The organism is Cyanobium sp. FACHB-13342 (genome assembly GCF_014697415.1).
GTDB lineage: Bacteria > Cyanobacteriota > Cyanobacteriia > PCC-6307 > Cyanobiaceae > Cyanobium_A.
Map to the genome: position 1 here is coordinate 1 of NZ_JACJRT010000015.1, position 54,746 is coordinate 54,746.

General features: G+C 67.4%; 55 protein-coding genes, 2 tRNA genes and 1 pseudogene (1 of these 58 running past the window's edge). 33 read left to right on the top strand and 25 right to left on the bottom strand.

Annotated elements, in window-relative coordinates:
* The 3 genes and pseudogenes from H6G16_RS11825 to H6G16_RS11835 form a co-directional block, all read right to left on the bottom strand.
* Window positions 1-112, bottom strand: a pseudogene (locus H6G16_RS11825) (photosystem II D2 protein (photosystem q(a) protein)); the annotation flags it as partial.
* Window positions 113-232: 120 nt separating this feature from the next.
* The gene (locus tag H6G16_RS11830) at window positions 233-2,467 is read right to left on the bottom strand and encodes a GAF domain-containing protein (protein ID WP_190390541.1); all 2,235 of its coding nucleotides are present in this window, start codon (window positions 2,465-2,467) and stop codon (window positions 233-235) included.
* Complete coding sequence (locus H6G16_RS11835) at window positions 2,464-2,937, bottom strand: hypothetical protein (protein ID WP_190390542.1); 474 nt, start codon at window positions 2,935-2,937, stop codon at window positions 2,464-2,466. Before H6G16_RS11835 ends, H6G16_RS11830 begins: the two co-directional genes overlap by 4 nt.
* 107 nt (window positions 2,938-3,044) lie before the next feature.
* On the opposite strand from H6G16_RS11835, the gene H6G16_RS11840 reads away from it, so the two are divergent.
* Both H6G16_RS11840 and H6G16_RS11845 read left to right on the top strand, forming a co-directional pair.
* The gene (locus H6G16_RS11840) at window positions 3,045-3,593 is read left to right on the top strand and encodes a photosystem I assembly protein Ycf4 (protein ID WP_190390543.1); all 549 of its coding nucleotides are present in this window, start codon (window positions 3,045-3,047) and stop codon (window positions 3,591-3,593) included.
* Window positions 3,593-4,336 carry a peptidylprolyl isomerase gene (locus H6G16_RS11845; protein ID WP_190390544.1) on the top strand — a complete coding sequence of 248 codons (744 nt, stop codon included), beginning with the start codon at window positions 3,593-3,595 and terminating at the stop codon, window positions 4,334-4,336. Before H6G16_RS11840 ends, H6G16_RS11845 begins: the two co-directional genes overlap by 1 nt.
* 20 nt (window positions 4,337-4,356) lie before the next feature.
* Here H6G16_RS11845 and ilvN read toward each other — a convergent pair whose 3' ends face one another.
* Together ilvN and H6G16_RS11855 are read right to left on the bottom strand one after the other, a co-directional pair.
* On the bottom strand, window positions 4,357-4,887 hold the full coding sequence (gene ilvN / locus H6G16_RS11850) for an acetolactate synthase small subunit (protein WP_190390545.1): 531 nt from the start codon (window positions 4,885-4,887) through the stop codon (window positions 4,357-4,359).
* A complete protein-coding gene (locus H6G16_RS11855) occupies window positions 4,884-5,909 on the bottom strand; it encodes an alpha/beta fold hydrolase (RefSeq protein ID WP_199289391.1) in 1,026 nt (341 codons plus the stop codon). The genes ilvN and H6G16_RS11855 overlap by 4 nt, the downstream gene beginning before the upstream one ends.
* Window positions 5,910-5,947: 38 nt before the next feature.
* Here H6G16_RS11855 and H6G16_RS11860 point away from each other — a divergent pair, with 38 nt between their 5' ends.
* From H6G16_RS11860 to H6G16_RS11875, 4 genes are all read left to right on the top strand, one after another.
* Window positions 5,948-7,066: a N2,N2-dimethylguanosine tRNA methyltransferase gene (locus tag H6G16_RS11860; protein ID WP_242036420.1), complete on the top strand. Its 1,119-nt coding sequence runs from the start codon at window positions 5,948-5,950 to the stop codon at window positions 7,064-7,066.
* A gap of 22 nt (window positions 7,067-7,088) precedes the next feature.
* Window positions 7,089-7,190, top strand: a complete 102-nt coding sequence (petM, locus tag H6G16_RS11865; protein WP_094560938.1) for a cytochrome b6-f complex subunit PetM — start codon at window positions 7,089-7,091, stop codon at window positions 7,188-7,190.
* A 99-nt stretch (window positions 7,191-7,289) separates the two neighbouring features.
* Window positions 7,290-8,252: an NAD(P)H-binding protein gene (locus H6G16_RS11870; RefSeq protein WP_190390546.1), complete on the top strand. Its 963-nt coding sequence runs from the start codon at window positions 7,290-7,292 to the stop codon at window positions 8,250-8,252.
* 68 nt (window positions 8,253-8,320) lie between these two features.
* Complete coding sequence (locus H6G16_RS11875) at window positions 8,321-8,536, top strand: hypothetical protein (RefSeq protein ID WP_190390547.1); 216 nt, start codon at window positions 8,321-8,323, stop codon at window positions 8,534-8,536.
* Between the two features lie 6 nt (window positions 8,537-8,542).
* On the opposite strand, the gene H6G16_RS11880 is transcribed toward H6G16_RS11875, so the two are convergent.
* Window positions 8,543-9,202 (bottom strand): pseudouridine synthase, encoded by a 660-nt coding sequence (locus H6G16_RS11880; protein WP_190390629.1) that lies wholly within the window; start codon window positions 9,200-9,202, stop codon window positions 8,543-8,545.
* Window positions 9,203-9,414: 212 nt separating this feature from the next.
* Here H6G16_RS11880 and infA point away from each other — a divergent pair, with 212 nt between their 5' ends.
* Window positions 9,415-9,681, top strand: coding sequence for a translation initiation factor IF-1 (gene infA, locus H6G16_RS11885; protein WP_094560946.1), 267 nt, complete (start codon window positions 9,415-9,417; stop codon window positions 9,679-9,681).
* 38 nt (window positions 9,682-9,719) lie between these two features.
* Here the strand turns inward: infA and trxB are convergent, their stop codons facing one another.
* The 3 genes from trxB to H6G16_RS11900 form a co-directional block, all read right to left on the bottom strand.
* Window positions 9,720-11,105: a thioredoxin-disulfide reductase gene (gene trxB, locus H6G16_RS11890; protein ID WP_347238881.1), complete on the bottom strand. Its 1,386-nt coding sequence runs from the start codon at window positions 11,103-11,105 to the stop codon at window positions 9,720-9,722.
* Window positions 11,106-11,201: 96 nt separating this feature from the next.
* Window positions 11,202-11,438 (bottom strand): hypothetical protein, encoded by a 237-nt coding sequence (locus tag H6G16_RS11895; protein ID WP_190390548.1) that lies wholly within the window; start codon window positions 11,436-11,438, stop codon window positions 11,202-11,204.
* A 113-nt stretch (window positions 11,439-11,551) separates the two neighbouring features.
* Window positions 11,552-13,012, bottom strand: a complete 1,461-nt coding sequence (locus H6G16_RS11900) for a DEAD/DEAH box helicase family protein (RefSeq protein WP_190390549.1) — start codon at window positions 13,010-13,012, stop codon at window positions 11,552-11,554.
* 97 nt (window positions 13,013-13,109) lie between these two features.
* On the opposite strand from H6G16_RS11900, the gene H6G16_RS11905 reads away from it, so the two are divergent.
* The 5 genes from H6G16_RS11905 (at window position 13,110) to H6G16_RS11925 (ending at window position 17,377) form a co-directional block, all read left to right on the top strand.
* Window positions 13,110-13,319 carry a hypothetical protein gene (locus H6G16_RS11905; RefSeq protein WP_190390639.1) on the top strand — a complete coding sequence of 70 codons (210 nt, stop codon included), beginning with the start codon at window positions 13,110-13,112 and terminating at the stop codon, window positions 13,317-13,319.
* A gap of 143 nt (window positions 13,320-13,462) precedes the next feature.
* Window positions 13,463-14,608 carry an NAD(P) transhydrogenase subunit alpha gene (locus H6G16_RS11910; protein ID WP_190390631.1) on the top strand — a complete coding sequence of 382 codons (1,146 nt, stop codon included), beginning with the start codon at window positions 13,463-13,465 and terminating at the stop codon, window positions 14,606-14,608.
* Window positions 14,608-14,913: an NAD(P) transhydrogenase subunit alpha gene (locus H6G16_RS11915; RefSeq protein ID WP_190390550.1), complete on the top strand. Its 306-nt coding sequence runs from the start codon at window positions 14,608-14,610 to the stop codon at window positions 14,911-14,913. Before H6G16_RS11910 ends, H6G16_RS11915 begins: the two co-directional genes overlap by 1 nt.
* Entirely contained in the window at window positions 14,913-16,337 is a 1,425-nt protein-coding gene (locus H6G16_RS11920; RefSeq protein ID WP_190390551.1) for an NAD(P)(+) transhydrogenase (Re/Si-specific) subunit beta, read from the top strand. The genes H6G16_RS11915 and H6G16_RS11920 overlap by 1 nt, the downstream gene beginning before the upstream one ends.
* Complete coding sequence (locus H6G16_RS11925) at window positions 16,334-17,377, top strand: alpha/beta fold hydrolase (RefSeq protein WP_190390632.1); 1,044 nt, start codon at window positions 16,334-16,336, stop codon at window positions 17,375-17,377. Before H6G16_RS11920 ends, H6G16_RS11925 begins: the two co-directional genes overlap by 4 nt.
* Here the strand turns inward: H6G16_RS11925 and H6G16_RS11930 are convergent.
* Both H6G16_RS11930 and H6G16_RS11935 read right to left on the bottom strand, forming a co-directional pair.
* Window positions 17,328-17,714, bottom strand: a complete 387-nt coding sequence (locus H6G16_RS11930) for a (2Fe-2S) ferredoxin domain-containing protein (protein WP_190390552.1) — start codon at window positions 17,712-17,714, stop codon at window positions 17,328-17,330. The genes H6G16_RS11925 and H6G16_RS11930 overlap by 50 nt on opposite strands.
* Window positions 17,711-18,961: a 1-deoxy-D-xylulose-5-phosphate reductoisomerase gene (locus H6G16_RS11935; RefSeq protein ID WP_190390553.1), complete on the bottom strand. Its 1,251-nt coding sequence runs from the start codon at window positions 18,959-18,961 to the stop codon at window positions 17,711-17,713. Before H6G16_RS11935 ends, H6G16_RS11930 begins: the two co-directional genes overlap by 4 nt.
* 68 nt (window positions 18,962-19,029) lie before the next feature.
* Here H6G16_RS11935 and H6G16_RS11940 point away from each other — a divergent pair, with 68 nt between their 5' ends.
* On the top strand, window positions 19,030-19,683 hold the full coding sequence (locus H6G16_RS11940; RefSeq protein ID WP_242036413.1) for an RluA family pseudouridine synthase: 654 nt from the start codon (window positions 19,030-19,032) through the stop codon (window positions 19,681-19,683).
* 20 nt (window positions 19,684-19,703) lie between these two features.
* Entirely contained in the window at window positions 19,704-19,928 is a 225-nt protein-coding gene (locus H6G16_RS11945) for a hypothetical protein (protein WP_190390554.1), read from the top strand.
* Window positions 19,929-20,119: 191 nt separating this feature from the next.
* Here the strand turns inward: H6G16_RS11945 and cysS are convergent, their stop codons facing one another.
* The 4 genes from cysS to H6G16_RS11965 are packed head-to-tail and all read right to left on the bottom strand — an operon-like array spanning window position 20,120 to window position 25,403.
* On the bottom strand, window positions 20,120-21,601 hold the full coding sequence (gene cysS / locus H6G16_RS11950) for a cysteine--tRNA ligase (RefSeq protein ID WP_190390555.1): 1,482 nt from the start codon (window positions 21,599-21,601) through the stop codon (window positions 20,120-20,122).
* A gap of 11 nt (window positions 21,602-21,612) precedes the next feature.
* Entirely contained in the window at window positions 21,613-24,633 is a 3,021-nt protein-coding gene (gene polA, locus H6G16_RS11955; RefSeq protein WP_190390556.1) for a DNA polymerase I, read from the bottom strand.
* A 42-nt stretch (window positions 24,634-24,675) separates the two neighbouring features.
* On the bottom strand, window positions 24,676-25,068 hold the full coding sequence (locus H6G16_RS11960) for a HEPN domain-containing protein (protein ID WP_190390557.1): 393 nt from the start codon (window positions 25,066-25,068) through the stop codon (window positions 24,676-24,678).
* Window positions 25,065-25,403, bottom strand: a complete 339-nt coding sequence (locus tag H6G16_RS11965; RefSeq protein ID WP_190390558.1) for a nucleotidyltransferase domain-containing protein — start codon at window positions 25,401-25,403, stop codon at window positions 25,065-25,067. The genes H6G16_RS11960 and H6G16_RS11965 overlap by 4 nt, the downstream gene beginning before the upstream one ends.
* Before the next feature lie 55 nt (window positions 25,404-25,458).
* On the opposite strand from H6G16_RS11965, the gene H6G16_RS11970 reads away from it, so the two are divergent.
* Genes H6G16_RS11970 through H6G16_RS11980 form a run of 3 tightly spaced genes read left to right on the top strand, consistent with a single transcriptional unit; the run spans window position 25,459 to window position 27,490 of the window.
* Entirely contained in the window at window positions 25,459-26,022 is a 564-nt protein-coding gene (locus H6G16_RS11970; RefSeq protein WP_242036414.1) for a DUF1643 domain-containing protein, read from the top strand.
* Window positions 25,980-26,222 (top strand): hypothetical protein, encoded by a 243-nt coding sequence (locus H6G16_RS11975; protein ID WP_190390560.1) that lies wholly within the window; start codon window positions 25,980-25,982, stop codon window positions 26,220-26,222. The genes H6G16_RS11970 and H6G16_RS11975 overlap by 43 nt, the downstream gene beginning before the upstream one ends.
* Window positions 26,219-27,490 (top strand): cation:proton antiporter, encoded by a 1,272-nt coding sequence (locus tag H6G16_RS11980; RefSeq protein ID WP_190390561.1) that lies wholly within the window; start codon window positions 26,219-26,221, stop codon window positions 27,488-27,490. The genes H6G16_RS11975 and H6G16_RS11980 overlap by 4 nt, the downstream gene beginning before the upstream one ends.
* Here the strand turns inward: H6G16_RS11980 and gltX are convergent.
* The 5 genes from gltX to rplS form a co-directional block, all read right to left on the bottom strand.
* Window positions 27,422-28,882 carry a glutamate--tRNA ligase gene (gene gltX / locus H6G16_RS11985; protein WP_190390562.1) on the bottom strand — a complete coding sequence of 487 codons (1,461 nt, stop codon included), beginning with the start codon at window positions 28,880-28,882 and terminating at the stop codon, window positions 27,422-27,424. The genes H6G16_RS11980 and gltX overlap by 69 nt on opposite strands.
* 26 nt (window positions 28,883-28,908) lie before the next feature.
* Window positions 28,909-28,982 (bottom strand) — tRNA-Asp (locus tag H6G16_RS11990).
* Between the two features lie 202 nt (window positions 28,983-29,184).
* Window positions 29,185-29,373 (bottom strand): hyperconserved protein Hcp, encoded by a 189-nt coding sequence (locus H6G16_RS11995; RefSeq protein WP_006043540.1) that lies wholly within the window; start codon window positions 29,371-29,373, stop codon window positions 29,185-29,187.
* Between the two features lie 36 nt (window positions 29,374-29,409).
* Window positions 29,410-29,482: transfer RNA gene (locus H6G16_RS12000), tRNA-Trp, on the bottom strand.
* A gap of 109 nt (window positions 29,483-29,591) precedes the next feature.
* Complete coding sequence (gene rplS / locus H6G16_RS12005) at window positions 29,592-30,083, bottom strand: 50S ribosomal protein L19 (protein ID WP_199289389.1); 492 nt, start codon at window positions 30,081-30,083, stop codon at window positions 29,592-29,594.
* A gap of 150 nt (window positions 30,084-30,233) precedes the next feature.
* Here rplS and map point away from each other — a divergent pair, with 150 nt between their 5' ends.
* On the top strand, window positions 30,234-31,097 hold the full coding sequence (map, locus tag H6G16_RS12010; RefSeq protein WP_190390563.1) for a type I methionyl aminopeptidase: 864 nt from the start codon (window positions 30,234-30,236) through the stop codon (window positions 31,095-31,097).
* 15 nt (window positions 31,098-31,112) lie between these two features.
* Here the strand turns inward: map and H6G16_RS12015 are convergent, their stop codons facing one another.
* Window positions 31,113-31,865, bottom strand: a complete 753-nt coding sequence (locus tag H6G16_RS12015; RefSeq protein WP_190390564.1) for a short-chain dehydrogenase — start codon at window positions 31,863-31,865, stop codon at window positions 31,113-31,115.
* A gap of 124 nt (window positions 31,866-31,989) precedes the next feature.
* Between H6G16_RS12015 and ebsA the strand changes: the two genes are divergently transcribed.
* From ebsA to H6G16_RS12030, 3 genes are read left to right on the top strand one after another with little or no spacing between them, the layout of a single operon-like run.
* Window positions 31,990-32,352 (top strand): type IV pilus biogenesis protein EbsA, encoded by a 363-nt coding sequence (ebsA, locus tag H6G16_RS12020; protein ID WP_190390565.1) that lies wholly within the window; start codon window positions 31,990-31,992, stop codon window positions 32,350-32,352.
* 37 nt (window positions 32,353-32,389) lie between these two features.
* A complete protein-coding gene (locus H6G16_RS12025) occupies window positions 32,390-33,487 on the top strand; it encodes a phosphotransacetylase family protein (protein ID WP_190390566.1) in 1,098 nt (365 codons plus the stop codon).
* Between the two features lie 36 nt (window positions 33,488-33,523).
* Entirely contained in the window at window positions 33,524-34,036 is a 513-nt protein-coding gene (locus H6G16_RS12030) for a DNA recombination-mediator protein A (RefSeq protein ID WP_190390567.1), read from the top strand.
* An 18-nt stretch (window positions 34,037-34,054) separates the two neighbouring features.
* On the opposite strand, the gene H6G16_RS12035 is transcribed toward H6G16_RS12030, so the two are convergent.
* Window positions 34,055-34,480 (bottom strand): MAPEG family protein, encoded by a 426-nt coding sequence (locus tag H6G16_RS12035; RefSeq protein WP_190390568.1) that lies wholly within the window; start codon window positions 34,478-34,480, stop codon window positions 34,055-34,057.
* Between the two features lie 24 nt (window positions 34,481-34,504).
* On the bottom strand, window positions 34,505-36,214 hold the full coding sequence (glsA, locus tag H6G16_RS12040; protein ID WP_190390569.1) for a glutaminase A: 1,710 nt from the start codon (window positions 36,212-36,214) through the stop codon (window positions 34,505-34,507).
* 177 nt (window positions 36,215-36,391) lie between these two features.
* On the opposite strand from glsA, the gene H6G16_RS12045 reads away from it, so the two are divergent.
* The 3 genes from H6G16_RS12045 to ggt are packed head-to-tail and all read left to right on the top strand — an operon-like array spanning window position 36,392 to window position 42,420.
* Window positions 36,392-36,883 (top strand): YajQ family cyclic di-GMP-binding protein, encoded by a 492-nt coding sequence (locus H6G16_RS12045; RefSeq protein ID WP_190390570.1) that lies wholly within the window; start codon window positions 36,392-36,394, stop codon window positions 36,881-36,883.
* On the top strand, window positions 36,884-40,624 hold the full coding sequence (locus H6G16_RS12050; protein WP_190390571.1) for a hydantoinase B/oxoprolinase family protein: 3,741 nt from the start codon (window positions 36,884-36,886) through the stop codon (window positions 40,622-40,624).
* A complete protein-coding gene (ggt, locus tag H6G16_RS12055; RefSeq protein ID WP_190390572.1) occupies window positions 40,621-42,420 on the top strand; it encodes a gamma-glutamyltransferase in 1,800 nt (599 codons plus the stop codon). Before H6G16_RS12050 ends, ggt begins: the two co-directional genes overlap by 4 nt.
* Here ggt and H6G16_RS12060 read toward each other — a convergent pair.
* A complete protein-coding gene (locus H6G16_RS12060; RefSeq protein WP_242036415.1) occupies window positions 42,392-42,907 on the bottom strand; it encodes a DUF308 domain-containing protein in 516 nt (171 codons plus the stop codon). The genes ggt and H6G16_RS12060 overlap by 29 nt on opposite strands.
* A 174-nt stretch (window positions 42,908-43,081) precedes the next feature.
* Here H6G16_RS12060 and H6G16_RS12065 point away from each other — a divergent pair, with 174 nt between their 5' ends.
* From H6G16_RS12065 to H6G16_RS12100, 8 genes are all read left to right on the top strand, one after another.
* Window positions 43,082-43,579 carry a DUF2231 domain-containing protein gene (locus H6G16_RS12065; RefSeq protein ID WP_190390574.1) on the top strand — a complete coding sequence of 166 codons (498 nt, stop codon included), beginning with the start codon at window positions 43,082-43,084 and terminating at the stop codon, window positions 43,577-43,579.
* The gene (locus H6G16_RS12070) at window positions 43,579-44,199 is read left to right on the top strand and encodes a DUF2231 domain-containing protein (protein ID WP_190390575.1); all 621 of its coding nucleotides are present in this window, start codon (window positions 43,579-43,581) and stop codon (window positions 44,197-44,199) included. The genes H6G16_RS12065 and H6G16_RS12070 overlap by 1 nt, the downstream gene beginning before the upstream one ends.
* On the top strand, window positions 44,196-45,143 hold the full coding sequence (locus H6G16_RS12075; RefSeq protein WP_190390576.1) for a cytochrome c oxidase subunit II: 948 nt from the start codon (window positions 44,196-44,198) through the stop codon (window positions 45,141-45,143). Before H6G16_RS12070 ends, H6G16_RS12075 begins: the two co-directional genes overlap by 4 nt.
* A 4-nt stretch (window positions 45,144-45,147) precedes the next feature.
* Entirely contained in the window at window positions 45,148-46,824 is a 1,677-nt protein-coding gene (locus H6G16_RS12080) for a cbb3-type cytochrome c oxidase subunit I (protein ID WP_190390577.1), read from the top strand.
* The gene (locus tag H6G16_RS12085; RefSeq protein WP_190390578.1) at window positions 46,821-47,405 is read left to right on the top strand and encodes a heme-copper oxidase subunit III; all 585 of its coding nucleotides are present in this window, start codon (window positions 46,821-46,823) and stop codon (window positions 47,403-47,405) included. Before H6G16_RS12080 ends, H6G16_RS12085 begins: the two co-directional genes overlap by 4 nt.
* Before the next feature lie 30 nt (window positions 47,406-47,435).
* Window positions 47,436-48,953, top strand: coding sequence for a GMC family oxidoreductase (locus H6G16_RS12090; RefSeq protein WP_190390579.1), 1,518 nt, complete (start codon window positions 47,436-47,438; stop codon window positions 48,951-48,953).
* 29 nt (window positions 48,954-48,982) lie between these two features.
* A complete protein-coding gene (locus H6G16_RS12095) occupies window positions 48,983-51,640 on the top strand; it encodes a glucosidase (RefSeq protein WP_190390580.1) in 2,658 nt (885 codons plus the stop codon).
* A gap of 91 nt (window positions 51,641-51,731) precedes the next feature.
* Window positions 51,732-53,330, top strand: a complete 1,599-nt coding sequence (locus tag H6G16_RS12100; protein ID WP_347238882.1) for a GMC family oxidoreductase — start codon at window positions 51,732-51,734, stop codon at window positions 53,328-53,330.
* 8 nt (window positions 53,331-53,338) lie between these two features.
* On the opposite strand, the gene H6G16_RS12105 is transcribed toward H6G16_RS12100, so the two are convergent.
* Window positions 53,339-53,836 (bottom strand): DoxX family protein, encoded by a 498-nt coding sequence (locus tag H6G16_RS12105; protein WP_190390582.1) that lies wholly within the window; start codon window positions 53,834-53,836, stop codon window positions 53,339-53,341.
* A gap of 96 nt (window positions 53,837-53,932) precedes the next feature.
* Here H6G16_RS12105 and H6G16_RS12110 point away from each other — a divergent pair, with 96 nt between their 5' ends.
* A protein-coding gene (locus H6G16_RS12110; RefSeq protein ID WP_190390583.1) for an isoamylase crosses the window boundary here: on the top strand, window positions 53,933-54,746 show its start. It continues 1,241 nt past the right edge of the window; the window shows 814 of its 2,055 coding nt (coding positions 1-814); its start codon is at window positions 53,933-53,935; its stop codon lies beyond the right edge, outside the window.

The window sequence follows — 54,746 nt, forward strand, 5'->3', positions numbered from 1 at the left end:
GGAACAGGAGCAGACCCGACCAACCCACAAATACGAAGCGGTCGCGCTTGAGCCAGTCATCGAGGACGTCGAACCATCCCCGCTGCGGCGCGCGCCCTACAGCGATCGTCATGGTGATGAAACGGTGCGGAAAACCCGCGGAAGCTGTGGGATTACCGCGCGATGGTAACAACGCTGAAGCGGATCGCGAGACGCTTCGCAACGGGCTGACATGCCCGCCTCCAGCAGGGTTCTACTTGCTCTCCATGACCCAGACCCCATCCCAGTCCGCCGCAGGGGGGGCGGCGTCGAACGCGATGCAGCGCTGCAGGTAAAGGCTGCTGAGCCGGTCGTCGGGATGGAGGGCCAGGGCCTGTTCGAAGCAGCTTCGGGCCGCGCCCCAGGAGCGCCTGCGGTAGAGCTCCAGCCCATCGCGGTAATGGTTCAGGACTTCCATGGCCCTGGGGAAGCTGGCCTCACTGTGAAAGTCGAGCACCTCGTGGATCACCACGGGCTCGGTTTTCCCCTTCACCACCACCCGGTCGGCTTCCCGGAGCCGGTAGGTGCCCCGCAGTCGGCTGCGGGTGGCCTCACTGATCAGCATCCGGGCGCCGTACTGCTTGCAGGCCGATTCGAGCCGGGCTGCCAGGTTCACCCCGTCGCCGATCACGGTGTAGTTCATCCGTTTGGGCGAGCCGATGTTGCCGCTTACCACGGCATCGGTATGGAGGCCGATGCCGATGCGGATCGGGGCCAGGCCGCCCTCCTGGCGTTGGCGGTTCAAGCCTTCCAGCTCGGTGAGCATGGCAATGCCGGTGCGCACGGCCCGGTCGGCATCGTCGGCGTTGGGGATCGGCAGGCCAAAGACCGCCATCACCGCATCCCCGATGAATTTGTCGAGCATGCCGCCCTCCCGCTGGAGGCACTCGACCATCAACGTGAAGTAGGTGTTGAGCAGGCTCACGGTGCCCTGGGCACCCAGGGATTCGGTGAGGGTGGTGAAGCTGCGGATGTCGCTGAAGAGCACGGTGGCTTCGCTCTCCTGCCCCCCCAGGGCGTTGGCCCCCTCCCGCATCAGGGATTCGGCGATCAGCGGATCCATGTACCGGGCCATGGTGCCCTTCATCCGCTTTTCGTCGCTGATGTCCTCGATCATCAGCATCGAGCCCATGGCCGTGCCGCCCTCGCTGCGCAGGGGCATCAGGGTCAGGTTGGCCGCGGTGGGCTTGCCGGCAAGGTCGAGTTCCACGTCCAGAAGCGTCAGGCTTTCCCCCGAGCTGCGCACCTCGGCCAGCTTGGGGAGCAACCAGGTGCTGCTGTCGCCGAAGAGTTCAGCGGCAGCCAGGTTGATCACGTCGCGGGATCGGGCCCGGAAGATGCGGCAGCCCGACCGGTTGATGGTCTGGGCGACATCGTTGTCGTTGAAGGTGATCACGCCGCTGGCCATGCTCGCGAGCATGGATTCGGCGTAGGCCTTCATCGCCTGCACGTCGTCAAACAGCTTGGCGTTCTCCAGCGCCACGGCCATCTGGGCCGTGAAGGCCTTGAGCCTGGCCGCGTCGTCGTCGCTGAAGACCCCTCCGCGCTTGTTCAGCACCTGGGTGGCACCGATCACCGTGCCGCTTTTGTTCAGCAGGGGGGTGCAGAGGATGGATCGGGTGAAAAAGCCCGTCTGCTTGTCGAACGACGGGTTGAAGCGCAGGTCGGCATAGGCATAGGGAATGTTCACCGTTTCGCCGGTGCTGAACACCGTGCCGGCGATGCCCAGGTGGTTGGGGAAGCGGATCTTGGTGGCCCCGAGCCCCTCACCGATCTCCGTGTAGAGCTCATCGGTCTTGGTGTCATTGAGGAAGAGGGTGGAGCGCTCCGCATCGAGCAGGCGCGTGATCGTGCCGATCACCTTGTCCAGCAGGCTGCCCAGCTTGAGCTCGCCGGAGAGTTCCGACACCATCGTTAGAAACTCCTGCTCCCGCTGCCGTTTGCGTTCCGCGTCTTCCAGCAGCAGGCTGCGCTGCACGGAGACGCTGGCCTGGCGGGCCATGGCTTCGATCAGGGCCAGGTGGGCCTGGTTGAAGCCCCCGTCGCCCTGGTGGTTCAGCACCTGCACCACGCCGATCACCTCGCCGTTGATGGTGCGCAGTGGGGCACAGGCGATGGTGGCCGTGCGGTAGCCGGTCTGCTCGTCAATGCTGCTTTCAAAGCGGGGGTCGGCATAGGCATCGGCAACCAACACCCCTTCGCCGCTCTGAAACACGTGCCCGGCGATGCCGCGGTCGTTGAGCAGGCGGATGTCCCGGCTAAGGCCGCCCACGCTCTGGCGGCTGTAGAGCTCCTGGGTCTCGAAATCATGCAAAAACACGGTGCCTCGATCGGCATCCGTGGCCTGGGTCACCAGTTCGATCAGACGCCCGAGCTGGCCGTCCAGGGTGTCTTCTTGGGCGACCGCATTGGCCACCTCCAGCAGCAGTCGGGCCTCGCGCAGGTTCATGGCTGAATGCGGCCGCCCGCCTCCAGGAGCTGGCGCTGGGCCAGAAGGGCCTCCTGCAGATGCCGCAACTGGCTCTGGGTCTCGGCCTGGTGCCGCTGCAGCTCTTCGCGATGGTCGGCCTCCCGTTGCTCCAGCCGCTGTCTGAGCACAGCCACCGACCCTTGCAGCTGGCCCAGCTCCGTCAGGGCGTTCACGTGCTGTTGGTGCAGCTGCTGGGCCGCATCGCTCTGGTGGGTTTCGAGCTGTAGACGCAGGGCTTCAATGGAGCTGCGCAGTTGACGGTTTTGATCCTGTTCAGTGCTGAGGGCGCGGGTCAGCTGCTCGGCGGCCAGTCGCTGCTGCTCTTCCAGCTGGGCGCGCAGCGCTTGCACGGTGTGGCGCAGTTGCAGCAGCTCCAGGTTCAGCTCCTCGATGGTCTTTGCAGATTCCAGATCGGACTGGCTTGGCTGTGGCTGGTCGGGGCCTGTCACGGTCTTCGACCCTGCTCCTGAGATGCCTTGAGGATGGCAGATTTGAACCGACCCGCCCAGGAGCTGCGGTGACCCGGCAGGATGGCTCCCATCGTTTGTCACCTGTCATGGTCTCCTCCCCCGCAACCGAGTCACTCGAGCTGCCGGTGCTGGGGTCTCGGCGGCTCTCCAATGTGCTGGTGGCCCTGGTGGTGACCACCGGTGGCCTGGGCTTCCTGCTCACCAGTGCTTCGAGTTACCTCGGCACCGACCTGCTGCCGATCGGCCACCCGGCCGAACTGGCCTGGGTGCCCCAGGGGCTGGTCATGGGGCTGTATGGCCTGGCGGCCATGGCCCTGTGCAGTTACCTCTGGGCGGTGATCGGCATCGATGTGGGGGCGGGCAGCAACCGCTTTGATCGGGCTTCCGGAACGGCCACCATCTGCCGCCGTGGCTTCCGGCAGACCATCAACGTGGAGATCCCCCTGCGGGAGATCCAGGCGGTGAAGGTGGAGGTGCGCGATGGCCTCAATCCCCGCCGCCGGTTGGCGTTAAAGGTGCAGGGCCGTCGTGACATGCCCCTCACCCGGGTGGGGGAGCCCATGCCCCTGGCTGATCTGGAGCTCTCCGGAGCCCAGCTCGCCCGTTTCCTCGGCGTTCCCCTGGAGGGCGTCTGATGGGTCGCGATCGCCTTGGTTTGACACGGGACTCCAAGCGTTGGTTGAGCCGCCTGGTGCTCGGCGGGCTGTTGCTGCTGGCGCCCCTCACCCTGGTGGCCTGTGCCGCCGATAGCGGCACCCGCCAGCTCGGCTGCAGCACGGCCAGTACCCCTTGCCTGAGCGGCTCCGCCACCGTGGCCCTGCAGACCAACAAGGGGGAGGTGCAACTGCAGCTCGACGGCGCCGCCGCGCCCCTCACCGCCGGCAACTTCGTGGATTTGGTGAAGCGCGGGGTCTACAACGGCACCGTGTTCCATCGCGTGGTGCGGGAGCCCGTGCCCTTTGTGGTGCAGGGGGGCGACCCGGCCAGTGCCGACCCGAAGGTGCCATCCAGCCAGTACGGCCTGGGCAGCTATGTGGATCCCGCCAGTGGTGAAGCCCGGCTGATTCCCCTGGAGATCAAGCGCAGCGATGAAGCCGAGCCTCGCTACGGCGAACCGGTTACGGCTCCGGGCGTCACCCGCCAGCTCGCCCTGGCCCACCAGCGGGGTGCGGTGGCCATGGCCCGCTCGGCCGATCCCAATTCCGCCAGCGCCCAGTTCTATGTGGCCCTCCAGGCCCTGCCAGAGCTGGACGGCCGCTACGCCGTCTTTGGCCGGGTGAGCAAGGGGATGGAGGTGATCGACCAGATCCGCCAGGGCGACAAGATCGTCAAGGCGACCGTGGTGGCCGGCGGGACTTTGGTGCAGGGCGAGCCCTGAGAGGTGGTGCAGGGCAAGCCCTAGGCCGGCACGCGCTTGTTCGAGGCGGTGACCTTCAGGAAGGCGGTGTTGACACCGGAGGCCCGCTCCAGGGCCACCTTGCCGGTGCGGGCGATTTCCAGGATGCCGAAGCTTTCCATCACCTGCTCCAGGGCCACCAGCTTGCCGGGATCGCCCACGACCTCCAGGGTCAGGGCGTCATCGGCCACGTCCACCACATTGGCCCGGAAGACCTGCACCAGATCGAGGATGGCGCTGCGGCTTTCCGCCGGTGCCGACACCTTGAGCAGCATCAGTTCGCGCTCGACGCTGGGGATGCGGGTGAGATCAATCACGCCCAGCACGTTGATCAGCTTGTCGAGCTGTTTGGTCATCTGCTCGAGGGTGTGCTCGTCCCCCGCCACCACCATCGTCAGCCGGGAGATCCCTGCCTGCTCGGCGGGCCCCACCGCCAGGCTTTCGATGTTGAAGCCCCGGCGGGCAAACAGGCCGGAGATGCGACTCAGGGCGCCTGATTCGTCTTCCACCAACACCGAGAGGGTGTGTTTCATCGCCTGAGGGACCCGCTGCGCTGGCTTTGCCCCAAATTACTGTCCGGCGCCGGCACGTGACTCCCAGACCCCAGGTGCTCCAGCCAGCTCAGCAAGGCGCCATTGAAGGCCGCCGGGTGTTCGTCATGGGGGCAGTGACCACTGCCGTCCAGCAGCACCAGGGAGAGGTCAGGGCGGAGCCGTTGCACCTGGGCCGCCACCTGCACCGGCACCAGCCGGTCGCGCCGACCCCAGATCAGCAGCAGCGGTTGGCCAAGCCGCCGCAGGAGGGCGGGCGCGGTGGCGCCATGGGGTCGTAGGGCCATGGCGATGCTCATCGCCCGCAGGGCCCGCACCGCCCCGGGCCGCCTTGCGGGTCGGGCGATCACCCGGTGCAGCTCCCGATCGCCGATCACCGGGGTGTTGTAGGCCGATTGGATCCCCAGATCCAGCAGGGGGGAGTGGGCCAGGAGGGGCACCACCAGCTCCAGGGGCAGCAGGCGGCAGAGCAGGGTCACCAGCCAGCGTTGCAGCCGCCTTCGCCAGGGGCGCCGCCGGGGTGGACCGCTGCTGCTCGCCAGCATCAAGGTGGGATCGGGTAGGGGGGCTGCCGCCACAGCTCTCACAAGATGGGGAGCGAACACGGCGCAGCTGAGGGCCACCAGGCCGCCTAGGGAGTGGCCGACCAGCACCGCAGGCCCCTGCACCACCTGCTCGAGAAAGGCCTGCAGTTGCCGGGCCCAAAGGCGGTTGTCGAGCCGCAGGGCCGGCTGGCTGGAGGCCCCGAAGCCCAGCAGATCCAGCCCATACACGCGCCAGCCGGCGGCGGCGAGCACCGCGGCATTGCGCCGCCAGTGGCCGCTGCCGGCGGCGAAGCCATGCACCAACACCAGGGCTGGGGCCGTGGCATCGCCCAGCACCCGCCAGTGGCAGCGCTCCCCCCGCCAGAGCCATTCGGCATGGATGCCCCACTCGACGCTCTCCCCGGTCGGCCGTGGGGGTGCAGGCTGGACGGTCACCACCACCTTGCGATCTCCTGACAGCACACGCCAGCGCTCACTATTGCGAAGGGCTGGCCCGCCTGCAGCCCGGCAGCGGCTTTTTCCGTGCCGAGTCGCGCCCCTCGCGGGACCTGGGGGTGCTGCTGGCCCGCAGCCTGGCGGCCCGGGGGCGCCTGCGGGTGCTCGATGCCATGGCTGGCTGTGGCATCCGGGCCCTGCGCTACGGCCTGGAGGCCGGGGCGGAGGCGGTGTGGGCCAATGATGCCGATCCCGATCGACTGCCCCTGCTGCAGCGTCACCTCGCCGGGCTTCCCGGGGTGCGCTGCACGGCCCGCACCGCCCAGCACCTGCTGGCGGATTGCCTGCAGCGCCAGGAGCGCTTCGACCTGGTGGATCTCGATGGCTTCGGTTGCCCCACGGGCCTGGTGCCGCTGGCGTTGGAGGCGGTGGCCTTTGGGGGGGTGCTGTACCTCGCCAGTACCGATGGCCGCTCCCCCACCGGCCATGACCGGCCCGCCGCCGTTCGGCTGCTGGGGGCGGCGGCCCGGGCCCATCCGGCCAGCTGGGAGCTGGCCCTGCGCTTGCAGCTCGGCAGCGTGGCCCGGGCCGCCTGGGCCCTGGGACGGGGGGTCGAACCCCTGGTCAGCTTCAGTGAGGGCCGAACCTTCCGGACCGCGGTGCGGTTGCAGCGCCGGCCATCCCCGCGGCAGGAGGAGCAGCTGGGGATGGTGGCCCACTGCCATGGCTGCGGCCATCAGCAGGTGCAGCCGTTGATTCGGCTGCGCCAATGGCAGCCCTGCGGCTGCTGCGTTCCCACGTCGTCGGCGGCCGACCAGCCCCCGCCCCTGGCCATCAGCGGACCGCTCTGGATCGGGCCGCTGCAGGATGGTGCCTTGCTGGCTGAGCTGGCAGCCCAGGCTCCCGCCGCCAGCCTCTCGCCGGAGGGGGCCCGCCTGTTGGCCCGTCTGGCGGCCGACCCTGGCCTGCCTGTCTGCTGCTGGCCCACGGCCGAGATTGCCCGCCGCCTGGGCGGTGGGCCTCCACCCCTGGCCAAGCTGTTGGCTGCCCTGCGGGCCGAGGGCTGGGTTGCCTGGCCCAGTGGGGTGATGCCAGGGCAATTTCGCAGTGATGCCCCCTGGCCCGAGATCCTGCAGATCGCGAGCCGGTTGGGCGCCATGGCCTCCGGCACTGCTAAATAGGAGGCCGTTCGCAGCCCGGTTCATGGCCTCTGAAATTTTCGGCACCGCTGCCCTGTTCTGGGTGCTGATTCCCGTTGGCCTGGCTGGTGGTGCCCTGCTGCTGAAGCTCGCCGACAAGGACTGAGCTCCTCCCCGGCCTTCCTCTTTGAGTCCATCCCCGGCCTCCACCCCTCCCGATCAGGCCCAGCCGACGCCTAGGCTCAGGCCCGCTTGAGGGTTGGCGATGCAGGTTTTGGTGGTTGGCGCAACGGGAACCCTCGGGCGGCAAGTGGCCCGCCGGGCCCTCGACGCCGGTCATCAGGTGCGCTGCGTGGTGCGCTCCCCCCGCAAGGCGGCGTTTCTGCAGGAATGGGGCTGCGAACTCACCCGCGGTGACCTGCTCGAGCCCGACAGCCTCGACTACGCCCTGGAGGGCCAGGATGCGGTGATCGATGCGGCCACCGCCCGGGCCACCGACCCCGGCAGCGCCTACGACATCGACTGGACCGGCAAGCAAAACCTCTTCGCGGCCTGCCAGAGGGCTGGGGTGAAGCGACTGGTGTTTGTGTCCCTGTTGGATGCCCATCAGCACCGCCAGGTGCCCCTGATGGACATCAAGGCCTGCAGCGAGGACTGGCTGATGGCCTCAGACCTCGACTACACGATCCTGCGCGGGGTGGCCTTCATGCAGGGCGTGATCAGTCAGTTTGCGATTCCCGTGCTCGAGAGTCAGACGGTGTGGGTGAGTGGCACGCCCACGCCGATCGCCTACATGAACACCCAGGACATGGCCCGCTTCGCCGTGGCGGCCCTGGAGCGGCCCGAGACGGTGCGTCAGGCCTTCCCCGTGGTGGGTCCGCGGGCCTGGACCACCAGCGAGGTCACCCAGCTCTGTGAGCGTTACTCGGGCAAGGAGGCGCGCATCTTCCGGGTGCCGCCGGCCCTGCTGAGTTTGATGCGATCGGTGACGGCCTTCTTCGAGGCCAGCCTCAACGTGGCTGAGCGGCTCGCCTTTGATGCCGTGACCGGTGGTGGCAAGGCCCTCGATGCGCCGATGGAGGCCAGCTATGAGGCCTTTGGCCTGGATCCGGCCGAAACCACCGGCCTTGAGGCCTATCTCAAGGAGTACTACGACACGATTCTCAAGCGCTTGCGCGAGATGGAATCGGACCTCGACAAGGAAGCGAAGAAAAAGCTGCCGTTCTGAATCCGGAATCGGCAGCCAGCAGGCCTGACAGTGCGCCTGTACTATTTCGGCGTTGCTCGGCTGCGCCCATGTCGGTTGCCCAGATCAAGAACCTGCAGCGCCGCTTGGCGAACCTCGAGGCCGAGGCCACCGAGGAACTCAACCGGGCCTGTGGCCATGAGCTTTGGCAAACCCTGGGTTTTGATGCCTTTGACAGCCTGGAGGACGGTGACCGGCGGGCGCGGGCGAACTACTACTACGGCCAGTTGCAGACGGTGCGGGAGCTCAAGGACGTCGTCGGCTAAACCGCCCTACCCGCCGCCCCCGGCGCGGCCCGATTTTCCGCCGCCGGCCCGGCCCCCGCGCCCGGGCGAGTGGCGCACCTGCTCCAGGCGTTGGGCTTCCGGGGGTGTCACCTCGCGCCAGGCACCGGGGGCGAGGCCGGTTAGGTCGAGGGGCGCAGCGCCGTCCATCAGATCGATGGCCACCCGCATGAGGCGCAGGGTGGGCAGCCCCACCGCGGCCGTCATGCGGCGCACCTGACGGTTGCGACCCTCGCGCAGCTCCAGCTCCAGCCAGCTGGTGGGAATGGCGGCCCGCTGGCGGATCGGGGGATCGCGCTCAGGCAGCAGGGGATCGGCGATCAGACGGGCCCGGGCTGGCAGGGTGGGCGCACCCTGAATCAGCACGCCCTGGCTCAGCTGTTCCAGCGCCTGGGGATGCAGGGCGGCCTTGCCCTCCACCTGGACCCAGTAGCGGCGCCAATGGCCAAAGGCGGGGTCGGTGAGGCGCTGTTGGAGTCGTCCGTCGCTGGTGAGCAGCAACAGGCCCTCACTGTCGGCATCGAGCCGGCCAGCGGCATACACCCCGGGGATCGGGATGTAGGGGGCCAGGCAGCCCCAGCGGCTGCCTGGTTCGGGCGTGAACTGGCTCAGCACCCCGTAGGGCTTGTTGAAGAGAAGGGTGGTCAGGGACGGCTGGTCGGGGGCCTGGGGATCAACTGGCTTGGCGGGCTTTCCACAGGTTCACCACGCCGATGGAGATCAGCAGGAGGCCCAGATCCAACGACAGCGGCGGCAAAACCATGGCGGAGCCGAAACGGCACAGGTGCTGCCGACCCTATCGCCCGTCGGGCGGCAATTAAGCTATGGGCAGCGATTGATTCCCCAACTAGCGCCCCCGCATGATCGAGACCTCCGGTGTGATTGAAAAGGAGCAGGGCAACGGGTTTTACCTCGTGACCCTGGAACAGCCGGCTGGTCACCAGTGCCTCTGCCGGGCGGCCGGCAAGCTCACCAAATTCCGCATCAAGCTGTTGGCGGGCGACAAGGTGCTGGTGGAGATCAGCCCCTACGACCTCACCCGCGGCCGGATCACCTACCGGGAGCGCAATGCCGCAGCCGGCCCCCGTCCCGGTGGCAACCGTCCCGGTGGGCCTCGGCGGCGCTGAGCGCACCTCACGGTGCGACGTCGGCGCTGAGCGCACCCTCAGACGGCGACGCCTAGGAGGGCTTCAATGGCAGCTTTGAATTCGCTGCGCTGCTTCACGCCCCGGAAGGTGTGCTTGAGCTCCTTCTGGAAAAACAGCTGCACCGTGGGGGTGCCGGTCACACCGGCCTGGGCGGCGATCTCCTGATCGGCCTCGATGTTGATCTCCACGCCCTGGGCAGCACCGCCGAGTTCGTCGAGCACCCGCTTGAGTTGGGGCTTGAGCACGTGGCAGGGGCCGCAGCTGGGGGAGGTGTAGACCACCAGCAGAGGCTTGGGGCTGTCGTGATACAGCTTGCGCAGCGCGTAACCGCCCTTTTGCCAGATGGCGTCCGGGCTGAAGTTGCTGGCATCGCTTTCGGCGGTGGGCTGGGGCGCGCCCACCGCGGCCGGATCGACGGGATCGTGGCTCACGGTGACCGCCAGGTTGTGGTGGGTGAGCCAGCGTTCGGCCGCCAGGGCCGCCTGGCAGCCACTGCCGGCGGCCGTGATGCCCTGGCGCCACTCCGCATCGGCCACGTCGCCGGCGGCATAGACGCCCTCCAGGCTGGTTTCGGGGCGGCCGGGTTGGGTCACCAAATAGCCAAGCTCATCCACCTCGAGCTGGCCCCGCACCAGGCGGGTGTTGGGGGTGTGGCCGATGGCGTAGAAGAGTCCCTTGACCGCCAATTCCTCGCTGGCGCCGGTGGTGGAGTCCCGCAGGGTGAGGGCCTCCATCCAGTCTCCGCCGCTGACGTCGGCCACCTGGCGGTTCCAGTGCACGGTGATGGCTGGGTTGGCCAGCACCCGGTCGGCCATGGCCCCGCTGGCCCGCAGCTTGTCGCCGCGCACGATCAGGTGCACATGGCTGCCGTATTTGGTGAGGTACACCGCCTCTTCGCAGGCGGAGTCGCCGCCGCCCACCACCGCCAGCTCGGCTTGGCGGAACTGGGGTGTGGCGCCATCGCAGATGGCGCAGGCACTGATGCCGTTGCTCCAGAAGCGCGCTTCGCTGGGTAGGCCCAGTCGGTTGGCGCTGGCCCCGGTGGCCAGGATCAGGGCCTGGGTTTGGAGGGTCTGGCCATCCGCGCTGACCCGGTAGGGACGCTGGGAGAGGTCGATGGCGGTGGCATCGGCTTCGATCAGCCGGGTACCCCAGCGCACCGCCTGGGCCTTCATGTTGTCCATCAGATCGGGTCCCAGGATGCCGTCGGGGAAGCCCGGGAAGTTCTCCACGTGGGTGGTGGTCATCAGCTGACCGCCAGGGATGCCCCCGTCCTGGAAGCCCGTGATCAGCACCGGGTTGAGGTTGGCCCGGGCGGCGTAGATGGCGGCGGTGTACCCCGCCGGACCCGACCCCACGATCACCAGGTTTTCCACGGCTGGGGCGGCTCCCTCGGACGGCACGGCTTAAGCGGATCGACTATGACTTGAGCCTAGGCGATGGTCCGGGAGACCTGCTTTCGCGATTCCAAAAAGCGCCGAAACTTCTTCAGAGTTTCTTTAGATTTCCAGGAGTCCGTCGCTTTCGGGCCTGATGCCCTGTCCCAGATCGTTGGGGACCATCAGCACGCTGGCTTCGAGCAGTTCCGGATGCTCGTCCAGGCAGAGCAACCATTCCCGGAACTCTTCAGTGATCGCAAAGCTTTCTTCGTAGTGCTCGAGGGAGTCAAGCGTGGCTCGGCGGGCCAGAGCCCAGCTCACGGCAACCGTGAGACGGCGATTCACTGCGGGGTTCATGCTCCCCTCTCCCTTGGATGGCACCACGTTGCCGGGGCACGTGCCGTCCTTCGGTATTGGTTGACACAACGTCGCAAATTTGCTGCGCAAGTTTGTATCTCGGCGGACGGGGATCACGCCCTTTGCTGCAGAAAACCGGGCAGTTCCGGGCCCCCCAGGCGGATGATCCCGCCGACCCGTTCATCGACGGTTTCCAGGGGAAGGGCTCCGGCGCCAGCGCTGCCGCTGGCCTCGGGTTCGGGGACCGCCAGCCTGGGGCGCACCAGGTAGGGCTCGCTCAGGGACCAGCTGCGGGCGTAGCTGATCAGCAGGGGATCGGCGGGCGCAAACACATAGGACGGATCCCGGGGCACCGCTTCCATCCCGGCCCGGTCTCCCGCCATCCGCACGGCCCGGGTGATCGCCTGGACGAAGCGGCTGCGGGTGACCACGGTGGTGAGGTAGGCCACCACCCGCAGCCGGGGGGCATCGAAGCCCTCGGCGCACATGTCGATGCTCACCAGCCAGTCGGCCTCGCCGGCCTGGAAGGCGGCCAGCCGGGTGGCGGCTTCGGGGTCCTGGGAGTGCACCAGATGCACCCGATCCCCTTCCTCTTCCAGCAGCCCGGTGATGCGCCGGGCATGGGCGATATCCCGGGCGATCACCAGACCGCCGGCCTCGGGATGGCTGCCGCGCACCCGTTCCAGCCGTTTGCGGGCGTTGAGCAGCAAGCGCAGGGCGATGCTGCTGCTGTCGCCCAGCTGAATGGCCCGGCGCAGATTGCGGGCCCGCCAACTCTCGCGGACTTCGGCGGAGAGGGGGGAGGTTTCGGTGTCGGCGCTGGTCTGGGGGCGGCCGTGCTCCACCCAGCCATCCTGAAAGCGGAATTCCAGCGGGCGCACATCGCCGGCCAGGATCAATTGGCGGGGCTCCACGCTGAGGTCGGGGGCGATGCGCTCGATGATCTGATCGCCCTCGCGCACCCGGACCCGGCGGGCCGCGCAGAAGGCCAGGTTGTCGGCCCGGAAGGGCGTGCCGGTGAGGCCCAGCCGCAGCTGGGCCCGATCGGTGAGCTGGCTGAAGGCAAAGCCCCAGGCGGCAGCTTCCGGTTCGTCGGGGTCGAGCCCCAGGTGGTGCACCTCATCGGCGATCGCCAGCCAACGGCCCAGGCCCAGCTGGCCCAGGGCCGTGGCGAGATGGCTGCGGTGGCGGCCGGCGCCTTGGTAACTGAGCAGCAAGCCATCCCAGTCGCCGTTGGGCTCCAGGTCGGCCAGGCCCCGCTCGGGGTCCCACTCGACCAGCCGCAGATTCAGCCGTTCTGCGGCTCCCAGCCACTGCCGCGCGATCGAACTGCGGTGGCAGAACACGAGGAAGCGCTCCAGGCGGCCCTCCCGCTGCAGGGTGTGGAAGCTGAGCAGGGCGCCGAGGGTCTTGCCGGCCCCGGGGCCGGCGTGAATGAGCACGTCATGGCCGCCCGGTTGGCCGTTGAGCAGGCGGGCGCGCAGCAGCTGGATCAGGCGGGTCTGCCATTGCCTGGGGCGGATCCCGGGGAGTGCCGGCGCCGGGAGGCCCAGATCAAAGGAGGGAAACGCCATCGCGCCATTGTGGCGATGAATGAGTGTTGTGGCCTATGGGTTTGTGGCTGGCTGTGACTACCTTCTGGCCATCCCCCCGGGCCAAGCTGTTGCCACCATGGCCAACCCCGATTGCCCCCGCTCCAGTCCCTCCTCCGATCCAGGCTCCTGGGCCTGGACGGTGGAGCAGCAGCGACGCCATCTCGGCGCCTGCTGGGAGCTCGAGTGCGATATCGATCCGATGATCCTGCGAGCTCGCCAGCTGCGCCATCTCGGGGCCCTGCCCCAGGCCAGCTGCGTGGAACAGGAGCTGCTGCCCTTGTTCTGAACCGTGCTCGGAGCCCTGGGTCCCGGGGCCGCATGGGGAACTGCGCATATTTGTTCGTGTGGTGTTGCCCCCGGGAGGGGGCTCACCCCCTAATAGAGGCATGACCCCTGGGAACCCTCTTGGCTGAACCGTCGGGTGTGGACGTGGGAGCGGTGCTGATCCTGCGGGAGCGCAGTGCGGGTGAGTCCCGGGTGGCCGCGACTCCAGAAACCGTGCGGCGCCTGAGGGCCCGCGGTTTGAATCTTCAGGTGGAGCAGGGGGCTGGCCTGGCCGCCGGCTATGCCGATCAGGACTACGCCGACGCCGGTGCCCTCCTGGTGGAGCCTGGAGCTGGCCTGGGCGCGGATGTCGATGCGGTGCTCTGCGTCAACCCGCCCGCCGCCGCCGTTCTCGACCAGCTCAGGCCTGGTGCCCTGGTGGCCGGCCTGCTCTCCCCCTACGGCGCCTCGAGCCTGGTGGAGCAGCTTCAGGCCCGCCAGCTGTCCGCCCTGGCCCTGGAGCTGCTGCCGCGGATCAGCCGCGCCCAGAGCATGGATGTGCTCTCGTCGCAGGCCAACATCGCCGGCTACAAGGCGGTGCTGCTGGCCGCAGCGGCCCTTGACCGCTACGTTCCCATGCTGATGACAGCCGCGGGCACGATTCAGCCGGCCCGGGCGCTGATCCTCGGAGCTGGGGTGGCGGGCCTGCAGGCCCTGGCCACGGCCCGCCGCCTGGGAGCGGTGGTGTACGTAAGCGATGTGCGCCCAGCCGTCAAGGAACAGGTGGAATCCCTGGGGGGACGGTTTGTGTCGCCGCCGGAGCAGGAGGAGCGCCCGGCGGAGTCTGGGGGCTATGCCAAGGCGGCCAGCGAGGCCTTCCTGGCGGCCCAGCGCCAGCAGCTGGCCGAGCAACTGGCCCTGGCCGACATGGTGATCTGCACCGCCCAGGTGCCGGGGCGTCGCGCGCCGCTGCTGATCTCCGAGGAGATGGTGGCGGGGATGCGTCCGGGCTCGGTGGTGGTGGATCTGGCCGTGGCCCAGGGCGGCAATTGCGCCGGCACCGTCTGCGGCCAGACGGTGGAGCGCCACGGCGTCCAGCTGATCGGCGGTGATGGCCTGCCCAGCTCCGTGGCCAACCACGCCAGCGCCCTCTATGCCCGCAACCTGGCCGCCCTGGTGGAGCACGTGCTGGGTGAGGGCGGCTTCCAGCTCGACCAGCAGCTCGAGCAGGAGGACCCGATCGTGGCGGGCTGCCTGCTCACCCACGCCGGCTCCTGCCGCTTCCCCGACCTCGTTTCCGGAGCCAACTGATGAGTGCCCTGTCCCAAGCCCTCTGGGTGCTCCTGCTGGGCAGCCTGCTGGGTCTCGAATTGATCGGCAAGGTGCCGCCCACCCTGCACACCCCGCTGATGAGTGGCGCCAATGCCATCAGTGGCATCACGGTGCTGGCCTCCCTCACCTTGATTGCCCAGGCCAATGGCCAGGTGCCCCTGTTGCTGCTGGGTTCCCTGTCCCTCGGCTTCGCCCTGTTCAACGTGGTGGGCGGCTTCCTGGTCACCGACCGCATGCTCGCCATGTTTTCCCGTAAAAAGACCCGTTCCGGAGGGGCAGGCTGATGGCTGGACTCGATCTGTTGCCGGCCGTCATCGACCTGGTGGCGGTGCTGCTGCTGGCCCTCGGCATCAAGGGGCTCTCCAAGGTGAGTACGGCCCGCTCCGCCAACGGCCTGGCCGCCCTGGCCATGGGCCTGGCGGTGCTGGGCCTGCTGATCCAGCAGCCGCTGTCGGCCCAGGCCTGGCTCTGGATCGCCATCGGCACCGCGGCTGGCGGCCTGCTGGGCCTGGTGACGGCCCAGCGGGTGCCGATGACGGCCATGCCCGAAACCGTGGCCCTGTTCAACGGCTGCGGCGGCATGGCCTCCCTGCTGGTGGCCCTTGGGGTGGCGCTGTACAGCCCCGGCGGTGCCCCTGGGCTGGTGGAACAGATTTCGATCGTGATTTCGGTGTTCGTGGGTGCGATCACCTTCAGTGGCTCGATCGTGGCCATGGGCAAGCTGCAGGGCTGGATTGACACCCCTGGCTGGACCCAGAGCTCCCTGCGCCACGGGGTGAACATCTCCCTGGCGGTGGCCTGTCTGGCCGGCTCCATCACCTTGCCCGGGGCCATGGCCGGTGCTCCCCTCTGGGTGCTCGTGGTGGCCTCCAGCCTGCTGGGCATCGGCGTGACCCTGCCCATCGGCGGGGCCGACATGCCGGTGGTGATCTCCCTGCTCAACTCCTATTCCGGCGTGGCAGCCGCCGCCGCCGGCTTCGTGGTGGGCAGCCAGTTGCTGATCGTGGCCGGAGCCATGGTGGGCGCTGCGGGCCTGATCCTCACCCAGGTGATGTGCACCGGCATGAACCGCTCCCTGGTGAGCGTGTTGTTCGGCGGGGCCCTGGGCGGGGCCGCTCCCGTGGGCGGTGGCGGCGATGAAGCCGGCTACACCCGCATCACCAGCTGCAGCGCCGAGGAATGTGCCCTGGCCCTGGAAGCCGCCGAGCGGGTGGTGTTCGTGCCCGGCTACGGCCTGGCCGTGGCCCAGGCCCAGCACGCCCTGCGCGAGCTCTCCAAGTTGCTCGAGGCCCATGGTGTGGAGGTGACCTATGCCATCCACCCGGTGGCCGGCCGCATGCCCGGCCACATGAATGTGCTGCTCGCCGAGGCCGACGTGCCCTACGAGCAGTTGCTTGAGATGGACACGATCAACCCCGAATTCCCCCGCACCGACGTGGTGATTGTGCTGGGGGCCAATGATGTGGTGAACCCCGACGCCAAGAGCGACTCCTCCAGCCCCCTCTTCGGCATGCCCGTGCTCGAGGTGGACCAGGCCCGCCAGGTGTTCGTGGTGAAGCGCAGCCTGGGGGCCGGCTACGCCGGTATCAAGAACGCCCTGTTTGAGCTCCCCCAGACCGCCATGGTGTTCGGCGATGCCAAGGCCGTGCTTAACGGCCTGCTGAGCGAGCTGCGCAGCATGGGGGTGGGCAAGAAGGTGGCGGCCTGAATCCAGTCCTCCCTGCCCGGGGGCTCGACCTGGCCCCCTTCCGGCAGCGCTGGCCCTGGATCGGCCCCGATCTCCAGACCCTCCGGGACACCCTCAGCCCGCCCCGGTTGCCCGCCGAGCAGGGCGAGCCCCTCGCCATTGCGGTGGGGGAGGGAGCTTCCTTGCTTGCCCTCTGTGATCCACCCCGCTCAGGGGAGCCACGAGCCCTGGTGGTGCTGCTGCACGGCCTGGGCGGCTCCAGCGAGAGGGAGGGGCTGCGGCGGATGGGTCTGAGCCTGCAGGACGCAGGGATGGCGGTGTGGCGGTTGAACCTGCGCGGCGCGGGGCCGGGCCGGTCGCTGGCCCCGGGCACCTACGCCGCCCGCTGCGACAGCGACCTGCTGCCCGTGTTGCGGCGGGCCCGCCAGCAGGCCGGCGGGCTGCCCCTGCTGGGGGTGGGCATCTCCCTGGGCGGCACAATGTTGCTGAATGGGGCCCTGGCCGAGCCTGGGGTGCTCGATGGCCTGGTGTGCACCAGCAGTCCGCTCGACCTGGCCGCTTGCTCGCGCCAGATCGAGCGACCCCGCAACCGGATCTACCAGCGCTGGCTGCTGCGCCGGCTGCGGGCCCAAACCCTGGCCGATCCCTTTGGGGTGTCTGCGGTGGAGCGCCGGGCCTTGCAGGGCCCAGATCGGCCGCGCACGATCCGCGCCTTTGATGCCGCCATCACCGCCCCCCGCTGGGGCTATGGCTCGGTGGAGCACTACTACCGGGAGGCGTCGCCGCTGCCCCGGCTGCTGGCTGCCCGTGGGGCGGGCGACCACCCCCAACCGCCCCTGCCTCCCACCCTGCTGCTGCATGCCCTCGACGATCCCTGGGTGCCGGCCGGCGGCGCCCAGGCCCTGGCGGCCAGCCCTCCGCCCGGGATGGAGGTGCTGCTCACTGCTCGCGGCGGCCACAACGGCTTCCACGGCGTGGGCGATGCTCCGCTGAGCTGCTGGGGCGATCAGCTCACGGTGCAGTGGTTGGAGCGGCTGCTGGCTGGAGGGCTAGGCCGCTAGCCGCCGTGAAGGGCATCCGCTTGAGGATCCAGGTCTCGATCGGGGTGCCGCCGAGCACGTGCTCTCGCAGGATCCGCTCGATCCGCTCCGGCGTCACGCTGCTGTAGACGATGCCCTCGGGCCAGATCAGCAGCACGGGGCCCTCGGCGCAGATGCGCAGGCAATCGGCTTTGGTGCGGAGCACAAGGCCCTCGGGCCGCGCCGGATCCTCCAGGCCCCACTCGCGCACCAGGCGCTTGAGGGTGTCCCAGCTGGCGGCGCCCACGGCGGGATCGGGGCAACAGAGGGCCTTGGTGGGAGTGGCGCAGAGCAGCAGGTGGTGGGAAACGCGCGTCACGCTGGCAGCGCAGCTGGGGCCTTGGCGTGCAGCTTGGCTGCAGCTTCACGCACCGCCTGACGGGCCCAGGCGTCCACGGCCAGCACGTCGGACAGGGAGGGGTTGGCCATGAGGTCGGCCTTGTGGCGTTCGCACACCCCGTCGATCAGCCGCGGAATATCGAGGAAGTGCACCTGCTCCTCGAGGAAGAGGGCCACGGCCTGCTCGTTGGCGGCGTTCATGGCGGCGGGCATGGTGCCGCCGGCGCGCCCCGCCGCGTAGGCCAGCTCCATGCAGGGGTAGCGGGCCGGGTCGGGGGCGCGGAAGGTGAGCGCGCCTACCTCGGTGAGATCGAGGCGGCGCCAGGGGGTGTGGAGGCGCTCCGGCCAGCTGAGGCAGTAGAGGATCGGCAGCTTCATGTCGGGCCAGCCCAGCTGGGCCAGTACCGAGGAATCGGCCAGTTCCACCATGGAGTGGATGATCGATTGGGGATGCACCACGATCTCGATGTGGTCGTAGTCGAGGCCAAAGAGGTAGTGGGCTTCGATCACCTCCAGGCCCTTGTTCATCAAGGAGGCGCTGTCAACGGTGATCTTGCGACCCATGCTCCAGTTGGGGTGGCTGGTGGCATCGGCCACGGTGGCCTTGTGCAGATCGGCGGGGTCCCAGTCGCGGAAGGCACCGCCGCTGGCGGTGAGCTGGATGCGGCGCAGCCCCGGGGTGGGCCGGCCGGTGGAGAGGCGCGCCGTTTCGGCGTAGGGGGTGCCCTGCAGGCACTGGAAGATGGCGGAGTGCTCCGAATCGGCGGGTAGGAGGCGCGACCCGGATTTCTCCAGTTCGGGCAGCACCACCGGGCCGGCGGCGATCAGGGTTTCCTTGTTGGCTAGGGCCAGATCCTTGCCGGCGCGGATGGCGGCCAGGGTGGGCAGCAGGCCGGCGCAGCCCACGATGCCCGTCACCACCAGATCGGCCGTGGGCCAGGCGGCGGCAGCCTCCAGCCCCTCATTGCCGCCGAGGAGCTCGGGCATTCGGGTGGGCCGGGCCCCGGGCTCCAGGGCCTGCAGCCGCTCGCCCAGCTCGGCCACGCGCTCGGCATTGGCCAGGGCCACCACTTCAGGGGTGTGCCGGCGGATCTGCTCGATCAGCAGGTCGAGGTTGTTGCCGGCGGTGAGCGCCACCACCCGGAAGCGATCGGGAAACTCTTCGGCCAGCTCCAGGGTCTGGGTGCCGATCGAGCCGGTGGAGCCGAGCACGGAGAGGGCTTTCACGGGCGGGGCTCCAGCGGTGGGCACCAGTTTCCCATTCCCCCGTTGCCGCCCAGGCGCCAGCATGGGTTTTGCTTGGTGGCCCCAGCCTGGAGCTGATTTATGCCGATCCCTGGCTGCTGGCCCTGGCCAAGCCCTCGGGGCTGCTCTGCCAGCCTGGACTGGGGCCGGAGTTGGCCGATTCCCTGCTCAGCCGGGCCCAGCGGCGCTGGCCGGAGGCGCGGCTGGTGCACCGCCTCGATCGCGACACCTCGGGCCTGATCCTGCTGGCCCGCGACGCCGAAACCCATCGCCGCCTGAGCGCCGCCTTCGCCGAGCGCCGCGTGCGCAAGACCTACCTGGCCTGGGTGGCGGGGGTGCCGGCGGGCCGCGGCGGGGTGATCGATCTGCCCCTGGCCCGGGTGGCCACCCGGCCGCCTCGCTATGGCGTGGTGCCGGTGGCCGGCGGTGGCAAGCCGTCCCTGACCCGCTGGCGCCTGCTGCGCCCCGGCCAGCGCGCCAGCCTGCTGCTGCTCCAGCCCCAAACCGGCCGCTCCCACCAGTTGCGGGTGCATCTGGCGGCCCTCGGCCACCCGGTGCTGGGCGATCCCCTCTACGGCGATGGGGCGGCGGCGCCGCGCCTGCAGCTCCATGCCGCCGGGCTGCGCTTGCGCCATCCGTTCACCGGCGAGCTGCTGCGTCTGCGCAGCGGGTGCCCGCTGACTGCGGCGGATCCCCTTAACTGAGCCGAGTTGGTCTTCTCCCCATGGCGGCATTGCCCGTGTGGCTGCAGCGTTGGAATTTCATTGACCGGGCCAAGCTGGAACGCCAGCTCTGGGACGCCTTCGAGCGCCAGGAGGATTTGCAGGCCCTGGTGGATGGCTGTGAGCCGGGCTTTCAGAAGGAGGTGTGGACCACCACCCTGGAGCGGATCCGCAAGATCGAGCGGATGATGCAGGGCCGGCAGGCGCCCGAGCCGAGCGAGGAGTGAGGGTGGAAGCCTGAGGGGCCCGCGTTTCCTGAGGTGTGGGGCGGGGTCTCCCGAATTCTGTACAGGTTGTACGGAATGCAGAGGGGGTTGCGGTAGAACGGGTTTGCAGGGGTTGTCGAGGCGGTTGCGGGTGGGTGGCGAACGCGCGGTTTGAAGCTGCGTTCAGCCTCTCCACGCAGATCCGCAGCCACTCAGCTGCGTAGCCACTCGGTGATGCCGCCGGGTTTGTCGATCAGCTCGATGCCCTGCGCCTGGAGAGCAAGGCGGATGGCGTCGGCAGCCGCGAAATCCTTGGCGGCCTTGGCGGCCTGACGGGCCGTGATCTGGGCTTCGATCTCGGCGTCGCTGGGGCTCGCCACTCCCGGTCCCGATCCCGATCCCGAGCCGGTGGCCGGGCTCTCGGCTGCCCGCTCCTGTTGGAGACCCAGCACCCCTGCCAGCTCCAGCAGCAGTTTGCCCTGGGCCACCAGGGCCGGTGTGGCGGCTTCGGCCGCGGCGGCCCCATCGCCGCGCTCGATCCGGTTGGCCAGGGCCCGCAGGGGTTTGGCCAGCTCGAACAGCACCGCCAGGGCGGCGGAGGTGTTGAGGTCGTCGTCCATGGCGGCGGCAAAGCGCTGGCGGGCGGCGGCCAGCTCCGGGGCCAGGCCCGCCGGGTCCGTCGCGATGGCTGCGCCGCTGGCGGCCAGGCCTAGGGCGGCATTGAGGCCCTTCCAGCCGGTGGCGGCGGCCTCGAGCGCTTCAGCGGTGAAGTCGAGCGGTTTGCGGTAATGGGCCTGCAGGGTGAACAGGCGCAGGGTCATCGGGGAGACGCCCGAATCCAGCAGGGCGCGGATGGTGGTGAAGTTGCCGAGCGATTTGCTCATCTTCTGGCCGCCCACATTCACCATGCCGTTGTGGAGCCAGTAGCGGGCCAGCTCCTGGCCGCTGGCCGCCTCCGACTGGGCGATTTCGTTCTCGTGGTGGGGGAACACCAAATCGGCACCACCGAGGTGGATGTCGATGGTGTCGCCCAGCTCCTCGCGCACCATCGCCGAGCACTCGATGTGCCAGCCCGGCCGGCCTGGGCCCCAGGGCGACTCCCAGCTCGGTTCGCCGGGTTTGCTGCCTTTCCAGAGGGCGAAATCAAACGGATGTTGCTTGCGGGCCTCTTCCTCGGAAGCCACGCGGCCGGCGGCGTTGTCCTGCTGCTCGCCAAGGTCGCGACCGGAGAGTTTGCCGTAGCCGGCATGCTGCATGACGGCGAAATACACGTCGCCATCGGCGCTGTAGGCGGCACCCTTGGCCACGAGCTCCCCAATCAGGCTGCGGATGGCCGCCAGGCTCTCGGTGGCCCGGGGCATGCGATCGGGCGGCAGGATGTTGAGGCGGGCCATGTCGGCCACGAAGGCGTCGATGTTGCGCTCGCTCACCGCCTCCATTGAGCTGCCTTCTTCAGCGGCGCGATTGAGGATCTTGTCGTCGATGTCCGTGTAGTTCTGCACGAACGTCACCGCGTAGCCGCTCCAGATCAGGTAGCGGCGCAGCACGTCCCAGGCGATGTAGCTGCGGGCATGGCCCAGGTGGCAGAGGTCGTACACCGTCACGCCGCAGCAGTAGATGCTCACCTGGCCAGGCACCAGGGGCTCGAACGGCTCCAGGCGGCGCGTGAGGGTGTTGGTGAGCTTCAGGGTCATCGGGCCAGCGGTCACTTCGCGTCCATCCAGTTGGGGCCGATGCCCGTTTCCACCACCAGGGGCACCGAGAGGGTGACGGCCCGTTCCATGGTTTCACGCGTCAGGGTCACCACCTGATCCAGTACGGCGGGAGCCGCTTCCAGCACCAGTTCGTCGTGCACCTGCAGCAGGAGTCTTGCCGGAAACTGGGCGGCCTGCAGCTCGCGGTGCAGCTGCACCATGGCCAGCTTGATGATGTCAGCGCTGGAGCCCTGGATCGGCGCATTGGCGGCGGCCCGCAGCTGCTGGGCCTCCATGCCGCCGCGGCGGGCCACCTCCAGGTCGATCTCCAGGGGATCCTTGCCCCGCAGCCGGCCCAGACCGTTGGGATCGAAGTGGAACGGCCGGCGGCGGCCCAGGATCGTTTCCACATAGCCCCGGCTCAGGGCCAGCCGCTCCTGCAGCTCCAGGAAGGCGAACACCTTCGGGTAGCGCTGCTTGTACTTGGTGAGGAAGTCCTTCGCGTCGGCCTGGCTGACGCCCGTTTCCCGGGCGAAGCGCTGGGCGCCCATGCCGTAGATCACGCCGAAGTTGATCGTTTTGCCGAGGCGGCGCTCCTCCGGTGTCACCGTGTCCTTCTCCAGCAGCAGCCGGGCGGTGAGGGCGTGCACGTCGTCGCCGCTGCGGTAGGCCTCCACCAGCACCGCCTCGCCAGACAGATGGGCCAGGATCCGCAGCTCGATCTGGGAGTAGTCGGCGCTGATCAGGCTCCAGCCCTCCTGGGGCAGGAAGGCCTTGCGGATCCGCCGCGAAAACTCGGTGCGGATCGGGATGTTCTGCAGGTTGGGGTTGCTGCTGGACAGCCTTCCCGTGGCCGTCACCGCCTGGTTGAAATCGGTGTGCACCCGCCCGGTTTCCGGCTCCATCAGGACCGGCAGGGCATCCACGTAGGTGCTCTTGAGCTTGCTGAGGGTGCGGTGCTCCAGCACCAGCGCCACCACCGGGTGGTCGGCTTCCAGCTTCTCCAGCACGGCCGCGTCGGTGCTCCAGCCGGTTTTGGTCTTGCGGGATTTCTTGCGGTCGAGGCCGAGGGTGTCAAACAACAGTTCGCCCAGCTGTTTGGGCGAGGCGAGGTTGAAGTCCACCCCGGCGGCCGCCTTGGCCTCGCCCTCGAGGCGATCCAGGGTGGTTTTGAGCTCCTCGCTGAGCTCCCCCAGGTAGGCCGTGTCGATGCGGATGCCGGTGGCCTCCATCAGGGCCAGCACCGGCTCGAGCGGCAGCTCCAGCTGGTCGAGCAGCTGGGGCAGGGCATCGCCCATGGCCGTGAGCTCCCGGCGCAGCAGCTGGGCCAGGCGCCAGGTGAGGTGCACATCCATGCCGCAGTACTGGGCGGCCTCGGCGATCCCCACGGACGCGAAGTTGGCACCCTTGGGCACCAGCTCGGCGTAGCTGGTGGGGCTGAAGCCGAAGTGGCGCTCGGCCATGGCGTCGAGGCCGTGTTTGTCGCCGGCATCGCGCAGGTAATCGGCCAGCAGGGTGTCCATCACGACCCCCTCCAGGGGCAGGCCGTGGCGCAGCAGGATCAGCCGGTCGTACTTGGCGTTCTGCAGGGCCTTGGGGTGGGAGGCGCTGGCCAGCCAGGGGGCCAGGGCGGTGAGCACCCCATCAAGGGGCAGCTGGCTCGGCGCGTCCGGCGGGGCGCTGAGCAGGTCGGCCGCCGCGGGTGGGTGGTGGCCAATGGGGATGTAGGCCAGCTCCGCCTGGCCATCACCCCAGGCCAGCCCCACCCCCACCAGCTCGGCTTGGAAGGGATTGAGGCTGGTGGTTTCGGTGTCGAGGGCCACGGGCCGGCCGGGATCGCTGCAGCCGTTGAGGTGGGTCACCAGGGCGGCGAGGGCCTCGGCGCTGCTGATCAGCTGGGGTTCGAGCGGGGGCAGCGCCTTGCTCTCGGGCTGATCGGGTGCTGTTGCACCGTCTGACGCGCCGTTTGTTTCACGGTCTGTTGCACCAGCCGAAACCTCATTGGCGGCGGCTGTGACGGCCTTGCCGCCCGCGGGGCTGGAGTCCTCGCTGGGCTGCGGCGGCACGGCCGAGAACAGCTGGGCGAAGTTGGGCACCTGTTTCACTAGGCTGTAGAGCTCCAGCTCCTCCAGGCTGCCGGCCAGGGCTTCGGCCTTCACCGCCCCCAGCTCCAGCCGCGGTTCGCTGGGCAGGGGGATGTCGGTGAGGATCTCGGCCAGCATGCGCGAGCGGTAGGCGTTGTCTTTGTCGTCGCGCAGCTTGTCCACCAGGGCGCCCTTGAGCACGCCTTTGGGGTCTTTGGCCTTGGGCCCAGCCTGCTCGAGGGCTTCGAGGGCCGCGTAGATGCCGTCCACATGGTCGTAGGCGGCGAGCAGGTTGATGGCGGTTTTTGGGCCCACGCCCTTGACGCCGGGGATGTTGTCGGAGCTGTCGCCGGTGAGGGCCTTGAGGTCCACCACCTCCTCCGGGGTGACGCCGAGCTTGGCGATCACGCCCTCGCGGCGGATTTCGCTGGGGCCGCTGTTCTTGGCGTAGGGGCCGCCGCCCATGTAGAGCACGGCGATGTCGCGGTCGTCGTCCACCAGCTGGAACAGGTCGCGGTCGCCCGAGAGGATCCGCACCCGCCAGCCGGCGTTGGCGGCCCGGTTGGCCAGGGTGCCGAGCACGTCGTCGGCTTCGTAGCCCGGCGCCATCGCCAGGGGGATGTCGAGGCTCTCGGCCAGGATCTGCTGCAGGTTGGCCAGATCGGCGAAAAAGTGCTCCGGCGCCTCATCCCGGTGGGCCTTGTAGGCCTCGTCCGCCTCGTGGCGGAAGGTGGGTTCCGCCGTGTCGAAGGCCACCACCAAGCCATTGGGCTTGAGCCCCTTGCAGTTGTCGAGCAGGGCCTTGAGGAAGCCGTAGGTGACGCTGGTGGGCACCCCCGCCTTGGTGCTCAGGCCACCGTCGCCCCCCTTGGAGAAGGCATAGAAGCTGCGGAAGGCCAGCGAGTGGCCGTCGATCAGCAGCAGCAGGGGCTTGGTGCTGGGGGCCACGGTGCTGCTGCCGTCGTTGCGTGGGGGCCAGCCTGCCAGAGCTCAGGGCTGGAGTTGGGCCACGGCGATCCGCACCACGGCCTCCGCGGTGCCAATGGCGGCGGTGCTGTCGTTGGCATCAAAGAGATCAGCCGGCGCCTCATCGCCTTGGGGGTAGCGGCTGGCGCTGTTCATGCGCGTGAGCGCCTTAAGTTGCAGCTCAGCTAGGGCTGGGAGATCCAGGCCCTGCTGTTGCAGCAGCTCCACCAGTTTCTCGAGGGAGTGGCTGTAGGGCGGTGTGATCCCGGCCGCCAGCAGCAAGGCCTTGAGGGCTTTTTCGGCGGCCTGACCCGCCAGGTAGCAGGCCTGGGCATGGAACCCCTGGCCGGCCGTGAAGCGCGCTGCCTCCAGATCGTTTTGGGCCTGGCGGATCCAGGCCTCAACCCGGGGCGTCACGGCTGATCCAGGCGCAGGGCGTCGCGGCCGATGGCCCGCCAGTAGGGATCCTCGCCCTGCTTCAGCTGTTGCCAGCGCTCCTGGCTTAGGGCCAGCACGTCGTCACCCAGGCGGGCGTCCAGCAGCGCATCGGCCAGGGCATCTGCGGCCACCTGGGTGGGGGCGATGGCCAGCAGGTCGACGTCGGAATAGGCGTCCCAGTCACCGCGGGCCAGCGAGCCAAACAGCCACACCTCGCCGCCGGGATGGTGGGCGGCAAGAGCGGCGGCGCCGGCGCGCAACGCCGTTAGGCGGGCGCCGTGGCGCTGCTCGCGAAGGGTGGCCAGGCTGGGCATGGCTTCAGGCTAGGAGCAGGGCACCATGCTGGCGCCGTCAGCTGGTACGGCATCCATGAGCCCCTGCGGCCAGTACCGCTGGTGGCTGGAGCGGCTGTGGCAGCCGGCGGCGCCGCGGCTGCTGTTCATCGGCCTCAATCCCTCGCGGGCCGATGGCCAGCGCGACGACCCCACCCTGCGGCGGCTGGTGGGCTTCGCCCAGCGTTGGGGCTACGGCAGCCTGGAGGTGCTCAACCTGTTTTCCCGCATCAGCCCCTCGCCGGCGGTGCTGCGCCGCGCCGCCGATCCGGTGGGTGCCGAGGCCGATGCCTGGATCGGGCAACGCCTGGCGGCCCAGCCCCAGGCGCCGGTGTGGCTGGGCTGGGGCAACCAGGGGGCCTGGCGTCGGCGTGACCAGGCGGTGCTGGCCCTGTTGCAGGGGCGGGACCTCCGGGCCCTGGGGCTGACGGCCTCGGGTCAGCCCCGCCATCCCCTCTATGTGGCCGGCACTGTTGCGCTCCAGCCCCTGGCCTGGCACAACCCAGTGGCCCTGGGGCATCCTGTGGGCACCACTGCCCATCCAGCTGACGCCTCCCCATGTCCCGAATCCCCCGCCGCTACGCCGTTCACCTGCACATGAGCGGTGGCCAAACCGAAACCGTGAATTTCCAGACCCTGGAGGCGTTTCAGCAGTGGTACGGCGGCGTGCTGACCGCCTCAGCCCCCGACACCTTTGTGAACGTGCCGATCGGCGACCTGGAGGGGGAATACCTGGTGGTGCGGCCCAGCGGCGTGATCGGCATCCATGTGGAACCCAAGTTCAACGCCCTCGATGAATGACGCCTGAGCGGCTGGGTCTGCTCTGGGGTGTCACCGTTTTTGCCGGGGCTCTGGCCCAGGCCCTGGCCTGGTTGAGTGGCCTGCCCGGGGTGGTCCTGCTGCTGAGTGCCGGCCTGGTGATCGGCCGTTCGGGCTTTGGCCTGGTGGAACCCCTCGACCTGGGCGCCGGCCTGGGAACGGTGGTGGGGCTGCTGGTGAGCCTGGTGCTATTTGACGGCGGCATCAACCTGCGGCTGCCGGGTGATGCCACCAAGCAGGCGGTGCTGCGCATCGTGGTGGTGCGGCTGGTGGTGGCCCTCGGCGCCGGTCTGCTGGCCGCCCACGGGCTGGCGGGGCTCAATTGGCCGCTGGCGGCCGTGTTCAGCGCCATCGTGCTGGCCACCGGCCCCACGGTGGTGAATCCGTTGGTGCGTCAGATCCGCCTGTCGCCGCCCCTGGGTGAGGTGCTCGAAGGCGAAGGGCTGATTTTGGAGCCCATCGGGGCCGTGCTGGCCCTGCTGCTGCTGGAGCTGGTGCTGGGCGACCGGCACGGCTGGCGCGACGTGGCCCTGGGGTTGCTGCAACGGCTGGGAGGTGGGGTGGCGATCGGGGCGACGTGCGGCTGGCTGCTCGCCGAGGCCCTGCGCCGGATTCCGGCCCAGCCGGCCGGAGCCCTGCGGCTGCAGCTCACCCTGGGCAGCCTGTTTCTGATGTTCAGCGGCTGTGAGCTGTTGTTGCCCGAGTCGGGCTTGCCGGCGGCCGTGGCCGCCGGGGTGGTGGTGGGTCGGCTCCCCGACACCGATGCGGCCGAGCTCGATGAGCTGATCCGCCAGCTGGCCCAACTGGCGATCACCATGCTCTTTCCCCTGCTGGCGGCCGATGTGAGCTGGGCCGAACTCAGCCCCCTGGGCTGGGGCGGGGTGAGCTGCGTGCTGGTGTTGATGCTGCTGGCGCGTCCTGTGGCGATCGGCCTGGCCACCTGGGGCTTGGAGTTCACCATGCCCCAACGGGCCCTGATGAGCTGGTTGGCGCCCCGGGGCATCGTGACGGCCGCCGTGGCCAGCCTGTTCGCCATTCGGCTGGAGCAGGCCGGAGTGGTGGGGGCCGGCCGGCTTCAGGGGCTGGTGTTCCTCACGATCCTGCTCACGGTGGGCCTGCAGGGCCTCAGCGCTGGCCCCCTGGCCCGCTGGCTGGGCCTGGTGGAGCCGCCAGCACCCGGCTCAGAGGCAGCGGGCGATGCGGGCGCGGTCGTTGCCGCTGCGGTGGAGCAGCAGCCAGGTGGCCAGTAGGTCGGGGCCCTGGAGGCTGCCGAGCAGGGCCGCCCGCAGGCTCTTCATGATCACGCCCTTCTTCACTCCAGCTGCCGTGGCCGCCTCGGTGAGCAGGCTCTGGGCTTGATCAGCGCTGAGCGGGCCCTCCGGCAGGCGCTCCAGCAGCGTGGCCAGGGCCGGGCGGGCGCCCTCACTGGCCAGCTGGGTGCCCGCCGACTCCTGCAGCTCTGGCGTGGTGAAGAAGGGCCGGGCCTGCTCCACCCCATCGGCCAACAGGCTCAGTGACGGCCCGATCAGGCTGCAGAGGTCGGTTTGCCAGCTGGGGTCGGCGTTGGCCGTGCCGGTCTCCGTGCCCCAGCCCTGGGCCCCCCACAGGGGCAGCAGCTGCTGCCGCAGGGCGTCTGGCCCGAGCTCATGCAGCACCTGGCCATTGAGCCAGTTGAGCTTGTCCCAATCGAAGCGGGCGCCGGCCCGGTTGACCCGCTCGAAATCGAAGATCCTGGCTGCCTCCGCCAGGGTGAATCGCTCGCCCATCCCCTCCGGTGGTGACCAGCCGAGCAGGGTCATGTAGTTGGCCAGGGCCTCGGCCGTGTAGCCCATGGCCTGGAACTCACTCACCGAGGTGACGCCATCGCGCTTGGAGAGCTTCTTGCCCTCCTGGTTGAGGATCAGGGGTGTGTGGGCAAAGATCGGCGGCTCGGCGCCCAGGGCCTGGTACAGCAGCAGCTGTTTGGCGGTGTTGGCGATGTGGTCTTCGCCGCGGATCACGTGGCTGATCGCCATGGCGATGTCGTCCACCACCACCACCAGGTTGTAGAGGGGGTCTCCGATCTGGTCGGCTGGGGCTCGGCGGGCAATCACCATGTCGCCGCCCAGGTCGCTGCCACTCCAGCGCATCTCGCCGCGCACCAGGTCGTTCCAGGTGATGGTGGCGTTGTCGTCAATTTTGAAGCGCACCGTGGCCTCACGCCCTTCGGCGATGAAGGCCTGTTGCTGGTCGGGGCTCAGGTTGCGGTGGCGGTTGTCGTAGCGGGGGGCCTGCTTGCTGGCGGCCTGCTGGTCCCGCATGGCGGTGAGTTCCGCTTCCGTGGCAAAGCAGCGGTAGGCCTGGCCGGAATCGAGCAGCTGCTGGATCGCCGCCCGGTGCTCGCCGATGCGGGCGCTCTGGATCACCGGTTCGCCATCCCAGGCCAGCCCCAGCCAGGCCAGGCCCTCGAGGATGTTGGCCGTGTATTCGGGCTTGCTGCGCTCCCGGTCGGTGTCCTCGATGCGCAGCAGAAACTCGCCGCCCTGGCGCCGGGCAAACAACCAGTTGAAGACCGCCGTGCGGGCCGTGCCGATGTGCAGGGTACCCGTGGGGCTGGGGGCCAGGCGCACGCGTACAGGGCGTGAGGACTGTGCAGCACCCACCGGGAGGACTCCTGTTTGAACTGGAACGGGACTGACGGGGCTCGAACCCGCAACTTCCGCCGTGACAGGGCGGTGCTCTAACCGATTGAACTACAGTCCCAGTCTGCCTTTTGGGGCAATCTGTGTCGCCCTTGCGACCTCAAAAGTATCCGTGATCGTCGGTCCGATCGTCAACCAATTGGTGTGTCTTGACTTGGCGTGGTGCGGTTGGTGAGGATCGATCCGGAGGGGATTGCGCTGGGGTGCATGCAACCGCTCACCAAACAGGGGACATCCACGCCCTGGGCGAAGGCTGGGACACCTCAGGGGCGAAATCCTGCCGGCTCTATCAGCCGAACCTGATTTCCACGAGCTGTGAACTCACGCCCTTGGTCGCTCTGGACGACCACCCGGCCACCCGACTTGACCCGGATCACCCGTGCCCGAACCCAGCCCAAGGCAGCTGATTCGAGCACTTTGACCACATCCCCGGGTTGTAGATCCAACTCCATCCTCGGAACCAGGAAACTGCAAGTTGGGGCATCGAACGCGCCGTGGAGGACTTGAACCCCCGACATCAGGTTTTGGAGACCTGCGTTCTACCAACTGAACTAACGGCGCAAGGCCGATGCCCCCGTAAACATGAGACTCAGCGCGTCGCTACAGCGCTCTCGAGAACAGACTTTCTGAAGAAAGGATTTCGAGAGCGTGTGTTGAAGCGCTGAAGACTTCAGCGATCGAAGCGCTGCTTGACCCGCGTGGCTTTACCCACCCGGTCGCGCAGGTAGAAGAGCTTCGCCCGACGCACCTTACCGCGGCGCTCCACTTTCACGGAAGCCACCTGGGGGCTGTGCAGCATGAAGACCCGCTCCACGCCGATGCCCTGGAAGATCCGACGCACGGTGATGGTCTCGTTGAGCCCACCGTGGCGTTTGGCAATCACCACGCCCTCATAGGGCTGCACGCGCTCCTTGTTTCCCTCGCGGATCCGGACGCCCACCTTGACGGTGTCACCCACGTAGATCTCAGGCAGCTCGTCCTTGAGTTGCTCGGCCTCAAACGCACGGATGAGCTCCTGGGCGCTGAGTTTGCCGGTGGTGGCCTTCGTCCCGCTGGCCTTCGCCGCAGCCGGCTTTTCCTGCACGGCAGTCGCCGCCACAGCCATGTCGGCTTCTGCCTCTGCCGGGTTCACGGCTTGATTGTCTGTCGACTCCGTTGCCATCTCAGCTCCGCGACGCCTGGCCAAACAGCCAGTGTACCGGCTCAGGGGGCCACCCCCAGTGGATGCCCTCCCCATGGCCCTGCCCACGGCGTTCCACTCCCGTTGGTAGTTTGAAGATCTGCCGTTTCCCACGCTGCCGGCGCCACCAGCATGAATCTGTTTGCCGATTTGCTGGCCAGCACCAAGGCATCCGCAAGTCCCGCCCCCGCCACGGCGGTCGAAACCGGTCCACGCATTCAGAAGAGTCGTCGAGGGGTGGAGATCAAGAGCGCCCGCGAAATCGACACCATGCGCCAGGCGAGCCGCATCGTGGCCACGGTGCTGCGGGAGATCCTTGAGCTGGCAGCCCCCGGGATGACCACCGGCGACCTCGATCGCCACGCCGAGAAGCGGATCCGCGAGATGGGGGCCACTCCCAGCTTCAAGGGCTATCACGGTTTCCCCGCCAGCATCTGCGCCTCGATCAACAACGAGGTGGTGCATGGCATTCCCAACAGCAAACGGGTGATCCAGGCCGGCGATCTGGTGAAGATCGATACCGGCGCCTATTTCGATGGCTACCACGGCGATAGCTGCGTGAGCCTGTGCGTGGGCGAGGGCGCCACGGAGGAGGCCCAAACCCTCTGCCGGGTGGCCCAGGAATCCCTGATGAAGGGCCTGGCCCAAATCAAGGCGGGCAACACCCTGCTCGACATCGCCGGCGCCGTCCAAGACCACGTGGAGGCCCATGGCTTTGCGGTGGTGGAGGACTACACGGGCCACGGCGTGGGTCGCAATCTCCACGAGGAGCCCTCGGTGTTCAACTTCCGCACCCGGGATCTGCCGAATATGAAGTTGCGGCCGGGCATGACGCTGGCGGTGGAGCCGATCCTCAACGCCGGCAGCAAGGCCTGCCGCACCCTCAAGGACCGCTGGACCGTGGTGACCGTCGACGGCAGTTGGTCGGCCCAGTGGGAGCACACCATTGCGGTCACCAGTGACGGCTGCGAGATCCTCACCGACCGGGATTTTTAGGGCTGGGCCCTGGGTTTAGGCCCGGGTCAACGCTCTGAAATAGAGCCACCGTCCCAGGGTGTTGAGCGGCATCAGCACGTAGGTGAGCGGGTTGGGGGTCACGATGATCAGGTTGCAGCCCAAGCGGGCCTGGGCCAAGACCTGGGAGGCGACAAAGTCCGCTCCCATCAGGCCGATCGGGTTGAGGGCGGAGCGGAAGGGCCCCAGCACGAGACGGCGGATGCGCAGCGCTCCGGAGGCCCCACCCAGATCCAGGGCCCGCAGGCTCACCAGGTTGCCCAGCAGCCGTTTGCTCAGTTCGTAGAGCGGGCTGAGGGCCGGTTGGATTTCCGCCTCGGAGGTGTTGATCCACACTTCCGGTCGCGGGCGCCCGGCGGCCGGACGCTCCCGCACCACCTCGGCGAACAGCTCCAACAGGCGCCAACTGCTGAGGGCATTCACCTCCAGGGCCAGGTCGGTGGCCTCGCGACTGCGGGCCTGTTGTTGGTTGATGCCGTGGTTGAGCACCAGTACATCGACCCGCTCCAGCAGGGGACGCAGGGCGCTCTCCTGGCCGATCTGCCAGACCGCCTGCTCCACCGGGATCGCCTTGCCGGCGGCATCGCGCAGCTCGAGGGGGCGTTGGCCGCTGGTCAGGGCCAGGAGCCGGATGGCCTGCCCTGTGGCGGACTGGCGCGACCAGGCCCGCAGCAGGGCCTGACCAAAGCTGCCGCTTGCGCCGGTGATCGCAATGGTGCGGGCACCGGTGCTCCCATCAAATGTGACCATGACCCTGGCGCAAATGGCGACCGACGCGCCAGCATGGTGCAGTCCCGCCGCCGCATCTGCCTCCTTGATGGCTGATGGCATCTCCGCTCACCAGGCTTCGTCCGCTCAGGCTTCGTCTGAGACGGTGGCCCCGTTGGTGCCGCTGTTCGCTCCCTACTGCGGGGGGCTCGGGCATCAGGATTCCCTGGAGGAGGCCCTGGCCATTCTGCTGGTGGGCCACTGGACGGGCCTGCGCCTGCTGCAGGGTGGACGCAGCCATGCCCTGCGGCTGAGCTGGAGCGGCGAGACGGCTCCCCAGGAGCTGCTCCACTGCGACCTCATCTTCCCGGATCTGCCCCAGGTGGCCTACGCCTTTGACCTCCCCTGTCACCAGTTGGTGCAGTGGTTGACGGAGCGGCAGGGCCAGGAGTTACCCGCCAGCTTCTGGCGCTGGCTGCTGTTGGGCCAGCCCCCCTTGGCTACAGAAGCGGTGGGCAGCGCCGCCTAAATTTCGCCCCAAGACGCGCCCCCAGCGAGGTTGACCGATGGCCCCCACCTTGCTGATCGGTTCCTGCGAGCCCTTCAGCGGCAAATCCGCCGTAGTGCTTGGGCTGGCCCGCCAGCTCAGCCGTCTGGGCGTGCCGGTGCGCTTCGGCAAGCCCTTGGCCACCAGTCTGGATGCCCCCGGCGCAGAGGCCAGCTCCTCGGCCCTGTTGGACGCCGATGTCCGTTTCATCGGCGCCACCCTGGGGCTGCCGGAGTCGCACCTGATTCCCTCCTTGCACGTGCTGGACGCGGTGACCGCCCAGCAGCGTTTGCTGCAGGGAGATCTGGAGCCAGGGGCAGGGTTTCCCCTGTTGCGACAGCAGTTGGCGTCAGCCCCCGATGGGCTGACGTTGCTGGAGGCTGCCGGCAGCCTCCACGAGGGGCTGCTCTACGGACTCAGCCTCGGCCAGTTGGCCCGGGGGCTTCAGGCGCCGGTGCTGCTGGTGCTTCCCTGGACGGACAGCTGCAGCATTGATCCCCTGCTGGCGGCCCGGGCCCAATTGGGCGACAACCTGGCGGGGGTGGTGCTCAATGCCGTCAACCCCGATCTGGTGCCCCAGCTCCGCGCTGAGCTGCTGCCGGCCCTGGAACGGCTGGGGCTGCCGGTGCTCGGCGTGATGCCCCAGAGCCCGCTGCTGCGCAGCGTCACGGTGGAGGAGCTGGCCCTGCGCCTGGGGGCCGAGGTGCTCTGCTGTCCCGAGCGTCTGGATCTCCTCGTGGAAACCCTTTCGATCGGCGCCATGAACGTCAATTCGGCGATGGAGTTTTTCCGCCGCCGCCGCAACATGGCTGTGGTGACTGGCGCCGATCGCACCGACATCCAGCTGGCGGCCCTGGAGGCCTCCACCCAGTGTCTGATCCTCACCGGAGCCGGAGATCCCCTGCCCCAGCTGCTCAACCGGGCCGAGGAGCTGGAGGTGCCCCTGCTGAAGGTGGAGCACGACACCCTCACCACCGTGGAGGTGATTGAGCAGGCCTTTGGCCACGTGCGGCTGCACGAGGTGGTGAAGGCCAGCTTTGCCTTCCGGTTGGTGGAAGAGCACTGTGATTTCGGGCCCCTGTTCGCCCGATTGCAGTTGCCCGCGCTGGCCAAATAACGCTGCTAGTTTCAAAGGGCAGGCTGTCGGCTACTGGTGACCCGGTCCCTTGATCTTCCGGCGCTCGATCGGATCGACACCCTCGCCCAGGAACTGGCAATGCTCCAGGACCGGAGCAAGCGGCGCATCGCCATTTTGGGCAGCCGCCACGTGCCGGTGGTGTCGATCCATCTGGTGGAACTGGTGGCCCGCTCCTTAGCCCAGGAAGGTCACAACCTGATCACCTCCGGTGCCCAAGGGGTGAATGCGGCGGTGATTCGCAGCGTGCTGGAGATCGATCCGGCCCGGCTCACCGTGTTGCTGCCCCAGAGCCTCGATCGTCAGCCGGGTGAATCCCGCGACCAGCTCGAGCGGGTGCTGCACCTAGTGGAGAAGCCCGAGCACGACGAGCTCCCCCTGCCGATGGCCAGCAGCCTCTGCAACCAGGACATCATCAGCCGCTGTGACCAGCTGATTTGCTACGCCTTCCACGACAGTGAAACCCTGCTGGCCAGCTGCCGTGTGGCTGAGGACATGGGCAAGGTGGTGAGCGTGATGTTCTTCGACTAAGCCTGCTGCAAGCGGAACTCAGCCCGCCAGCAGTGCCTTCAGCCCCTCGGCGTAGAGCACGCCCGTGCACACCAGGCCGCCGGCCCAGCAGAGCCCGCGCAGGGGAGGTTTGTTGGCCACATACACGCCGATGTAGGCCAGCCGCAGGGCTGGGTGGATCCAGGCCGCGGCGATCGCCACCGGATTGCTGACGCCCGCCACCAGGCAGAGCAGCGTCGCTGGGGCGTGCAGGGTGAAGGCCTCGAAGCTGTTTTGGTGGGCCCAGGCGGCCCGCTTGCCCCAGTCGGGCAGGCGCTCGAACATCGCCCGCGGGGCGGCCAGGTCGGCCATCTGGAAGTTGGCCTGGGAACGGGCGGCCCCCAGGGGCACCGTGCTGAACACCACCACGCCGGCGGCCAGCAACAGCGACCAGGCGAAGGGGGCGAGTTGGGGGGAGAGGGACATGGCCGCTGCACGCTGGCTCCCAGCCTAGGTTTCGCCCCCCTGGTGGGCGCGCTCAAAGGCGTTGATTTCGAGCTGCACAACTCCTTCGTTGATGCCCAACGCCGCGGCGATGGCGTGCAGTTGCTCCTGCTCTTGCGCCTCGATCATTCCATCGGCGCAGGCCACCTGAAAGGCCGTTTCCAGGATGATCCGTCGGGCTTTGTCGTCGATGTGGTGGCGCTGCTCGGCCAGTTCGGCAATCAAGCGGGTGAAGGGGGAGCCGGGCTGCTGATCCGGGAGGCTGCGGGCCTTGGCCAGGGCTTCGAAGGCGCCGGGCTCGGCTGGGGTTTGCATCAGCTCTTGATAGATCCTTTCCATCACAGCCAGCTCGGAGGCCTCCAGCTCTCCATCGGCGAGGCTGATGTCCACGATGCAGTGCAGGATCAGATCCCGCACCCGCAGCGCTTTGGTGTCTCCGTACACGATTCCCCAGCGCAGATCGGAGAGGTCCTGGTGCTTGCGCTGGCGGGACGCCCGTGGGTCGCGCTTGCCGCCGGAGTGGCCTCCCGAGAGGTTGTCGTACATGTGCAGGTGGAAGCGCTCCCCCAGTTCCTTGCAGAGGGCAATGCCCCGCACGGAATTGCCGTAGGCATCGAGCCGTGGGGAGAACGTGGCCAGGCCCAGCAGGTTGGGAGCCACCACCAGCACCGATCCAGCCACGCCTGATTTGGCCGGCAGCCCCACCTCCAGGGTGAACACGCCGGCGTTGTCGTACAGGCCCGAGGTCTGCATGGTCGCCAGGGTGCGCTTCACGATCTCCGTGGAGAGCACCTGGCGGCCCGTGATCGGACAGACGCCCCCATTGGCCAGGGTGGCGGCTGCCACCGACAGCATCCGGGCGGTCATCTCGATGCTGCAACAGGAGAAGTAGACATCCAGCATCTTCTGGAGATCCACGCCCCTGGGCAGGCCGATGCCGCCCTGCAGCAGATAGGCGATCGCGAAGTTTGTATTGGCCGTGGCCCGCTCCGATTCCATCGTGATCTCGCTGAAGCGCACCGGTCCGCAATGGCCGCATAGCTCCGCCCACAGCTCCATCAGCTGGCCGGTGATCTCCCGGGCATCGCTTTCGGGAAACCCGGAAGTCACCAGGCCAGCCACCATGATGGCGCCGGCATTCACGTTGGGGTTGAAGGGCCTTTGGTCCGGCAGCAGGCTGAGGTCATTGAACGGAAGCCCGGAGGGTTCCACTCCCACATGCCGGTGGGTGAATTCGGGGCCTTCGCGGCTGAGGGCGAAGGCGTAGGTGATCGGCTTCGACACCGACTGGATCGAGTGGTGCACATCCACATCGCCGAGGGCCAGGCGCTGTCCGTCCACAGAACAGACCGCAACCCCCCAGAGCTCCGGGTCTGCGTCCCTCAGGATTGGGATGTAATCGGCGTTGGCGCCGCTGCGGTCGGCTGATACCCGTTGGAAGAGGTAGTCAATGTCCTGGAGGAAGTCTTGCCATTCCGGAATCACCAGCTGCTGGTGGAGTGCGCGCGACACCATCAGCAGCTCGGGGCCCACTAGGGAGGAGAAGGCCTCGAGGCTCAGGGGCCCATCGCCGAGCCTGTCGAGCTGTTGGAACGTTTGCGCCAGCCGGCCGTCGTCGGCCTGCAAGCCGCTGGCCAGCAGGTGATGGCGCAGGCTGGCGGTGGTGACGGCGCCGTCGCGTTCGGCCCTCGCGTAGAGCGCTTGCATGCGGTCCATGGAGCACGCGGGGCGTTTGATGCATCTGATTGAACTCCCCCATCGCAACGGTCATGGCATCGGGGGGCGGTGGCTACGCAGCTGGGGCGCTCGGGTGGGCTGGCCGGGGGAGTGCCGAGTCGGAGGTTCTTTTCTAGGCTCCTGGGACGCTCGCGCTGATTCCCAGCCCCCGTTCCGATGGCCGACACCTTTTCCTTCGACGTGGTCTCCGATTTCGACCGCCAGGAACTGGTGAATACGCTCGATCAGGTGCGCCGCGACGTCGGTCAGCGCTACGACCTCAAGGATTCCAACACCGAAATCGATCTGGAGGAGACCAGTCTCACCATCACCACCGCCAGCGACATGACCCTCCAGGCCGTGGAGGATGTGCTGCGCCAGAAGGCCACCAAGCGCAACCTCTCGCTCAAGATCTTCGACTTCCAGCCTCCCGAGGCCGTGGGTGGTAACCGGGTGAAGCAGGTGGTCAAGCTGCGCAAGGGGCTCACCCAGGAGCTGGCCAAGAGCCTGAGCAAAACCGTGCGCGATGAACTCAAGAAGGTCACCGTGTCGATCCAGGGCGACAGCCTGCGGATCACCGGCAAGAACAAGGACGACCTGCAGCAGGCCATCAGCCTGCTCAAGGCCCAGGACGTTGAGGTGCCCCTGCAGTTTGAAAACTACCGCTGAGTGGCGGGTTGGCGCTTCTGGATTGATCGCGGCGGCACCTTCACCGATGTGGTGGGCCGCAGTCCCGCCGGCGATCTGGTGGTGCGCAAGGTGCTGTCCGTGCAGCCCGAGTGCCCCGGCGATCCGGCGGTGCGGGCCATCCGGCAGGTGCTTGGTCTGAAGCCCGGCCTGGCGCCCGTGCCAGCCGGCCTGGTGGAGGAGGTGCGGCTCGGCACCACCGTGGCCACCAATGCCCTGCTGGAGGGGCAAGGCGCCGGAGTGGTGCTGCTGATCAACCGGGGCTTGGCCGATCTGCTCACCATTGGCGACCAGCACCGCCCCGACCTGTTTGCCCTGGAGATCAAGCGGCCCGATCCCCTGACGGTGCGGGTGCTGGAGGTGGCCGGGCGCCTGGCGGCCGATGGAACCGAGCTGGAACCGCTCCAATGGACCGACGATCTCCAGCGGCAGCTGCGGCAAGCCCAGGCCGATGGCTACGCCACCTGCGCCGTTGCCTTGCTGCACAGCACCTGCAACCCCTGTCATGAGCTCCAGCTGGGGGCGTGGCTGGAGCCCCTGGGCTTTGAGGCCGTGGTGCTGTCCCACCGGCTCAGTGGCCGGCCCCGGCTCGTTCCCCGCGGCCAGACCGCCCTGGTGGAGGTGGCGGTGGCACCGGTGCTGGGGCGTTATCTCCACCAGGTGCAGCAGGCCCTGGGCCCAGCCACGCGCCTGCAGGTGATGCGCTCCAGCGGCACCCTGGCGGCTCCGGGGGCCCTGCTGGCCAAGGACACGATCCTCTCAGGGCCGGCAGGCGGCATGGTGGGCGCGGTGTCCGTGGGGCTCCAGGTGTTGGAGGCTGCCGGATTGCCACCCCAGCCGATCGTCGGTTTCGACATGGGAGGCACCTCCACCGATGTGTTTCATTTCGATGGCCAGCAGGGGGATCTGGCTTGGGAGCGCAGCCCCACCACGGAGATCGTGGGCTTGCAGCTGCAGGCCCCGATGCTGCCGATCCACACGGTGGCGGCCGGGGGTGGGTCGATCCTGCGCTTCGATGGCCAGCGGCTGCTGGTGGGACCGGCCTCCGCCGGAGCCGATCCGGGGCCGGCGGCCTACCGCCGCGGAGGTCCGGCCACGATCACCGATGCCAACCTGCTGCTGGGCCGCTTGCCGGTGGCGGCTCTGCCGGCGGTGTTTGGCCCCAATGCTGACCAACCCGCCGATGCGGAGGCTGTGCGCCAACGCTTTGCCAGCCTGGCCACCGCCATGGAGGCGATGGCACCGGGCATGACGCCCGAGCAGGTGGCGGCCGGGGCCCTGCAGATCGCCATCGAGGCGATGGCGGAAGCGGTGCGCCGCATCTCCATCCAGCGCGGCCACGACCTGCGCGAGGCGTTGCTGGTGAGCTACGGAGGGGCCGGTGGCCAACACGCCTGCCGGCTGGCCGAGGTGCTGGGTGTGCCGCGGGTGTTGCTCCATCCCCTGGCCGGAGTGCTGTCGGCCTACGGCCTCGGCATGGCCGAGCAGAGGCTGTTGCTGGAGTGCTCGCCGCGGCTCCCCCTGGAGGCCGCCGCCCTGCCCGTTTTGCGCCAGCGGGCCGCCGCGCTGGTGCGCCAGGCCGTGGGCGAGCTCCCCGAGGGGGTGGGGTCTGGAGAGGCCCCCCGCCGGATCGGGATGCGCCTGGAGATTCGGGCCGCCGGTCGGGAGCAGGGGCTGGAGGTGGCCTGGTGCCCTGAGCAGCCCAACGATGCCGCCACGGTGGAGGAGCTGCGGCAGGCCATCGCCGGGAGCCATCGGCAGCGCTATGGCACCTGCCCCAGCGGGGAGCACTGGATCGTGGAGCGGCTGCTGGTGGAGGTGGCGCCAGGACCGACGCCGGATGCGCTGGGGCAGCGGGGTTCGCCAGCTTCCCCCCGCGCTGAAGGGCCGCTGGCCGAGGCTGCAACCACCCCCCTGTGGCTGGGCGAGAAGGCCGGTTGGCAACCTGTGCCCCTGTGGCGGCCAGGCCAGCTCGTGCCGGGGCAGCGGCTGGAGGGCCCGGCCCTGGTGGTGGACCTCACCACCACCACCGTGCTGGAGCCCGGTTGGCAGGCCACGGTGATGGCCGATGGGGCCCTGCTGTTGGAGAGGCTGGTGGTGCAGGGGGCCCCATGCCCTGCCGAGGGATGCGCATCTGGTGATACGCAGGCCGGTGGCGTGCACCCCCCCGATCCCACCTTGCTGCAGCTCTACAACCACCGCTTCTCCGCCATTGCTGAGCAGATGGGGGTGCGGCTGCAACTCAGCGCCCGCTCGGTGAACATCCGCGAACGGCTCGATTTCTCCTGTGCCCTGTTCGACGCCCGCGGCCGGCTCGTGGCCAATGCTCCCCACATTCCGGTGCACCTGGGTTCGATGGGGGAGAGCGTGGCCAGCCTGCTGGCGGCCATCGCCTGCGGCGAGCGTCCCCCCCTGGCTCCAGGGGATGTGGTGCTCTCCAACAACCCCTACAACGGCGGTACCCATCTGCCGGACATCACGGCCATCACGCCCCTGTTCGGCCCGGAGCCCGGGGGTGGGCCCCTGTTCTTTGTGGCGTCGCGGGGCCACCACGCCGATGTGGGGGGCATCACCCCCGGCTCGATGCCGGCCTTCAGCCGCACCATTGCCGACGAGGGTCTGCTGCTCGATAACGTGGTGTTCCTCAGCGATGGCGGCTTCGAGGAGGGAAGTTGGCGGCAACGCCTCGCAGCGGGTTGCCATCCGGTGCGCAACCCCGACCAACTGCTCGCCGATCTCCAGGCCCAGGTGGCGGCCAACCGCCTGGGGGTTGGGGAGCTTGGGCGCCTGATCGACCGCCATGGCCTACTCGAGGTGCAGGCGTACATGGCCCACGTGCAGGCCCATGCCGCCCAAGCGGTGGCTCGGGCCATGGCGGGGCTGCGCAGCGGCCGGGCCCGGGTGGAGCTCGACCATGGTGCTCAGATCCAGGTGGCGGTGGAGATCGATGCGGAGGCCCGCCGGGCCCGGGTGGATTTCAGCGGCACCTCTCCCCAGCACGACGGCAACCTCAATGCCCCCCTGGCGGTGACCAAGGCGGTGGTGCTCTATGTCTTTCGCTGCCTGGTGGGGGAGGACATCCCGCTCAATGCCGGCTGTTTCGAACCCATCGACCTGATCGTGCCGGAGGGGTCCCTGCTCCATCCCCGGCCCCCGGCGGCGGTGGTGGCAGGCAATGTGGAGATCTCCCAGGCGGCCGCCAATGCCCTGTTCGCCGCCCTGGGGATCCAGGCGGCGGCCCAAGGCACCATGAACAACCTCAGCTTCGGCAACGCCCACTGCCAGTACTACGAAACCATCTGCGGCGGCACCGGTGCCGGGGCCAGGGGCTACCCGGGGGCTTCGGCGGTGCAGAGCCACATGACCAATTCCCGCCTCACCGATCCGGAAATCCTCGAATCACGGTTTCCGGTGCGGCTTGAGCAGTTTGCGATCCGTACGGGTTCGGGGGGAGCCGGTTGCTTCCGGGGAGGCGATGGCGTGGTGCGGCAGCTGCGGTTCCTCGAGCCCGTGACCGCAGCCTTGATCTCCGGTTCGCGCCGGGTGCCGCCGGCCGGCCTGGCCGGAGGGCAACCCGGGGCCTGTGGCCGCAACAGCTGGATCGGTGTCGACGGCACCATCCGTGAGCTGGAGGGCTGTTGCGAGCTGCAGCTGCAACCCGGCGAAGCCCTGCGCATCGAAACCCCGGGTGGCGGTGGCTACGGCCCGCCCCCCGTGCCATGAGCGCGGTTGACCTGCCCCGATGGTCGCTGGCGCTGGTGGCGGCGCTGGCCCAGCCCGTGCAGGCCGAGGTGCTGCAGGAGCGCAGCCAGCGCTTCCAGCCCCAGTGGTCGCCCGCCGGCATGGTGGCCAGCCAGGAGCAGCTGGCTTCCCGGGCGGGGGCGGCCGTGCTGGCCCGGGGGGGCAATGCGGTGGATGGGGCCGTGGCCACGGCCTTCGCCCTGGCGGTGACCCTCCCCCAGGCCGGCAATCTGGGGGGTGGGGGTTTTCTGGTGCTCTGGCTGCCGGGTCCTTCTCCGGCGGCCGCGCGCGGCTGTTCGGCGGCCGCTGAGATCCGGGTGGGCCGCGGCACGGCGGTGGCGGTGAACTTCCGCGAAACCGCTCCTCTGGCCGCCATGGCTGGGATGTTCCTGGGCCCGGATGGGGAGGTGGATCGCCAGCGGGCCACCCGCAGCCCCTTGAGTGTGGCCGTGCCGGGCACCCCCGCCGGACTGCTGCTCGCCCAGCGCTGCTATGGCCGCCTCTCGCGGGCCAGCGTGATGGCACCGGCCATCCGCTTGGCCAGCCGCGGCTTTCCGGTGGGCAAGGAGCTGGCCGATTCCCTGCGGCAGGCCACGCCCCTGCTGCAGGCCGATCCCACCTCCACCCAGCTGTTCCTGCAGCGTCCCCTGCGGCCGGGGACGATCTGGCGCCAGCCCCTGCTGGCCGCCAGCCTGCAGCGCATCGCCAACCAGGGCGAGCGGGGCTTCTACCAGGGTCCGATCGCCGAGTCCCTGGTGGCGTTGATGCGCCAAAGGGGTGGCTTGATTCGCCAAGCCGATCTCGATGGCTACCGGGCCCAGTTGGTGCGGCCCCTGCAGGCGCGCTTCCAGGGCTATCCGGTGGTCACCATGCCGCCGCCCAGCGGCGGTGGCGTCACCCTGGTGCAGCTGCTCCAGGTGCTGGAGCCCATGCCCCTAGCCCAGCTGGGTCTGAACAGTGCCGCCAGCCTGCACCGGATGGTGGAGGCGATGAACCTGGCCTACCGCGACCGCAACCAGTGGCTCGGCGATCCCGACCAGGTGGCCATGCCGTTGGAGCGGCTGCTCAGCCCCGCCCATGCGGACCGCCTGCGCGGCCAGATCCGGCTGGATCGCCATCGTCCGGCCGCCGACCTGGCCGCAGAGACCCCCAGCTCCGGCGGCACCAACACCACGCACCTCTCGGTGGCCGACCCTCAGGGGGGCCTGGTGGCCCTCACCACCACGCTCAACTTCGCCTACGGCAGTGGCATCAGCGTTCCCGGCGCCGGTTTCCTGCTCAACAACGAGATGGACGACTTCACCGCCAAGCCCGGTGTGGCCAACGCCTACGGGTTGGTGCAGGGCAGCGCCAATGCGATTGCCCCCGGCAAGCGCCCCCTCAGCTCGATGACGCCCACCCTGGTGTTTCGCCGCGATGGGCGTCCATGGCTGGCCACCGGCAGCCCGGGCGGCAGCCGCATCATCACCACGGTGCTGCAGGTGCTGCTCAACCGCCTGGTGCACGGGCTGAATCTGGCCTCAGCGGTGGCCAGCCCCCGCATCCACTCCCAGCTCTGGCCCGACCAGGTGAGCGTGGAGCAGGGCCTCAGCCCGGACACCCTGCGCCTGCTGGAAGGGCAGGGTCACCGGGTGGTGGTGACCGCCGCCATGGGTTCGGCCAACAGCGTCGAGGTGTTGGCCGAGGGGGGAAGCCTGGGTGTAGCGGATCCCCGCCGTCTCGATGCGGCTGCCATTGGCGAGCTGCAGCTCAAGCCGCCGGTTGGCTCGGAGCGGTGATCAGGTTGATGGCCGAGAAGGCCAAGCCAATGCCGAACAACATGCCGATCGCCCAGATGCTGTCCGAGGGCCATTCGGCGATCAGCATGCCGCCCAGCACGGCGGTGACGATGCCGTCGAGCAGCACCAGGCCCCGCGCCGCCCCCTGGCCGGTGGCTGCAGCGGCCAGTTCCATCACCCCTTCAAAGGCGAGCAGGAAGCCCACAAACAGGGTGAGGCTTACTTCGCTGGCCACGGGGAAAGCCAGGACCCACACACCGCCTCCCAGGTAGAGGAGGCCGGAGAGCACACGAAAGATCTTGCCCTTGGTGTCGGGCTCGCCGGTGAGCCGCAGCAGCTGGGACACGCCGGCGATCACGGAAACGGCCCCCACGGCGATGGTGAGCAGGGTGGCCGACACGAACGGCAGCACGATTGACAGCCCGGCTGCAGCAAAAAGCAGGGCAGCGGTGACCCAGCGCAGGGTGGGGGAAGCGGGAACCGTCAACGCATCAGAAACCGGTATGAGCACCACTTTAATTCGTCTGCCGAGCATCCCTGGTTCGCCTGAAGGCTTCCTTGGTCAGCAAAACAGCACGCCCGTGTAGCAAACCATCACAGCCTGCGGCGCCCTTGCCGCGGTCTCTGCAGCGTGATTGGCATCTCTGTTTGGCGTGGGCCCATGCTTGAGCTGCTACCGCCGCTCAACGACCACAATCTGCCTTGGATGGATACCCTCCATCCAATCGTTGTGCACTTTGTGATCGCCATGGGGTTGATCACGTTTGTGTTTGATCTGATCGGTGTGCTGACCCGGCGGTCAGCCCTGTTTGAGGTGAGTTTTTGGAACTTGCTGTTCGCCACCGCCGCCATCTTTGTGGCAATCATCTTTGGCCAGGTTGAAGCCGGATTGGCCAACCCCTATGGGGCCTCCCGCGACATTCTCAATCTGCACAGCACCATCGGCTGGTCGCTGGCTGGAGTGCTGTCGTTGATGTCGGGCTGGCGCTACGTCATTCGAAGTAAGGATCCCCAGCAGCTTCCCTTGGCCTTCCTCGGCGCTGGGGGTCTACTGGCGGCCCTGATTGTGGTGCAGGTCACCCTCGGCAATCAGTTGATCTGGGTCTATGGCCTGCATACGGTGCCGGTGGTTCAGGCCATGCGCGAGGGCTTGGTGTGATGGCCTCCTTCATCCCCTCGGGCTGGCCCATCGAGCAGTTGTCCGCGGAGCTCGGGCCCAACGGGTTGCCCTACGCGCTGCCGATCCACCCCAACCTGGTGCATCTCACGATCGGCCTGTTCGTGATCGCGATCGCCTTTGACATTGCCGGTGCCCTCTACCCGGTGGAGAAGCGGGTGTTCCGCTTTTTGGCCCTGCCCGTCACCCGTGGCGGCTTTCACGATGTGGGTTGGTACAACCTGCTGGCCTGCGCGATCGTCACCTTTTTCACGGTGGCGGCCGGCTTCTTTGAAATGCTGTTGGCGGTTCCGCTGCCTGGGGTCACCAGCACCATCGGCCTGCAGAGCATGGAGACGATGCTCTGGCATGGCGTGGGCGGTGTGCTGATCCTGCTGGTGATCGTGGCCATGACGGTGTGGCGGGGCTACCAGCGCTTTGTCTGGCGCCGCGACATGGGCCGTCAGGTGCAGTGGCTCTACCTGCTGGTCGGGCTCGGGCTGTTCCTGGTGATCGGCCTGCACGGCACCCTCGGGGCCGAGCTGGCCGCTGAGTTTGGGGTGCACATCACCGCCGATCAGTTGTTGGCCGCGGGCGCTGATCTCAACGAGGCCCTGCCATGAGCAACCCGTCCGGCCGTTCCCGGCCTCCGATCAGCAGCGTGGGTCTGGTGGCCCTGTTGGGCTGGATCGGCCTATTGATCGCCCTGAGTTGGTGGATGGCCCAGCAGGCCTACCGCTGGTTGCCGGTTCAGGCTTCCACCGCCGCTCCCTTGGTGGATGGGCTGTTCAGCTTTGAAACGGGCATCGGCACCTTCGTCTTCGGCGCCGTGGTGTCGGTGATGGTGTGGGTGGTGGTGATGCACCGTGCCGAGAAATACGACGAAACCGATGCCGAACCGATTGAGGGCAACACCCGTTTGGAGGTGGTGTGGACAGCCATTCCCTTCGTGCTGGTGATGGCGATTGCGGTGTACGCCATTCAGGTGAACACCCGGCTCGGGGTGCTGGGGCCGATGGAGCACATCCATCTGGCCAATCCGGTGGAGGAGCAGGGTGGCTATCCCGCCGATCGGCTGCCTGCCGAGCAGGTGGAGGTGATCGCCAGGCAATGGTCGTGGGAATTCCGCTATCCCGATGCCAACGTCTCCACCACCGAGCTGCATTTGCCGGTGGATCAGCCCGTCACCTTCCGTCTCGTGTCCGAGGACGTGCTGCACGGGTTTTACATCCCGGCCTTCCGCCTCAAACAGGACGTCATTCCGGGTCGGGCGATCAACTTCAATCTCACTCCCACCCGCGAGGGGCGTTACCGCCTGCGGGATTCCCAGTTCAGCGGAACCTGGTTCGCTGCCAACCAGGCCGATGTGGTGGTGGAGAGCCAGGAGGAGTACCAGGCCTGGCTCCAGCACGCCGCTCACCAGCCATTGCAGCCTGGTCTGAGCGATGCGGTCGGCGAGTACGGCACGCGCAAGCAATTGAAGAATCCGGGCTGGGCCACCGTGCCACCGGCACCGCCCCCCCAGGTGAACGTTCCCGGATCCAACACCCTGCCGCATGACGCCTGAGTTCATGACTTCCGCCACCTTCCCCGCCAGTCCTCCGGAGAACAGGTCCTGGACCCGTTACTTCGGCTTCAATACCGATGCCAAGGTGATTGGCATTCAGTACATCGTCACGGCCTTCTTCTTCTTCCTGATCGGTGGTCTGTTGGCCATGATCATCCGGGGGGAGCTGATCACCCCGGCGGCTGATCTGGTGGACCGCACGGTGTACAACGGCATCTACACGATGCACGGAACCATCATGCTGTTCCTGTTCATCTTCCCGGTGCTGAATGGGCTCAATAACCTGCTGATCCCCACCATGATCGGCGCTCCGGACATGGCGTTCCCGCGGCTCAACGCGGTGGCCTTCTGGCTGGTTCCGATCTTTGGGAGCCTGTTGATCGCCAGCTTTTTTGTGCCGGGAGGTCCGGCCTATTCCGGTTGGTGGTCCTACCCGCCCGTCAGCATCCAGAACCCATTGGGCCATTTCGTCAATGGTCAGGGCCTCTGGTTGACGGCCGTGGCGCTTTCGGGGGTGTCCTCGATCATGGGCGCCGTCAACTTTGTGACCACGATTCTGCGGATGCGGGCTCCCGGGATGGGCTTTTTCCGCATGCCGGTGTTCTGCTGGACGGCCCTCGCTGCCCAGAGTCTGCAGCTGATCGGTTTGCCGGCCCTCACCGGTGGCGCTGTGATGCTGCTGATGGACCTGAGTTTTGGCACCAGTTTTTACCAGGCGGAGGGCGGGGGGGATCCAGTCCTCTATCAGCACTTCTTCTGGTTCTATTCCCATCCAGCGGTGTATGTGATCATCCTGCCGGTGTTCGGGATCTTCTCGGAGCTGTTCCCGGTTTATTCCCGCAAGCCCCTGTTTGGCTATGTGTATGTCTCCCTGGCCTCGTTCATCATCGTGGGCTTGGGCCTGATCGTGTGGGTGCACCACTTCTTCACCAGTGGTGTTCCCCAGTGGATGCGCAATCTCTTCATGGTCAACACCATGCTGATTTCCGTGCCCACTGGAGTGAAGGTGTTCGCCTGGCTGGGCACGATCTGGCGCGGCAAGCTGCGGCTCACCACGCCGATGCTGTTCTGCCTCGGAGGCCTCTTTAACTTCGTGTTCGCCGGTATCACCGGAGTGATGCTGGCCACCGTTCCGGTGGACATTCATGTGTCCAACACCTACTTCGTGGTGGGCCACTTCCACTACGTGATCTATGGAGCAGCGGTGATGGGAATCTTTGCCGCGATCTACCACTGGTTCCCGAAATTCACCGGCCGCATGCCCTATGAAGGCCTTGGCAAGTTGCATTTCCTGCTCACCTTCGTTGGGGCCAACCTCAATTTTCTGCCCATGCACCCCCTCGGCCTGATGGGGATGCCCCGGCGGGTCTCCAGTTACGACCCGGAGTTTGCCTTCTGGAACGTGCTGGCCAGTTTGGGGGCCTTCCTGCTCGGGGTCTCGATCATTCCCTTCCTGCTCAACATGGTGAGTGCCTGGGTCCGTGGACCCAAGGCCCCCCACAACCCCTGGAATGCCATCGGCCTGGAATGGCTGTTGCCCTCACCCCCACCCGAGGACAATTTCGGTGAGCACGTTCCCACCGTGATTTCCCGCCCCTATGGCTACGGCACCGGTGAACCCCTCGTGGAGAACCAGGCTGAGATCGAACGGCAACTCACCCTTCAGGAGGCCAGCGCATGACCGCCACTACCGGCCAGCCCGCGACGGGCGAGCATCCAAACCACAACCTCACCGGTTTCATCATTTTCCTGTGCTCTGAGAGCGTCATCTTCTTGGCGTTCTTCAGTGGGTTCGCCCTGCTGAAAACCAGTGCTCTCAATTGGTTGCCCGCGGGCGTGGACGGGTTGGAGTGGCGCATGCCGCTGATCAACACCGTGGTGCTGGTGTCCAGTTCCGGCACCATCTGGTTGGCAGAACGTTGCATGGCCAAGGGCAATTTGCCCGGCTTCCGGGCGTTCTGGCTGCTCACCATGGCTTTGGGGGCCTACTTCCTCTATGGCCAGGCCGTCGAGTGGGGTGGCCTTCAGTTCGGCTTCACCAGTGGTGTGTTCGGTGGCACGTTCTATCTGCTCACCGGCTTTCATGGACTCCATGTGGCCACCGGTGTGTTTCTGATGGGCCTGATGCTGGTCAAATCCTTCATCCCCCAGAACTACGCGGGAGGAGAGCAGGGGGTGCAGGCCACATCTCTGTTTTGGCACTTCGTGGATGTGATCTGGATCATCCTGTTTGTGCTCATCTACGTCTGGCAGCGCAGTTGACCCTTCCCGTTCCCTGTTGAAGTCTTCCCCATGATCATCGACGACCGCCATTACGACGTCATCATCATCGGCAGTGGTGCGGCCGGCGGCACCATGGCACGGTCCCTGGCGAGTTCGGGTCACGCTGTGTTGGTGCTGGAGCGGGGCCAGCAGATGCCGCTTGTCGATCAGAACGTCGCTGACGTCGATCTGTTCCGCAAGGATCGCTACCACCCCAAGGAGCAATGGTTCGGCACCGATGGGGATCCCTTCTCTCCCCAGACCATCTATGCCTTGGGAGGGAATACCAAGATCTGGGGTGGGGTGCTCGAGCGTCTGCGGGAGCAGGAGTTTGCTGGCCTGCCACTGCAGGAGGGCCGGGCCCCGGCCTGGGGGCTCGGTTCCGGTGATCTGGAGCCGTGGTACGACCAGGCCGAAACGCTCTACCGGGTGCATGGTCAGCGGGGGCTCGATCCCACTGAACCCACGTCGGCCCAGGCCTATGGGCTCTCTCCCAAACCGGTTGAACCCTTTTTTGAGGAGCTAAGGCTCGCCTTAGTGCGCCAGGGGGTTCGCCCCTATCCCCTGCCCCAAAGCTGGTCGGAATCCGTGGCGGATCCCAGTGGCGATGCGGAGTTGTTCGGCGTCGACCCCGCCCGCGCGTCCACCTCAGTGGTGGTGAAGACCGGGGCCCAGGTGCAACGGCTGCATGTCAACCCCAGTGGCACGGAGGTGCGGGGCGTGGAGGCCCTGGTGGATGGCCAGAGCTGGTTGTTCATGGGTCACCAGGTGGTGCTGGCGGCTGGGGCCGTCAACAGTGCGGCGATCCTGTTGCGCTCCGCCACCGACCGCCACCCCCGGGGGTTGGCCAACGGCTCCGACCAGGTGGGCCGCAACCTGATGAAGCTGCAGCTCACCTCGATCCTGCAGCTCGCCACGGAAGCGAACAGTGGTCGCTACGGACGCAGTTATGGCATCAACGACTACCTCTGGGGAGACCAGAACGTCTCGTTCCCACTTGGTTCGATCCAGAACGGGGGTGGGGTTCTGCAGGATGCCCTGTTCGCCGAGTCGCCGCCGGTGCTCTCCCTGGTGACCAAGCTGCTCCCCAATTTCGGCATCGAACAGCTGGCTTCGCGCTCGATCAGTTGGTGGGCCATGAGTCCGGTGCTGCCCGATCCCCACAACCGCGTCAGCCTGCGGGGGGATCGGATCCAGATCACCTACCAGCCCAACAACCGTGAGGCCCATGATCGCCTTGTCTACCGCTGGATCGACACGCTCAAGGCGGTGGAGGCTGACCCCGATTGCCATGTGGTGAAGGAGGCACCCACCCATCCCCGTGGTGAAGCGCCCCTCTCGGCCATGGGCTACAGCTGTGGCACCTGCCGCATGGGCGACAATCCCGCGACGTCGGTGGTGGATTTGCAGGGCCGTAGCCATGAGGTGGCCAACCTCACGATTGCCGATGCCAGTGTGTTTCCAGCGTGTCCGGCCATGGGCTTCGGCCTCACGGTGATCGCCAACGCCTTGCGCATTGCCGACGTTCTGAAGGGATCCCTGCGATGACCGACCCCATCCCCACTGAGGCCAGACGCATGGCCGAGCGTGACTGTGGTCACGCGCCCTGGAGCCTCTGGGGTAGCTACCTGCCGGATCGCCAGTGGGGCACCGTGCGCGAGGACTACTCCGCCGATGGCGATGCCTGGCGGTCCTTCCCCCACGATCATGCGCGCTCGCGCGTCTACCGCTGGGGCGAAGACGGCCTGCTTGGCATCTGTGATGAGCAGTGCCGCCTGTGTTTCTCCCTCGCCCTCTGGAATGGCCAGGATCCGATCCTCAAGGAGCGGCCCTTTGGCCTGGGCAACCCCGAGGGCAACCACGGCGAAGACCTGAAGGATTACTACTTCCACATCGCCAACACCCCCACCCACAGCTTCATGCGTGGGCTGTACAAATATCCCCAGGCCCGTTTCCCCTACGAGCAGCTGGTGGAGGAGAACGGCCGCCGGGGCCGCGACCAGCCGGAATACGAGCTGGTGGATACGGGCATCTTCAACGAGGGTCGCTATTTCGATGTGTTCATCGACTACGCCAAGGCCTCTCCCACCGATCTGCTGATCCGCATCCGGGCGATCAACCGCGGGCCCGAGGCGGCGCCGCTCAGCCTGCTGCCCACCTTGTGGTTGCGCAACACCTGGGCCTGGGGCTATCCCGACGCCGTCCGTCAGCCGATGCAGCTCGCGGGGGAGCGGCTGGTGACGCCCGCCCTGGGCGAACTGGCCTCCTATGAACTGCTGTTGAACGGTTCGGCTCAGTGGCTGTTCACCGACAACGAGACCAACAACGCGCGCCTCTTCGGCCAGCCCAACACCACGCCGTTCCAGAAGGATGGCTTTCATCGCTTCCTGATCGAGGACGAGCAGGGGGCCATCAATCCTGCGGCTGAGGGCACCAAAGCCGCCGCCCTGCTGCAGCACAACCTGGCGCCGGGTGAAACCTGGACGGTGGAATTGCGGTTGCGGGCGGTGGCTGAGCACGACGCTGGCCGCAACCCCGAGGGCGCAGATTCAGACCCGTTCGGCGAGAGCTTCAATGCCCTGTTCGAGGCCCGGGAGCAGGAATGGCTGGCCTATATGGAACACCGCGTGCCGGGTCTGGCGGCCGACGATCGTTTGGTCCACAACACGGCCCTGTCGGGCCTGCTGTGGTGCAAGAAGTACTACGGCTGGAGTGTGCAGCGCTGGCTCGAGGGTGATCCCACCCATCCGGCCCCACCGCCGGAGCGCCTGCACAGTGAAGCGGCCCAGTGGCGACGCCTGCACGCCCACGACATCATCGCCATGCCGGATGCGTGGGAGTACCCCTACTTCTGCCAGTGGGACCTGATGTTCCACGCCGTATCGTTCGCGATTGTGGATCCGGCGACGGCTAAACAGCAGTCGATGCTGCTGCGCACACCCCACTACACGGCGCCCAACGCCCAGACGCCTGCCTACGAGTGGGCCCTTTCTGACCCCAATCCTCCGATCGGGGCCTGGGCGGTGATGCGCATCTTCCAGATTGAGCGCAAGCAGGCTGATGGCACGGCCGATTTCGCCTACCTGCGCTCTGCTCTGCGCAAGCTGCTGCTCGAATACGGCTGGTGGGCCAACCGCAACGACCGCTCCGGCGACAACGTGTTTGAGGGGGGCTTCCTCGGCCTCGACAACATTGCCGTGTTTGACCGGCGCTTCCCCCTATCGGATGGCAGCCACATCGAGCAGTGTGATGGCACGGCCTGGATGGCATCGCTCAGCCTCAACCTGCTGAACATCGCGGTGGAGCTCAGTCGTGATGAGGTCGAATACGCCGACCTGTGTGAGCGATTCGTCTATGACTTTGTGCAGCTTGCCATCACCCTCAACGCGTCACTCGGTCGGAGCTATCTCAACTGGGACGAGCAGGATGGCTTCTACTACGACGTGATCAAGCGTCCCGATGGCAGCACCGATTTCCTGCGTACCCGTTCGGTGTCGGGGCTGATCCCCCTGCTGGCGGTGGCCAGCTTCGACGTGGAAACGGTGGAGCGGCTGCCAGTGCTGGATGTGCTCAAAAGCCTGGCCTGGTTTGTGCATGAGCGCACCTCTCCTACCTGGCTGCAGGCCAATCTGGGCCGGTGGCACAATGACCGACTGCTGTTCACTCTGGTGCCGGAAGATCGGCTGCGGCGGATCTGTGAACGGCTCTTCGACGAGGACGAGTTCCTCTCGCCCTACGGCATCCGGGCCCTGTCCAAAGTGTACGAGGACAATCCCTATCGCTACACCGAGGGAGCAGATAGTGAAGAGCTGCGCTACAGCCCCGCCGATAGCCCGGTGGCCATGTTTGGTGGCAATTCCAACTGGCGTGGGCCCGTGTGGATGCCGATCAATTTTCTGCTGATCGAGTCGCTGCAGAAGTTTGCCCACTTTTATGGCGACAGCTTCAAAGTGGAGTTCCCCACCCGCTCGGGCAACTGGGTCAACCTCTGGGAGGCCTCGCTGCAGCTGCAGAGCCGCCTGGTGGGTATTTTCCGCCGCGATGCCCTGGGTCGGCGCGCCTTCAATGGTGATGTGGATCTGTTCCAGAACGATCCCCACTGGCGGGATCTGATCCTGTTCAACGAATACTTCCACGGAGACAACGGCCGTGGTGTGGGTGCCTCCCACCAGACCGGTTGGAGTGCCGTGGTGGCCAAGATGATCAATCAGCTCCATCGTTATCCCACTGGTTGACGTTCACTCCAGAACGTCCACTGGCGATCACGACCTTTCCCTCGCTTTTCCATCGATGGCCCCGGTGTCTTCCCCGGATCTGCTCACCGGCATCCACAGCTCACCCTTGCCTGTTGCCGAGCAGCAACTTGTTGCCAACGGCGCCCACTTCGATGTGGTGATCATCGGCAGCGGTGCCGGTGGTGGCACCCTGGCGCGCACTCTGGCTGCCTCGGGTCTGAAGATCCTGGTGCTGGAGCGGGGCGACTGGCTGCCCCAGGAGCCTCAGAACTGGGATGCCGAGGAGGTGTTCCAGAAGAACCGCTACGTGTCGAAGGACGTGTGGCATGACAAGCACGGCAAGCCCTTCCAGCCGGGTAGCCATTACTTCGTGGGTGGGGCCACCAAGATGTATGGCGCCGCCCACTTCCGGCTGCGCCAGCAGGATTTCGAGGAGCTGCGCCACTTCGACGGCATCTCGCCGGCCTGGCCCCTGCGCTACAGCGATTTCGAGCCCTGGTACCAGCGGGCCGAGGAGCTGTTTCACGTGCACGGCCAGCGTGGTGAGGACCCCACCGAGCCCCCTTGCAGTGGCCCCTATCCCCACCCACCGGTGGCCCACGAGCCCCGCATCCAGAAGCTGGTGGATGACCTGCGAGCTGCCGGCTTGCACCCCTTCCATGCCCCCACTGGGGTGATGCTGGATGAGGCCAACATGGCCTTCAGCCGCTGCCGCAAGTGCAATTGCTGCGACGGGTTTCCCTGCCTGGTGCATGCCAAGAGTGATGCCGACGTGCTCGGGATGCGACCGGCCCTGGCCAGCCGGACGGTGTCCCTGCTCACCCGGGCCGAGGTGCGTCGCCTGCACACCGATGCCAGCGGCCGCAGCGTGACGGCAGTTGAGCTACAGCACGATGGCGAAACCCTGCAGGTGAGTGGCGATGTGGTGGTGGTGAGCTGCGGTGCGGCCAACAGCGCCCGGCTGCTGCTGATGTCGGCCAATGATCGCCATCCCCGCGGCCTGGCCAACGGCTCCGACCAAGTGGGCCGCAACTACATGTTCCACAACAGCAAGGCGATGGTGGCCCTGGCCCATGAGCCCAACACCACCGTGTTCCAGAAAACCATCTCGATCAATGACTGGTATCTGGGGGATGCGGATTTCGACTACCCGATGGGCAACATCCAGATGACGGGCAAGACCAACGGCACGATCATGAAGGGCTATGCACCGCTGGAAACCTTCCTGATGCCCGGCTGGTCGATGGACAAGATCGCCGAGCATGCCCTCGATTTCTGGATCTCCTCAGAGGATCTTCCAGATCCCGATAACCGGGTGACGATCGATGGCGGGGGCCACATTCACCTCAGCTATACCCCCAACAACCAGACAGCGGCCCAGCGGCTCTATGGCCGCCTGACCGGGATGCTGGACCATCTGTATCTGAAGAATCATCTGGTGGAGCGCCAGATCTACATCAAGAGTGAGATGGCGATCGCTGCGGTGGGCCACCAGGCGGGCACCTGCCGCTTTGGCAGCGACCCGGCCACGTCTGTGCTCGACCTCAACTGCAAGGCCCATGAGCTGGACAACCTCTACGTTGTCGATACCAGCTTTATGCCGACCATCGGCGCGGTGAACCCCTCGCTGACGGCCATCGCCAACGCCCTGCGGGTTGGCACCCATCTGCTTGAGCGTCTGAGGGCCTGAGCCTTGGCTTAGGCGAGCAGGCTGCGAATCAGATCGGCGATCAGCAGGTTGTCGAGGGAGAACAGGCCGCCACCACAGCTGGCCAGCACCGCGCACATCACCACATACATGGCGGCCTTTTCCCAACTGGGGGGGTCACCCACCCCCATGGGGCCGGCGTAATCACCGGGGGGAATCTGGTAGGGATCGGGGGCGATGAAGGGAAAACCCGCCTTCAGCTCGACCACCACCGCGTAGGCCATCGACACCAGGATCGCCAGGGCCGCCAAGGGGGTAAGCAATCCAGGGATCAGGGCGATGCCGGCACCCCACATCGAAAAGGCCGAGAGAAAGCAGAGCCATTGCGGGGTCTGCATGGCCGTGGCCCAGGTCTTGAGGTTGCGCAGCTTGGGCCAGCCATGGCGAATGAAACAGATCCCCAGAAACACACGCATCACCAGCAGGGATGCCTGGGCCAGGGTGGACGGTGCTGCTGGCACCAGCAGCTCCACCACGGTCACGTCCATTGCGTTGCGGCCACAAGATCGCCACAACGTACCCACTTCAGCCAACCCTGGCCATGATCGTCACAGGCTCCCAATCCAGTGGTTTCGGTAGTGCCCATGGTGACCTCCACGCTTCCAGTTGGATGGACGGTTGCCCCCGGATCGAGCGCTCCGCTCGGGGCGACGCCCGGTGCTGGGGGCGTCAATTTCAGCCTCTACGCCAAGGACGCCAGCCTGGTGGAGTTGTGTCTTTTTGATGGTCCGGAGGATGGCGAGCCGGCTGTGGTGGTGCGGCTCGAAGGAGAGCGGCACCGCACCTACCACTACTGGCATGCCTGGGTTCCGAAGCTGCAACCAGGGCAGGTGTATGGCTACCGCGTGCATGGGCCCCAGGATCCAGCCCGGGGTCTGCGGTTCGATCCTTCCCTTCTGCTCATCGATCCCTATGGGTTGGCGTTGGCGATACCGGCCGATTCCAGCGGTTCGATGAAAAGTGTGGTGGTCGATCCCGAGACCTACGACTGGGAGGGAGACGAGCCCCTGCGCCGTCCGGCCCGCGACACGGTGATCTACGAGTTGCATGTGCGCGGCTTCACCGCCCATCCCAGCTCCGGAGTGGCTGCACCCAAAGCCGGAACCTATGCGGGCCTGATCGAAAAAATTCCCTATCTGCAGGAGCTGGGCATCACGGCCGTGGAGCTGTTGCCGGTGTTCCAGTTCGATCCCCAGGATGCCCCAGCTGGCTTGCCCAACTACTGGGGCTATCAGCCCATTTCCTTCTTTGTGCCCCATCACGGCTACAGCACGCGCCGCGACCCCCTCGCGCCCCTGGAGGAGTTCCGGGATCTGGTCAAGGCGTTGCACCGCGCTGGTATCGAGGTGATTCTCGATGTGGTGTTTAACCACACCGCCGAGGGCGATGAAACCGGCC

Excerpts from the sequence above, each read along its gene's own strand:
- ggt (WP_190390572.1), top strand. The coding sequence starts at position 40,621 with ATGAGCGCGGTTGACCTGCCCCGATGGTCGCTGGCGCTGGTGGCGGCG.
- H6G16_RS11830 (WP_190390541.1), bottom strand. The coding sequence starts at position 2,467 with ATGAACCTGCGCGAGGCCCGACTGCTGCTGGAGGTGGCCAATGCGGTC.
- H6G16_RS11915 (WP_190390550.1), top strand. The coding sequence starts at position 14,608 with ATGAGTGCCCTGTCCCAAGCCCTCTGGGTGCTCCTGCTGGGCAGCCTG.
- H6G16_RS12080 (WP_190390577.1), top strand. The coding sequence starts at position 45,148 with ATGACTTCCGCCACCTTCCCCGCCAGTCCTCCGGAGAACAGGTCCTGG.
- H6G16_RS11995 (WP_006043540.1), bottom strand. The coding sequence starts at position 29,373 with ATGGAGTTGGATCTACAACCCGGGGATGTGGTCAAAGTGCTCGAATCA.
- H6G16_RS12025 (WP_190390566.1), top strand. The coding sequence starts at position 32,390 with ATGGCCCCCACCTTGCTGATCGGTTCCTGCGAGCCCTTCAGCGGCAAA.
- cysS (WP_190390555.1), bottom strand. The coding sequence starts at position 21,601 with ATGACCCTGAAGCTCACCAACACCCTCACGCGCCGCCTGGAGCCGTTC.
- H6G16_RS11980 (WP_190390561.1), top strand. The coding sequence starts at position 26,219 with ATGACGCCTGAGCGGCTGGGTCTGCTCTGGGGTGTCACCGTTTTTGCC.
- H6G16_RS11945 (WP_190390554.1), top strand. The coding sequence starts at position 19,704 with ATGGCGGCATTGCCCGTGTGGCTGCAGCGTTGGAATTTCATTGACCGG.
- H6G16_RS11965 (WP_190390558.1), bottom strand. The coding sequence starts at position 25,403 with ATGCCCAGCCTGGCCACCCTTCGCGAGCAGCGCCACGGCGCCCGCCTA.
- H6G16_RS12085 (WP_190390578.1), top strand. The coding sequence starts at position 46,821 with ATGACCGCCACTACCGGCCAGCCCGCGACGGGCGAGCATCCAAACCAC.
- H6G16_RS11870 (WP_190390546.1), top strand. The coding sequence starts at position 7,290 with ATGCAGGTTTTGGTGGTTGGCGCAACGGGAACCCTCGGGCGGCAAGTG.
- H6G16_RS12035 (WP_190390568.1), bottom strand. The coding sequence starts at position 34,480 with ATGTCCCTCTCCCCCCAACTCGCCCCCTTCGCCTGGTCGCTGTTGCTG.
- H6G16_RS11900 (WP_190390549.1), bottom strand. The coding sequence starts at position 13,012 with ATGGCGTTTCCCTCCTTTGATCTGGGCCTCCCGGCGCCGGCACTCCCC.
- H6G16_RS12090 (WP_190390579.1), top strand. The coding sequence starts at position 47,436 with ATGATCATCGACGACCGCCATTACGACGTCATCATCATCGGCAGTGGT.
- rplS (WP_199289389.1), bottom strand. The coding sequence starts at position 30,083 with ATGGCAACGGAGTCGACAGACAATCAAGCCGTGAACCCGGCAGAGGCA.
- H6G16_RS12065 (WP_190390574.1), top strand. The coding sequence starts at position 43,082 with ATGCTTGAGCTGCTACCGCCGCTCAACGACCACAATCTGCCTTGGATG.
- H6G16_RS12070 (WP_190390575.1), top strand. The coding sequence starts at position 43,579 with ATGGCCTCCTTCATCCCCTCGGGCTGGCCCATCGAGCAGTTGTCCGCG.
- glsA (WP_190390569.1), bottom strand. The coding sequence starts at position 36,214 with ATGGACCGCATGCAAGCGCTCTACGCGAGGGCCGAACGCGACGGCGCC.
- petM (WP_094560938.1), top strand. The coding sequence starts at position 7,089 with ATGGCCTCTGAAATTTTCGGCACCGCTGCCCTGTTCTGGGTGCTGATT.
- infA (WP_094560946.1), top strand. The coding sequence starts at position 9,415 with ATGATCGAGACCTCCGGTGTGATTGAAAAGGAGCAGGGCAACGGGTTT.
- ilvN (WP_190390545.1), bottom strand. The coding sequence starts at position 4,887 with ATGAAACACACCCTCTCGGTGTTGGTGGAAGACGAATCAGGCGCCCTG.
- H6G16_RS12095 (WP_190390580.1), top strand. The coding sequence starts at position 48,983 with ATGGCCGAGCGTGACTGTGGTCACGCGCCCTGGAGCCTCTGGGGTAGC.
- H6G16_RS11875 (WP_190390547.1), top strand. The coding sequence starts at position 8,321 with ATGTCGGTTGCCCAGATCAAGAACCTGCAGCGCCGCTTGGCGAACCTC.
- H6G16_RS11920 (WP_190390551.1), top strand. The coding sequence starts at position 14,913 with ATGGCTGGACTCGATCTGTTGCCGGCCGTCATCGACCTGGTGGCGGTG.
- H6G16_RS11905 (WP_190390639.1), top strand. The coding sequence starts at position 13,110 with ATGGCCAACCCCGATTGCCCCCGCTCCAGTCCCTCCTCCGATCCAGGC.
- H6G16_RS11975 (WP_190390560.1), top strand. The coding sequence starts at position 25,980 with ATGTCCCGAATCCCCCGCCGCTACGCCGTTCACCTGCACATGAGCGGT.
- H6G16_RS11840 (WP_190390543.1), top strand. The coding sequence starts at position 3,045 with ATGGTCTCCTCCCCCGCAACCGAGTCACTCGAGCTGCCGGTGCTGGGG.
- H6G16_RS12105 (WP_190390582.1), bottom strand. The coding sequence starts at position 53,836 with ATGGACGTGACCGTGGTGGAGCTGCTGGTGCCAGCAGCACCGTCCACC.
- map (WP_190390563.1), top strand. The coding sequence starts at position 30,234 with ATGAATCTGTTTGCCGATTTGCTGGCCAGCACCAAGGCATCCGCAAGT.
- H6G16_RS11895 (WP_190390548.1), bottom strand. The coding sequence starts at position 11,438 with ATGAACCCCGCAGTGAATCGCCGTCTCACGGTTGCCGTGAGCTGGGCT.
- H6G16_RS11970 (WP_242036414.1), top strand. The coding sequence starts at position 25,459 with ATGAGCCCCTGCGGCCAGTACCGCTGGTGGCTGGAGCGGCTGTGGCAG.
- H6G16_RS12045 (WP_190390570.1), top strand. The coding sequence starts at position 36,392 with ATGGCCGACACCTTTTCCTTCGACGTGGTCTCCGATTTCGACCGCCAG.
- H6G16_RS12015 (WP_190390564.1), bottom strand. The coding sequence starts at position 31,865 with ATGGTCACATTTGATGGGAGCACCGGTGCCCGCACCATTGCGATCACC.
- H6G16_RS11845 (WP_190390544.1), top strand. The coding sequence starts at position 3,593 with ATGGGTCGCGATCGCCTTGGTTTGACACGGGACTCCAAGCGTTGGTTG.
- H6G16_RS12075 (WP_190390576.1), top strand. The coding sequence starts at position 44,196 with ATGAGCAACCCGTCCGGCCGTTCCCGGCCTCCGATCAGCAGCGTGGGT.